This window comes from Paenibacillus sp. CR_12, from assembly GCF_041953985.1.
Taxonomy (GTDB): Bacteria; Bacillota; Bacilli; order Paenibacillales; family Paenibacillaceae; genus Paenibacillus_AQ; species Paenibacillus_AQ lautus_A.
Genome location: NZ_JAVFHO010000003.1, coordinates 288,358 through 346,028, shown reverse-complemented (window position 1 = coordinate 346,028; position 57,671 = coordinate 288,358). Strand labels below are relative to the sequence as shown.

Genomic DNA, 57,671 nt, shown 5'->3' with positions numbered 1-57,671 from the left:
AGACGGGAACGTCCCTCATCGCCGTAGCCCAGTGGAAGGACTGGTACGGCGTTATGGTCGCTCCCTCCAAGTGGAAGGAAGATTACCGGATCTACCGCCCGGCGCTGATGTGGGTACAAGGGAAGGACACGACAGCCAAGAAGGCGATGCCTGAAGCGCTTCTCGGTGGCAATTCGGAAGTAGCGACGGATGTGGTGCGCAACTTGACGGAGTTTCTTTTTAAGAAAGGGACCCCTTCTTCGTACGTGAAAAAGCTGCTCGGCGAACCGCAGGCGAGGGAGACATCGCGGAATCAGGAATCGAGCTCCAATAAACCGATGATTCTCGGCGAGACCTGGAGATATGAGCAGCGGGATGCCCATTATACCGTGACGTTCTCCCCATCCGGAAAGCTGAGTTCCAGCGAATGGGTAATCCCTTCGGCGGGATCCTTCGAGCGGAGTTACAATCCTGGCGATGATTACGAGTTTACCTATCATCTGGACGTCCTGCCGCTGCGGAAGACCATAACAGCCGAGCCCGATTGGCGAAATCAGGGTAATCTGAACTTCACCTTCCTGCTTGAAGCCAACGAGGATGTCCTGCTCCTCAAGGGAGATGACGGCGGGTTCAGCGGCATGCACGATAACTCTTCCTTGTACGCAATTGACCGGGGCACCGGCAAGAAGCTGTGGCAGGAGGATGCGGGATTCGGCTGGTATACGGCCATTACAGATCGGGAGCGGAAGCATGTCACGATGTACTCGGCATATAATCCGGAGGTTAAGGATTACGTGGCCCGCGTGCGGCATATCCGGTTGTCGGATGGCAACGTGTTATGGGAGGTTAAGCCCAAGAACCAATTCGGCTTGAAGATGACGGCTGCGGCCGATGCGATCATACTGGAAGAAGCTTTGAACATGAACGAAACCAAAAGAGTGCTGCGCGTCCTGGATCAGGATACCGGCAAGCTGCGTTGGAAAAAGACCTTGTCCGGCGAACACCGCTTGCTGAATGCAGGAACGGGCGATCCATACGTGCTCATCGAGCAGAACGGACAGCTTACCGCTTACGATCCGGTCACCGGCAAATCGGCATGGAATGTGAAGGTCGGCAAGAGGGTGATGGACGATCCGTCCCGAGATCCGTATTTTACCGGAGGTTATCGTTACGATCCAACTGCGCCAGCGGATATGACAACACGATGGATGCTGCTTGGCAAGGAATGGGTTCTGCTCAATACGGAAACCGGCGTGCGCGAAGACACGTATCCGGCACTGGAGATGGAAAGGTTCGAGGTGCTGAATGAGCGGTATCTGCTGGTGCAGCGTGCGCTTGGCGGGGAGTATTTCAGCGGGGCCGCCGCTTACGAAAGCGTACTGTATGACCGCCTTGAAGATAAGGAACTGTGGACAATTAAAGGGAAGGCCACCCGTGGCGTCATCGAGGGAGCGCGAGTCTATCTTGCCTTGAACGGCATTCCGGCTGCGGTAGATATAGAGAGCGGCAGCATCCTATGGAAGATGGAGACCACTTCCAAAGCGGGTGACGATCTGTCCCATCTGGTTGGCAGCAGCTACGGAATCCTGGATCCGTGCCTGCTGATAAGTTTGGGAAGCGATCTTGTGGTGTTGCATAAGGAAGACGGCAGAAGCTTGGGCAGATTGCATGACGTGATCACCGGCAACGTCGATTTGCGAGAGACCTATGCCAAAAACGGCGCGCTGAACGTAACGGATCAGGATGTGCTCGTCGGCACGGTCAACGGAGCTTTTGTTCGTTATGATGCCCGAGCGTTAAAGGAACGCTTGGATGAGCTGTTATAGCTTGTATCGATAGATGACTAACACCGTAGGGAGACGTCCGCAAAGGAGGAAGACTTATGGGCAAGAGGCTTAAGTTAGCAGGGCTTCCGATCATCAGCCTATTGTTGATCCTATGTTTGGGCTGCGGCAGCAAGCAGTCGGCCAGTTATGCGTCTTTGGTAAAATACGATGACCAAGAGTATATCGGAAAAGGCACTGAGGGTGCCGAGGCTTTTGCGGAGGCGGATTTGACCTTGGCGGGCACGATCCAGAAGCGGCTCGAGCCTGATCAATATCCGGATACGCATTTATCCTCGAACGAGCTGCCCGAAGGCACGGAAATCTATGTCGTCGATGAACATACGTTGGTGGCTTTGCAGGAAGGCCGAAGATTCAAGGTGTTTGAGCGCATGGAATAAATGCAGATGAACGATAAGCGTCCCTGGTGTCTGGAAACAGATGCTGGGGGCGTTTTTTTGGTCTTATGTTATCTTGCGAATTTTGATATTGTTTCGTTTCTATTGAATGGTATAATATTCCTGGTTCAAATTGACTAGATTTGAAAGACTTACATTCTGATAAGAGATGAGGTTCATTCATGTTCAAGAAAATGTTGGTTCTGCTATTGGCGGTTTGCGTGATGGTTCCCAGCGTGGCCGGTGCAGCATATGGGGAGTCGGGCAAGGCAAGCGCCAAGATTGCAATGCTGCTGCCCGATGGCACGCCCTTGATGGAGGACGGCACGGTCTGGATTACGTACAGCCGTCTTCCCATCAACCGAATCCCGATTCCGATGGGCGGAGATCTGAAGTTCGTCGCGGGCTCCAGCGGATACGGGTTCGGCGTCAATAACGCGGGCGGACTGGTCATGTGGGGGGAATCGGGTTATCAGGCTGTAGCGGGTGCTAATCATGTGAAACAGGTGGGACAAGGTTACTGGTTGACCTCTGACGGCATCGTCCATCGCATGGTTGATTCCAAGCCGCAGACTGTAAAGGGGTTTGAGGGAATTTCCGTTTTTGACGAGAACAACGGGATTATCGGCGGCGTTACCCAGTCGGGGACGGTCTTATACCATAATCGTGCTTATACGCCGGAGCCCGTGGCTCTGGGTCAAGCAGCGGACGTGGGCGCGATCCGCAAAATCAAGGTTGCCGGAGACTATGCCGCTATTTTATACAATGACGGAAGACTGGTGCTGTTCAGTACCCTTCGAATCAACGGCAGCACGAATTACCTGTCCCAAAACTTGATTAGCGACGGGGCTGATATTTCTTTCGGTAAAGAACAGAAACTGATTTTCGTCAAAAAGGACGGAACGGTGTGGAATGCGAGATTGGATGTATTCACGCAAACCTTCGAAATGAGCCCGTTGAACGGGATCAGCGGAGTGAAAGAGATTGTGGGAATCGAAGGTTCCAAGAGCTTTTTCGCCCGGCTATCGGATGGGACTTGGACCGAATATGATCATGGACAATTATATGATGTGACGGTTCCGAGCATTACGGGCGTTACGCTAAAGGTAGCGAACAGCAAGCCGAAGGTGGGGAGCTCCATCACGCCAACGGTCGAATTTCAGTACAGCAGCGGAGAGAAGCACAAGATTCCGGCGAATATGATCGCTTTGTCCGTAGACAAGCCGCATTTAATTAAAGCTGGAGATAAAGGAACTTACAAAATCATGGGCGTAGGCGAAGCCACGCTGACGGTGGAGGTCGCGGGCAAGAAGCAGTCCGTGAAAATCGTTTCAGGACTTGGCAAGCCGTTGGAGAACGCCAAGCAGGAAAAGGGGATTACTTACCTGCCGTTGAAGCCGGTATTCCAAGCCGTGGGAGGCTCGGTCCAATATCAGGCTGCTTCCAAGACCTTCGACATTACCGTAGGAGAAACCAAGCTTTCCGTTAAGGCAGGAAGCAAGCAGGCGAAGATCAACGGCAAAACCGTGAACATGAAAGGCGCCCCGATCCAGAACAAAGGGGAGACGCTCGTATCCGCGGATCTGCTGACCGCAGCACTGGGTGCAAAACTGAAATGGGATGCATCCAAACAGCAAATGACCGTGACGCTGGGCGCGGCACAATTCGTCGTAAAGGGCGAGCCGAAGAAGGCAACGAGCAGCAGCAACACCGGAAACGCCGGGAAAAGCAAAATGTCATCGGTTCCTGCGACCGGAAGCATGGCTGGTTGGAGGCTGCTAAAAGGCCATGAATATGAAAAATCCTTGCGCATTTATTACCAATACAAGAATGGCATTCTGTCGACCAAAACGGAAGATATCCGCAAAGTGGATTTGAATAAAAAAGTGACTTGGACGGATGATTACGGTCGCAAGCATACCAATACCGTCCGTGAAATCTACTCCCTGTTCACCCTTTCGAATGAGTACACCTCAGAATGGCTTCACAAAAAGTTCGGAAGACTTTATGAGGACTGGCTGCTTAGCTCCTTGGTAGATGCCGCTCGGATTGTTGAGCAGTATTTGCAGGAGACCGGTCAGATGCCGAGTTATGCACCCAATGTAACCCTTACGCCGGATGCGGTATTCGAATACGAGTAAGCGAATGCGAGCCAGCAAAAAAGATATTCTCGTTTCGGAAAAGGGCCAGGAGATTCCTGGCCCTTTTTGCTATGGAAGCGATTCTTTCTCGTGGACGAATACTATTCCACCGCAAGCCCCATCCATCTCCCTTATGCGGCGAATATTATAACTTACATCAAAATATAGTAAACGTAAATGCAAGCCCTGTTACTTGCAATTTTAAATACAAAGGGGGGACATTCATGAAGCGAAGGACACCGCCTGACCGCTTGACTGAGCCGGGGGCGGCCGATACTCCGCCTCCCAGAAGGCACACCCTGTTTTGGAGAATGTTCGCGAACTATTTTCTCCTTATTCTCATCCCCGTCATTGTTGCTTCGGTTCTTGCTCAGGTGCTTGTCGTTCGCATCATCGAAAAGGATGCCGAGCGTTTTAACCAAGTGGTGATGAACCGGTTCTCCGAGCAGACGGATGCCGAGCTTCAATCGCTAAAGACAAGCATGATTAATATCCTGAGCACATCCAGATTGCGGAGCGTGCTGCTCGCTCCCATGTCTTCGTCGCCGGAAAGCCAGCTCCTTCCGGAACTGCTTCATTCCCTGCGGGAGCAGCTGCAGCAGCTGGAATCGGATGAATTGGTCGAGAAGGCTTATTATTATTTTGTCCATCAGGATTTAATGATCGATGCCGAGACCTATACGAACAAAGCGTATTATTTCCGTTCCCGCTATCCCTTGGATCTGAACCGCCGCCACCAGCTGGAAGCCGAATTATCCGGCAAGAAAATGATGGATTTCATGGATTCCCCCGCTTCCGTGACGGCTTCCATGAGTTACCCGTTCAATACCGCCGCCCCTGAAGTTTACCTCCTGGTCGAAGTGAAGCGAGACAAGCTTGAGGAGAGGATTCATATTCCGGAGAGCTGGGTCACGGGCACGGCCATTGTGGATGATACCGCCCAAGTGATCGCCCGGACCGGTTTGACCGAGCAGGACCAGCATGCCCTGCAGCAGCGAATACGCACGGATGGTTTCGCTTCGCAATTTACGATATCGGACAAGATGGGGCTGTCCTTCATGGCGTCCGGCTTCAACGAGTCCTGGCATTATATCAGCATGGTTGATCTAGGCACATTGATGAAGCCGGTCCATATTACCCGCTTAATCTGCTGGTTGTTCCTCCTGTTCTTCCTCATTGTCGGCGCGCTCGCCTCGTATTATTTAAGCCGGCGCTTGTACCGGCCGATTCGGGAGATCAAGGATGGCTTGAAGCTGCACCATGCTCCGAATGAAGAGGGCCGTTACGAAGGAAACGAGTTTGACGTCATCAAGCGCTACTCCCAGTTCATCATGACCGAGAATAAAGAGCTGTACCAGATGGTGAACGGGATGCTGCCGATCGTGCAGGAGCAGTTTTTCACGAAAATCCTGCTGGGGCAATACCGGGATGCCTTATCGATTGAGTACTACGCCAAGGAGATTGAGTTTGCTTACAGCCATAAGGCGGCAAGAACCGTCCTGTGCATCTCTTTCCACTATGACCGGTCGTTTTATGATTCGACTTCGGAATCGGCCAAAATCTTTTTGCTGACGGAGCTGAAGGACAAGATCCACCGGCTGGCGCCCGGCATGGTCTGGATCTGCCAGACAAGGCCGGATTTGATGGCTTGCGTCGTCCAGCATGATCACATCACGGAGGGTTATCCGGAACGAATAGCGGAGCAGATCAGGCACGTTTTTCTGCAATACGGTGTCTATTATAAAGCGACGATCGGGATCGGCAGAACCATTCATGCCATCGAAGAGCTGCATCAGTCCTATGAGCATGCGCTGGCCATGCTGAATTACCGGGGGCTGCATTCCACGGTGGAGATTTGCGGCAGTCTGCCTTCAAGGGAGCTGCAGCAATGGGACTCTTTCCTGTCCGTGCAGGAGGTCCAGCGGATCCACAACCAGTGCAAAACCCGGGAGTATGACAAGCTGCTCCATTCCGTGCTGGATCTGCTGGAGGAAGGGAAGCGTAAGGATGCGTCAGCCGTGCAGATGAAATATCTGCTCGCCGATGTGCTCAACACCTGGATTCGGGCGGTGGAGTCGGAGCGCAATGAATTGAACGTTCCCTATTATTCCGGTCTGTTCGAGCGAATGAATCGCTGCATGACATGGGACGAGCTGACGCAATGCTTCCAGGACATTCATGGCTTTCTGTTCCGGAAACCGGCCTCCAGCAGCCGCAGCCAACAATTTATGGAGATTTTGGAGTACATTCACGAGCACTACGATCAAGAGCTGTCGATCGAGCATTTTGCCGGCATGATGAATATGTCCATCGGGCATTTCAGTCGAACCTTCAAGGAAGAGGTCGGCGAGAAGTACGTGGAATATATCGCGAAGTACCGGCTGATGAAGGCGAAGCAATTTTTGCTTGAAACGGATTTGAAAATAGACGAAATCGCCGAAAAGGTGGGGTATTGGGGGAGGAATTCCTTGATTCGGGCTTTCCGCCGATATGAAGGCATTACGCCTGCCAAATACCGGAGTTCCCATCAATAGGAAAGAAGAGACTGCATTATTTTCTGAAGTCTCTTTTTTTGCATGGAACAGGCCGAAAGCCTTGCGGCGCAGGCATAACAAAACATGCGTCTTAAGGAAAAGATGTTTGCTTTACGCGAAGGAAGCACGGCTCGTATAGTGGGGACAACAACAAACGAATGTAAATGCTTTCAATCGGAGGTGGGGATTATTGGCGCAGCTATCACGGATCGGTTACGTTCTGAAAAAGCATAAAGCGTTGTACTTGCTGATGCTGCCCGGCATCTTGTACTACTTGATATTCAAGTACGCGCCGATGTACGGCATCATCATTGCTTTCCAGGACTATTCGATCGGCCGGGGCATTTTGGGAAGCGAATTTGTGGGACTGAAGCATTTCATTGAATTTTTCTATGTCACCCCCGATGCATGGAAGCTGATTCGCAACACGATCATGCTGAATGTGTACGATCTGCTGTTTCATTTTCCGGCGCCGATCATTCTGGCGATCCTATTCCATGAGCTGAAGAGCAAATGGTTCAAACGGTTCGTGCAAAACATCAGCTACATGCCGCATTTCCTGTCGACCGTCGTGATCGCGGGCATTCTCGTCACCTTCCTGTCTCCGACCACGGGCGTGGTGAACCATCTGCTCGTCAAGCTGTTCGGCATCGAGCCGATCATGTTTCTCGGCATGCCGGAGTGGTTCCGGACGGTGTACGTGGGCTCCGAAATATGGCAGAAGGTCGGGTGGGGGACCATTCTCTACCTGGCTGCGATTGCCGGCATCGATCCGACGCTGTACGAGGCGGCCAAGATGGATGGAGCCAACCGGTGGCAGCAGATCCGGCATATTACGTTCATCGGCATGGTGCCTGTCATGATTATTCTGTTCGTGCTGTCGCTCGGTAATTTCATGGAGGCCAGCTTCGAGAAAATCCTCTTGATTTACAACACGATGAATTACGAAACCGCGGATGTCATTAATACCTTTGTGTACCGGCGGGGCATCCTGGATGCCGATTTCAGCTTCGCGACCGCAGTAGGCCTGTTCCAGTCGGCGATTGGCTTCATTCTGGTCGTTGCGGCCAATCGGGTCGTACGCAAATATTCGGAGACCAGCCTGTGGTAAGGGAGGTGCGCGATGAAAAAGCAGGAAAGCTTCGCTTCGAAGCTGTTTGACGTATTCAATATATTGTTCATGATTGTGCTGATCATGGTAATGGCCTACCCGATGGTGTACGTATTCTCGGCTTCCATCAGCAACAATGCCATGGTCGCGAGCGGCGCGGTGCTGCTATGGCCGAAAAAGATTACGCTGATCGCTTACGAACAGCTCATCTACAACCCCGATCTCTGGGTGAGTTACTGGAATACGATCCGGTACACGTTCCTGCATACGTTGCTGACGCTGATTGCAACCTCGGCGATGGCGTATCCGCTGGCAAAGCGGTGGCTGCCCGGCCGAAGAGTGATTCTGCTCATGGCAGCGTTCACGCTTCTCTTCAGCGGGGGCATGATTCCAACCTTCCTGATCGTTCAGAAGCTGGGGATGCTGGACACGATCTGGGCGATCGTCCTTCCGTCGCTGATCAGCACATGGTACCTGTTCATTATGCGGACATTTTTCGAGGCGCTGCCGGAGGAGCTTGAGGACGCGGCTGCCATCGACGGATGCGGATCCATGCAGATTCTGGTGCGGATCGTGCTGCCGCTATCCGTGCCGGTGATGGTCACGATTGGCCTGTTCACGGCGGTGAATCAATGGAATTCCTTCTTCAGCGCTTTGATCTACCTGAATGACCGGGAAATGTACCCGCTGCAAATCATGATGCGCAACATCCTGATCGCTGGCACGAACGTGCAGGGCGAAGGCGACCTGACGCATCTGGAAACGCTGAAATACGCCATGATCATGATCGGGACGCTGCCGATCCTGTGCGTCTATCCGTTTATCCAAAAATATTTCGTACAGGGCACGATGATTGGCGGCATTAAGGGGTAGTCATGGATTTAACGGGAATCCATTTCTATACGATGTGATGATAAAAAAAGGAGGTTATGGAATGCGGCAAAAGGGGTTCAGAACGGCGCTTGCCATGATCCTGCTCTGCGCGATGCTGGTTACGGGCTGCACCGGCGGGGGCAAGGACGATTCGGGGACGTTAAGCCCTGACAAACCGGTTACTTTTTCATGGCTCGTATACGACCGGGTGGAGGGCAAGGTTCGGGATGACTGGGAGATTTTCAAAGAGATCGAGGCCAAGACGGGCGTCAAAGTGAAGTTCCAGATCGTCAGCCAGGAAGGGCTTGAGGAGAAAAGGCAGATCATGATTGCCACGAATACCGCTACCGATTTTATCCAGGTGCCGACGCAGGACGGCCGGGAGCATGGGCCGGAGAAGGTGTTCCTGAACCTCCATGATTATTTGGATCGGGCTCCGAATCTGAAAGCCTTTTACGAGAAATATCCTGAAGCCAAGGCGCTGGCAACGGGCACGGACGGAGGCTTGTATACCGTACCTGTCCTGGAAGGGGATGCGGAAGGCAAGGGCTTTAACTTTATCTGGTATGCCCGCAAGGACATTATGGATCAGCACGGGATACAGGCGCCGACCACCGTGGATGAATTTTATCAATATCTGAAAACGTTGAAAGAAAAGGTGCCGGACTCCTACCCGCTCATATCGAACGCGATCGTAGGCGACACGGGGCTGTATACGACCTTCGGGCGTATCTTTACCGGCATCAGCGGTTTTTACAACCTGGATCCAACCACGGATCAATACGCATTCGCGCCGTATCATGAGAATTATCAGGATATGCTGGTATACCTGAATAAGCTGTATGCGGAAAAATTGCTGGATCCGGAATTCTCGCTGCTGACGCAAGCGCAGTGGGAGGAGCGCATCCTGACGGGCAAATCCTTGGTGACGTTTTTCTGGAAGGCCGATCTTGAATCCTTGGTTGCCAAGGCGAGGGGGGCCGGCACGGCGGAATATGAGCTGGACGCAATTCCATCCTTTGCTGCCGAAGGGATCAAGAACTATCAGTTCTCCCGCCCGGTCGTTGGCACCGTCGGCCGAGCGATATCGGCCAAAGTGAAGGATAAGGAGCGCGCCGTCCAATTCCTCGATTATTTGGTCAGCGAAGAGGGGACGAATTATCTGTCCTTAGGAATCGAAGGCAAAACGTATACGATGGAGGACGGTAAAGCGGTATATAACAAGGAGTTCGGCGAATCTCCGTTTAATGCGCTGCGCAAGGATTGGGGCGTATGGTATGACCTGATCACGCTGAATAACGCCAAGTCGCGGGAAGTGTGGGAGCGCGGGTTAAGCGAGAAGAGCAAGGATATCAATGCAAGGTATGAGCAGTATATCGTCCCTGCACCGAAGCAGATCGTCAAGACGGAAGAGGAGCTGGAGCTCGAGAAATCGAAGCTGAACAATCTGAATAAATTCCTTGAACAGAAGGTAACGGAGTTCGTAACCGGCAAAACGCCGATCAACGATTCCACGTATCAGCAATTCATCGACCAAGCGAAGAAACTCGGCTCCGACGAACTTCTTGCCATGTATAACACCGCATATACTCGCACATACGGCGGCAAGTAATTCTTAATGGAGATGGGGGGAATCAGGCAATGGACGATACCAAAATCATCGATGTCGACGTTCATAACGAGCAGGACGACAGGGCGCTGCTGCCATATCTGCAGGAGCCTTGGCGCTCCCGGGTAGCGGCATCCGGCATCGGGTATGCAGGCTCAGGGTATTACTCGCCGATCGGCGTGATGAAAAAAGACTCGATCCCTCCGGGGGGAGGCAAGGCCGGCTCCGATCCCGATTATATGATCAAGCAGCTGATCGAAGGCTACAATCTGGACTATGCCGTATTGACGGGAGTCGTCTATAACATCTCCTCCACGCATGATCCGGATTATGCAGCGGCGATATGCTCGGCTTATAACGATTATCTGATCGCCGAGTGGCTTGGCAAGCATAAAGCTTTTAAGGGAGCCATGGCGGTAGCTACCCAGGACCCGCTGCTGGCGGCACGCGAGATCGATAGGATCGGCGGCCATCCGGATATCGTAGAGGTGATGATCTCCAGTGCGGCGAGGTCGCCGCTGGGACAGCGCCACTATCACCCGATCTACGAAGCGGCGGCGCGTAACGGCCTACCGGTCGCGATCCATCCGGGAGCGGAAGGCGGCGGGAGCTCGACGGCTCCCACCGCGGCCGGCTACCCGACACGCTACATCGAATGGCACACCTGCCTCTCCCAGATGTTCATGGCGCATCTGGTGAGCATGGTCTGCGAGGGCGTGTTCGTGAAGTATCCGAACCTCAAGGTCGTTCTGGTTGAAGGCGGAGTAGCCTGGCTGCCGGGCCTGATGTGGCGGCTGGACAAAAATTACAAGGCTCTGCGCGCAACCGTGCCCTGGCTGACGAGAATGCCGAGCGAGTACATCCGGGATCACTGCTACTTATCGACGCAGCCGATCGAGGAGCCGGATAATCCGCAGCATCTCATCGATCTCTTCAATATGATCGATGCCGAGAACATGCTGCTCTATGCCAGCGATTACCCGCATTGGGACTTCGACTCGCCGGGCCATGTCCTGCGGGGGTTGAAGCCGGAAGCGCGGCGGAAGATCTTTTATGAGAATGCGAAACAGCTGTATCGGCTGGATTGAGGGATTGGATGAATGGATAAATGGACGAACGGATGAATGGATGAACGGTATCCGTATGAACCTAGCATGAATAATTGAAGCTGGGGCTATGGGCAAACCAAAGTCAAACGAAAGACGAACCAAAGGCGAGAGAAAGTCGAAAACAAAGTTGAAAGAAAGTCGAAAACAAAGGCAAAAACAAAGGCAAAAACAAAGGCAAAAACAAGGTTGGACCCAAGTTGAACCAAACTCAAAGCCAAACCCTACAAAGCTGGGCGCATAGGCAAGGAGGTGGCATGTATGGCGGTACATTACGTGCTGGCGGAGGAGGACGTTCCGGAGGGCGGGCACGCGGTCGTGAACATAGAGGGACGCGAAATCGGCATCTATCGGGTCAACGGCGAGTATCATGCGATTCTGAACTACTGCCCGCATCAGGGGGCGCCAATCTGCGCAGGACTGGTCTCCGGTACGACGCTTCCTTCGGAGGTATACGACTACGAATACGGCCGGGCAGGCGAAATTGTCCGCTGTCCCTGGCATGGGTGGGAGTTCGACCTGCAGACCGGCAAGTCGCTGTTTAGCGACCGCATCCGGGTGAAGAAGTATAAGGTGGAGGTCCAAGAGGGCAAGATCGGGGTGGTGATGGGGAGGAAATAGGCGGGGAATTGAAGGAATGTGATTATTGGGGCTTCTGGTATCATTACTAGCCATGGGAACTCAAGTTACTTGTGTCAGCTTTTAACGGACCCTAGATCCGTTATTTAAGATCAAAACTCGATTTTTTACAATGTATCGGACTCCAGATCCGCTAATGTGCGAATTATGGATGCCAACACCAATAAAAACAGCAAATAAGGTCCTCTATGTCCGCTAAAGATACCAAAAGGGCTATTTTGTACGAAATAAGGTATTCTGAGTCCGTAAGAAAGCCGAAAGCCCTCACGACCATAGAGCAAGAGGATTTCGGGACATATGGAATGATATGGCGATCATATTTTTGGACGTCCGGTCCACAGTGAATTGCTGCTCACTGCACTGTTCGTCTAAGCGGGGGCATAGGTACGGTGCGTAGTCCGGTAACGGCTTGGATGGCTCTCGATTGAAAAAAGAGCGAGAATTGAGGGGCACGCGCCCCTCAAACTCGCTCTTTTAGTCATCCCGATATTTCCGGCAGGTATACTGTTTTCTACTATAATCCCCTCACACCACCTGCGACAATACCAAGCCCCCGTAAGCGAACGCGGCCAGGATCACCAAGGCCGGGTGGATCTTGCGGATGTTCATGGCCCAGAAGGCGACGGCGGCAATGCCGAGGGATTGCAGGAGGCCGATGGAGATGACGGAGCTTTTGCCGATCTGCCAGGTCAGGGTCAGCATCATGATCGCGATGACCGGCTGAACCAGCAGGGTCATGCCTTTGACCACGGGCGACGTGCGGTATTTCTGCAGCAGATTCAGCAGCCAGATGAGCGCTACCGCGGAAGGGATGACCGTCGCCGCGAGGGCGAGGGTCATGCCCATCCAGCCGGATACGCCGTACCCGACAAAAGCGGCGATTTTGGTGGCGATCGGCCCGGGAAGCGCGTTGCCAAGCGCAAGCATGTTGGAGAATTCCGGGTCGGTCAGCCAGCCGTGATTCGTGACGATTTCCTTATACATGAGCGGGATCGAAGCAGGACCGCCGCCATATCCGAGCACGTTGGAGACAAAAAAGCTGACCAGCAGCTGAAGCCATTCTTCCATCAGGCGGACCCCTCCTTATCCCGTCTTTGTTTTTTGAGTTTGGCTACGGTTCTAAAATGCACGGTGCCATAAGCAAGGAACAGCATAATGACGATGGCTGGATGGACCTGGATGCTTTCCAGCAGGAGAAACGATACCACAAAAAATCCGATGCCGGCGTAAATGCCAAGTCCCTTCACGGCCTTTTCGCCGAATTCGTAAGCCATCGTGCCCAGCATGACCGCAATGACCGGCGTAACGCCGGCAATCATGCCTGCCACGACTTTGGAGCTGCTGAGGAACGTCACCGCCGACAGCAGCGCGATCATCGCGATGCAGGTCGGGAGGATATGCGCAAGAACCGCGACCACCGCGCCTAGCACCCCTTTTTCCCGGTAACCGAGATAGGCGGCCATCTTCGTGGCGATCGGACCCGGGAGCGCATTGGCCAGAGCCAGCACCTCTCCGAATTCATCGTCGCTGAGCCAGCCGTAACGAACGACGGCCTCATGCCGGATCAGCGGAATGACGGAGGGACCGCCGCCATAACCGAGTATGCCGGTTCGGAACATGCCGAACGTTAATTCCATGTATGGATTGCTATTTTTATCATCCAAGGGTAAGAGTCCTTTCTGTCGAAAATCAGAGCCTGATGCCCATTCGGCTTTTATAGCGCTTGATTAAGATCTGCGTGTCCACGCTGGTTATGCCCGGAAGCGGGTAAAGCTTCTCGTTTAGAAACATTTCCATTTCCTTATGATCGGCAAACAAGCCGTGCATATGCAGTTTGCTGGGACCGGTCATATGATACAGGCTGGTCACATATGGCTCGTTCTCCAGAGTGTCCGCCACCTGCTGCAAATATTTGGGCTCAACCTCCACATTGAAAAAAGCGGACACCGAAATCCCCACTTTCTCCGGATTAATGACGGCCGCGAAGCGCTCAATGACGCCGTCATCGACCAGGGCATTGATCCTGGCCTGCGCGGCCACGCGGGACAAACCGATCTCCTTGGCCAAATCCGTGTACGAGATTCGCCCGTTCTTGCCAAGGATCGCAATGATTTTGCGGTCCGTATCATCAATCATGGGGGTTGAGTTCTCGCCCGCAGCGTGAATATTCATGGATTACAGCTCCTTTAGTTTTACTTATATGTAAGACTAACTGCGTGTATATATTACAAAACGTAATTAATATTAAAGTTATACTTACGATACGTTTAAATATATAAGTTCTTTATATTGTTTTCAATATGATTTGCAAAATTTGAAACTTTTTCTCCGCATTTCAAGTCTAAGACTATGGATAGAAAAAGATAGATTTGAATGATTTGGATGTTGACATGCCTCAATGGAGAAGGCGGAATGATTCCGGAGAAGCGAAGCGGTCCCCTTTGACCCTGGATTTTCACCACTTGTAATCCGTTGGAAAATAATCTGGGGGGCAACAGGGATCGGAAGAATAATCCGCATGCGTAGTGCTGAAAGGGCTACTGGTTAGAATCCATTTCACAATTCTATTAAATGGTTCATTTTATATAATTCCCCTTTTATATCAATTTATGATAGGATAAACGAGGTGAATAACTAGCTTCTCAGGATTTTCATTTGGAAAGGCGGCATGGATATGAAGAAATTATTTTGCCTCATTCTGGTTATCGTTATGCTGATCCCGGCGAGCATCGTCTCGGCGGCGGGCACAACCACTCAAGCCAAGTCGAAGGACAAACCGATAAATCTTGTTTTTGCAGGTGACATTCTATTAGACGGATACGTGGGAAACCAGATTGATAGATTCGGTAACCTATATCCTTTTAAGAAGGTAGCCCCCATCTTGAAAAAGGCGGATATGGCGTTTGCCAACCTGGAGACGCCGGTCTCCATTCGCGGCAAGGCTGCGGATAAAACCTTTGCTTTCCGTTCGAAGCCGGACACGCTCAAGGGCCTGGTATACGCGGGAATCGACGGGGTCACGCTGGCGAACAACCACATCCTGGACTATGGCCAGCAAGCCATGCTGGACACGATCACGCATCTGAAACGCCAGAAGATCGGGTATACGGGTGCCGGGCGAAATATAGACGAGGCCTTCAAGCCTTACGTGCAGAACATTAACGGGAAAAAAGTCGCGGTGCTGGGCGTCAGCCGGGTGCTGTCGGACAATTCCTGGATTGCGGGCAAGAATCACCCGGGTGCTGCCTCCGCCTACACGATGGAGCCGATGCTGACCCATATTAAGAAGTCGGCCAAAACCAACGATTATACGATCGTATACATCCATTGGAACCAGGAATTCGCCGACTATCCGGAAGAATATGCGCGCACGATGGCGAAGAAGATGATTGACGCCGGAGCCGACATCATAATCGGATCGCACAGCCATACGTTGATGGGCATCGAATATTACAAGAACAAGCCGATTTATTATTCGCTCGGCAACTTCGTGTTCAACCGCTCCACCCGAGGCGGTGACAAAACCTTGCTGTCGATGATGGTGCATGTTGAGATTCAGGGCTCCAAGATCACGAGCCGGATTACGCCGGTGAAGATACTTCAGGGCCAGCCGAATCTGATGGACAAGAAGTACAACAAAGAGATCATCGCGAAACTGAACAAACTCTCCTACAATGCAAAAATTGATGCCAACGGCAACGTCACCAAAAAATAACAGGGAATCTCAAAGACAACTGCGGCTGTAAGCTGCGGTTGTTTTTTTGTGCGCTTTTTGGAAGTTCGCCGTAAAAACAAGTCGGAAGCTGGCGGCTAGGCGTTTGTTTTCATTCCCCGCATTCCGACAAAAGCTGTGCTTACGCCACCCATCCGGAAATTCCTGCCGAAAAAATAAAATAAAATTTTACAAAATATATTGTATTTTAAAATAAAATTTCAATATGATGAAGGGAAGAAGACGGGTTAATTTCGTTCATCGGAAGCGGTAAATACGAATCGGCAGCATACTTTTTTGCAGCCCTTCCAGCTAATGACTGAATGTAAAGCCGATACCGGCAGAGTTAACCCGGTCTTAACACAGATTGGAGGTGGAATTAACAAGCGAGCGCTATACTCCCGAGTAGGTCTTTCGTTCATGAGCGGACTTACAACCGAGAGGAACCAGAGTCCAAGCATAGAGAAGGAGGAATTCATGTACATGTTAAGGAGCAAAAAGAGAATATCATCGCTGCTCAGCGGTGTGATGTTTCTATCGCTGCTGTTTCCCGCAGGACAAGCTGCTGCCGACCCAGCGGCCGCCGCTGCATCGGTCATTGATATGCGGCAGATGGAGATCGGGCCGGGGGCTACATACACGTGGGCGAATATGCAAAAAGGCAGCGGCGAGCAGAAGGTCCATATGGTGGAGTTTGATCCATCGCAAGGAAATTTGGAGCTTCAGCCGGGTCTCACCGATGGCAAGGTATACGGCATGCAGGGAGTCAGCAAAATGGCGTCGGATGCCGACAAGGCAGGCAATCGCGTCATCGCGGCGGTAAACGGAGATTTCTACGATATGTCCACCGGAATTCCGCTCGGATTGTTCATGGGGGACGGGGAGCTGTTGACGGATCCGCCCAGCGGCCGGAACGCCTTTGGCATTAAACAGGATGGAACGAGCCTTTACGGCAGTCCGAAATTAACGAAAAACGTGACGATAGGCGGAACGGTCAGCAGCCTGTCCTCTATCAACCGCATAAAAGGTACGGACGCACTTGTTCTTTATACCGAAAAATTCAATGCCACCACGATGACCAATAATCTGGGAGATGAAGTGATTCTGGATATCGAGAGCGGCAGGGTCGCCAGTGGAGAGACCTTGACGATGAAGGTGGCCTCTGTTCTTAAGGATCAGGGAAATTCGCCGATTGGCCAAGGTCAAGTGGTTCTGTCCGCTTCGGGCTCGCAGCGGAGCAAGCTTGCCGGGCTGAAGGCAGGGGATGAAGTGACGGCGAGTTTTCAGCTGGATAACGAATGGCAGGACGTCACGATGGCGATTGGCGGCACCGTGATGCTGGTCAAGGATGGCGTCGTGCAGCAGCATACCGATCCGGCTGTACACCCGAGAACGGTGGTAGGAACCAAAGCGGACGGCTCCGTTGTGCTGTTCGAGGTTGATGGCCGCCAGCCGGGGTTCAGTGAAGGGCTTAACTACATTGAGCTTGGCGAAATGCTGCAGGAGCTTGGCGTGGTTAACGCTCTGAACCTGGACGGAGGCGGTTCGGCTACCTTCGTTGCCCGCCTGCCGGGAGAAACGGAGCGCAAGGTGCTTAACTCGCCGTCGGACGGCGGGGAACGCAAAACGGCCAACGGCATTTTGCTGGTGAACAAGGCGCCTGAAGGAGCGGCGGATAAACTTGTCGTTGCACCGACACTGGAAAGAGTGCTGACCGGTTCATCCGCTGCCTTCAAAACGGCAGCCGTGGATCAGAACCTGCATCCGGCGAAAATGACGGAGGCCGCGGCTTGGAGCGTTGATCCAGCCTTTGGGGCAATCGACGCCAGCGGGACGTTTAAGGCAGGCAATCAACCTGGATTGACCGAGGTTTCCGTACAATCCGGTAATCTGACGGGTAAAGCCGCATTGGAAGTCGTTGATGAGCTGACCGAGCTCAAGTTCTCGGACGCGGTGAAGACCTTCTCTTCCGGCTCGACCGAGACGCTCAAGGTCACGGCGCTTCGCAACGGTCAAGTGGTACAGGCCGATAATAGCCGTTTGGAGTGGCGTACCGAAGGCGACATCGGGACGATTGACGCAAACGGAACGTTTACCGCTACGGACAAGCAGGACGTCAGCGGCAAAATCTTCGTGAAGTACGGTCAAATCGAGACCTCAATCGAAGTGAACGTCGGTCTTCCGCCGGTCATGCTCGAAGATTTCGAGAACGGCCTTAGCCGTTATAAACCAAGCGCCGGTGCGCAGTTCAAGTCGACCCAGGTATCCATTGAAACCGACGAGACCTATATTCGTTCCGGGAATGGCGCCTTGAAGCTGGAGTACGATTTTACCGGAATGACCGGTACCTCCGGTGCTTATCTGCAGACGAACGGCACCGCGGACAATATCGAAATTCCGGGCTATCCGGAGAAAATCAGCATGTGGGTCTACGGAGACGGCAACGCGCACTGGCTCCGTGCCCAAATTCGTGACAGCAAGGGTGCGATCCCGCTCGATTTCACCGATCAGACGGTCGGCGTCGATTTCAAGGGATGGAAGTATCTCGAAGCGTCCGTGCCCAAAGGAAGAACCCTTCCGCTGGTGATGGACATGCCGGTTCGATATATGGAAACACAGGCCGCGAAAAAAGACGCCGGTGCCATCTACGTGGACGAAATTCGGGCATTGTACGGTCCTGCCAACGACGATATCGACCCGCCGGTTCTGAAGAAATTCTCCCCGGCCGACGGTGCGGAGATTACAGAGAACACGCCGACCATTACCGTGTATGCCGAGGATGCCGGCTATGATCCTGTCGCACACCCGGGAACGACGCTGATCGATCCGGACAAAATCCGATTCTATCTGGATGGCAGTCTGGTGCAGCATACCCTGTATCCGCCGGAAGGAAGAATCCATTACACGCCGAGCGTCCCGCTCGCCGATGGCGTTCATCAAGCCAAAGTCACCGTCCGTGATCTGTCGGGCAACCAAACGACCGAGGAATGGAACTTCACCGTAAATACCGGTGCAGCCAAGGTGGTGTACGATACGCCGGATACGATCTATGTTGGCGGCAGTTATACGCTGGATATCGGGGGTGTGAAGACATCCCAAATCCGCAGCGGCCATGTCGATTTCCAATTCGATCCCAACAAAGTGGAGAATTTGGAGCTCATACCGGGGGACAAGCTGAGTGCATCCCAGGTTAGCGCAAGCATCGACGGTACAACAGGAAAGGTAAGAGTGACCTGGAAGGACATCCATACCGCATCCCTGCAGGATACGGATTGGATCGGCCAAATCCGGTACGACGTGAAAAAGAACGCAACCGGCAGCAGCATCATAGCGCTCACGTCCGGGGCGGTATCCTTCACCGATACGGGCAATACCGAATTTTCGTTCTATGGTCTTCCGATCGAATCGCAGATCGCAACGCATTATGCGCTGAGCTGGAATGAGGAAGGAATCGTAGAGGGATACGAAACGGTGTTCGAAGTTGCCGATGCCCAAGGGCAGCCTGTGGAAGGCGTACAGATCTTGGCAGACTCGGCAGCGGTGGGAACAACGGATGCGGCGGGTATCCTGAAGACCGGGGCGCTGACGTCCCAGGTCAAGACGTATACCGTGCAGGCCGTCAAAGGCAATCAATACAGTCCGGCATTGGAGTTCAAGGTTTCGCCGCTGGCTGGAAGCCCGACTCCTTTCAACATCAGCGTGGGCATGGGAGAAGATCCGGCCACGTCGCGGATGTTGAACTGGCACACGGACCCGGCGACGGAGGGGACCGTCGTGGAACTAGCGAAGCAATCCGAATTCACGGATTTCGATGCGCCGAACGTCCAGAAGTTCAATGGTGCCAGCGAGCTGTACCATACCTTGGATCTGGGGACGGTCCGCGTCCATAAAGCGACGGCGGCCGGTCTTGACCCAGGGACAGAGTATGTGTACCGTGTCGGTGACGGCCAAGGCCATTACAGTGTACAAGGCTCGTTTAAAACGACAGAGCTTGCGGGAGATACAACGAAATTCTTATACTTTGCGGATTCCCAGGCATCCACCGCCAAAGAGTTCGAGCTGTGGGGGAATACGATCGACAAGGCGGCAGCCGAGCATCCGGACGCCGAATTCATGGTCCATGCCGGGGATATGGTGGACAAGGGTTTCCTGGAGGAGCAGTGGAACTATTGGTTCGACGAAGCCCAGAAGCATTTCCTGAATACGACGTTAGTGTCGGCCATCGGCAACCATGAAGTGATGGGGACGAAGGAAAACGGAGACTTCCTGGCTCACTTTAACCAGCCGGGCAATGGCTTGGACAGCCTGAAGGGAACGAACTTCTCTTTTGATTACAAGGACGTTCATTTCATTATGCTGAACAGCGAGTATCAGCTGGAGGAGCAGAAGAAGTGGCTCCAGCAGGATCTGGCTAGCAATGACAAGGATTGGACCATCGCGATGTTCCACCGCGGTCCATACGGCAGCATCTACGATTCCGCCGAGGTACGCAGCCTGTGGGCGCCGGTGCTGGAGGAATTCGGCGTGGATCTCGTGTTAAACGGACATGATCATATTTATATTCGTTCCTACCCGATGATGAACAACCAGATCGCCGCGGACGGGAAGGGCACGACCTACGTCGTGGCGGGATCGTCAGGCCCTAAATTCTACTCCCACACGGAGCGGGGCTGGCATGAGGTGGTCGACGAAGAGAAGACTCAAATGTATGCCTCCGTGGAAGTGAAGGGAGACGAGCTTCATTTCGTAACCAAAACGGTTGGCGGACGCGTCGTGGATGAGTTTGCTTTGGCGAAATCGGATACGAAGCCGGAGCCGCAGCGGATTGAAGTAACTCCAAACCAGCTGACGCTAGCTGTAGGCGAGAGCCAAAAGTTGCTGGCTCAAGTGAAACCACGCAGGGCAGAACAAACCGTTGTATGGTCCGTCTACCATTCCGAACCGTTGGATGACGTCATCAGCGTATCCGCAGACGGCATCGTGACGGCTCAAGGGCTGGGCAATGCCGTCGTCAGAGCGACCAGCACGGCGGCACCGGACGTTTATACAGACGTGAGTATTACGGTAGACCGAATCCCGAACGGCAGCATCGAATCGATCCTCTTAAGCGGCAAATCCGAGCTGAAGGTCGGGGATACCGATAAGACGGTAACCGAGGCGGTATATACCGACGGCAGCCGTATCCGTTTAATCGAAGGCATAACCTATGCGAGCAGTAAGCCGGACGTAGCTTCCATTGATGAACAGGGCTCGGTACGGGCTTTGGCAGAAGGGGCAACCGTTATTTCGGCAACCTATGAAGGGTTTAAGTCGGAATATGATTTGAAGGTGATCACCCGTGGTGGAGGGAATCCCGATCCGGGACCGGAGCCGCCGGTAGACCCGCCCGTGCAGCCGCCGGTAACGCCACCGGTTACGCCTCCCGTGACACCGCCGTCATCAGGCAGCATCACCTTATCCGCCAACGAGCTTGCAGCTAAACTGTCGAATGGGCAAGTGAGCTTGTCGGTAGATGGAAACTTTACGGATATCACGCTGCCAGGGAATGCAGCAGACATCCTCAAGGATGGTTCGATCCATCTTGAAGGGAAGAATTTGTCCCTAACGATCCCGGCCGAAGTGCTTCGCCAGCTGGGCGCCCTTGCAGATGCCGGCCAGCTTGAGAAGGGCACGATAAAACTGAGTGCCGTCACATTAACGGAGGCCGAGATGAAGCAGCGGATCGCGCAAGCTGCCCGCGTCTCCGGCGCTAAGCTGACAGCAGCCGGAGCCATGCTGGAGTTCGAGCTTAAACTGACGACAGCGGACGGCAAAGTCTACAGCTTAACCGAATTCGATCATCCAATTATGCTAGAACTGCCTTTATCTTCAGATGCTCATGGCAAAAGAATTTCCATGTACTATGTATCCGGCAGCGGAGAGCTGGAGTATATAGGCGGTGTAAACAAAGACGGCCGCATGGCCGCGGGAATCCGCCATTTCAGTGCTTACGGCTTGCTGGATTACGAGAAAACCTTTGCGGATGTGCCATCCTCGTTCTGGGCAGCGGAGGTGATCGGAGATTTGGCCGCGAAGCAGCTCATCGAAGGCGTCAGCGCGGACCGCTTCGCACCGGCGCAGCAAGTGACCCGGGCCGAGTTTGCCGCGATGCTGGTTCGTCTGATGGATCTTAAGGCAGAAGGACCTGCGCCGTTCGCCGATGTAGCTTCAGGCAAATGGTACGCCGAGGCCGTGTCGGCGGCCGCCCAGTCCGGCATCGTGAACGGAACTGCCAAAGACCGTTTTGCACCGGACGCCCCGATCAAACGCCAGGAAATGGCGGCGATGCTGGTGCGCGCTTATGCCCACGCGATGAAACAACAGCAGGAGAACATCAGCGCGGGAAGCGGATTTGCCGATCTCGCCGAGTCTCCGGACTGGGTTCGCGAAGCGGTAGAAACCGCGCATGCCCTCGGATTTGTTCAGGGCCATGCGCCGAGCCGTTTTGCACCGGAAGGTTTGACCACGCGTGCGGAAAGCGCGCAGGTCATCCATAATCTGTTGAATAAGCTGAAGTAAAGCTTAGGCGAATATCGCCTCTCTCCACTGTAGAACTTCGCAGAGGAGAGAGGCTTTTTTTAGGTTAAAGTATGGCGGAAGTTCCGATATAATGATATACAAGGTCAATGAACGAACGTTAGCCGAAGTTACACCTATTGAGTAACCGGAAAGGGGGAAGAGGATGACGGAATACGCGAATACGCCGAAGCCGCCTTATTATGCTTGCATTTTTGTGTCCAAACGAACGGAGGGCGACCGGGGTTACGGAGCGATGTCCGATAAAATGGCGGAGCTCGCTGCGCAGCAGCCCGGTTATCTCGGGGTGGAATCCGCTCGGGACGAGGGTCTCGGGATCACGGTTTCGTATTGGGACTCCCTGGAGTCCATACGTTTATGGAAGGAGAACGCGGCTCATCAGGTAGCCCAGGAACGGGGCAAGAACGAGTGGTATGAAAGCTTTGGCTTGCGAATTTGCAAGGTGGAGCGGGACAGCTTCTATAAGCTTTAGGCAAGGCCAGATCATGGAGAGGAAGAGGAGGAGTTTTATGGTGCAGAATCCGGGCAAGGTCAAATGGGGAATTATGGGGACGGGATGGATTGCAGAGCAGTTTGCAGCCGATTTGGCGTATGTGGACAACGCTCAGTTTCTGGCGGTCGGTTCCCGTACGGCCAGCAGTGCAGGCGAGTTTGCGTCGAAATACGATATACCGCGGGCGTATGGCAGCTACGAGGAGCTCGTGTCGGATCCGGATGTCGACGTTGTGTACATAGCGACTCCGCATCCGATGCACAGGGACCATGCGCTGATGTGTCTCCAAGCAGGCAAATCCGTTCTGTGCGAAAAGCCCTTTACGATCAACGGGGATGAGCTGGAGGAGTTAGTCGCAGCAGCACGGGAGCATAAGCTGTTCCTGATGGAGGCCATGTGGACGCGTTTCCTTCCGCCGATCCGGCAGGTGCGCGAATGGCTGAAGGACGGTCTTATCGGCGACGTCCGGCTGGTGAAGGCCGATTTCGGTTTCCGGAGCGGCTGGAATCCGCAGGGCCGTTTGCTGAATTTGGAGCTCGGCGGGGGCGCGCTGCTGGATGCGGGCATTTATCCGGTGTCGTTTGCGGCCATGATCTTTGGAGCCGAGCCCGAGAAGATTTGGAGTACGGCGCATATCGGCGAGACGGGCGTAGATGAGCAGTTCTCCGTTATTCTATCCTATGAATCAGGCAAGACGGCATCGTTAAACGGGGCGATCCGGCTGGGATTGACGAATGAAGCTTATATTTATGGCACCAACGGGCATATCCACATTCCGTCCTTCTTGAACGCGACATCCGCTGCGCTTCATGTCGATGGCGAGGAACCGGTGGTTGTGACGGATGACCGACAAGAGAAGGGTTATAGCTTCGAGGCTTACGAAGTGGGACGCTGCCTGCTGGAAGGGCGGCTCGAGAGCGATGTGATGCCGCTGGACGAATCGCTTGCGATTATGAGGCTGCTGGATCAGATTCGGGGGCAGTGGGGATTGAAGTATCCTTCGGAAGGTTAAGCCGTGACGCTTACGATCGGGCTTCTTGATTATACGAAATAAAGAATAGTTTGAAGCAGCCAATACGGGCTTTGCCCGTATTGGCTTTTTTTGGTAACAGTACGTCATGATGACTAAAATTCCTGCCGGAGATTTAAAATTATATTTTACAAAAACTATTGAAATTTGAAATAAAATTTCAATATGATAGTGATAGAGATGAACACAGGTACAACAGCAGGACGTCATCTACTTCAGTCGCATGATCGGAGGTGAGCGGCAGCGATTTCGCTGGAAATCGGGCTTCGGTTCGGATAGCAAGCACTCATACCATAGGGAGTGAATTGATGAATGATAACCAAAAGGCGTGTCTATCGAAGCAGTAAGTCCATTCTGTCCATGACGTTGGCATTCGCCGTGATGCTCAGCTCGGCCGTGTCTGTTTGGGGCAATTCCGTTGAAACGAACGCAAGCGCAGGACAGCCGGAAGCTGTGGTGCTGGAGGATTTCGAATCGGTAACGAATTTATTTGCGTCTTCCGTTAGGGGGAAGGCCCAGCTGGATTTGGCGGGGAGGCCGGAGCCGATTTATTACGGACATCACGCTGCAGCCTTAAGCTATGATTTTGTGGGCAGCGAATCCGGCACCTCGGCGGCTTATCTCAATTTCAGAGACCCGGATGGATCAACAGGCAGGAGCGTTCCCGGATCACCGAAGGCACTCGGCTTATGGGTTTACGGCGACGGCGGCAACCACTGGCTCCGTGCACAGCTTCAGGATTCTTCCGGCGGCAAGCATACCGTTGATTTTACAGCCACCTCCGGTCTTAACTGGAAGGGCTGGAAATACGTCAAATTAAACATTCCCTCTACCATTCAGGCTCCTCTCAAAGTGAATCAAATCTACGTAGCCGAATTAAAAGACACGAATAAAAACAAAGGTGCCTTATACTTCGACAGGCTGTCCGCCTTCTATACGGCTTCTCCGGTATATGGGCTCGACATCGGCGGACTGACGCCTATGGGCGTCGGTGAAGCGGTCAAACCGCAAGTGTATGCAACCTATGAAGGACAGTCGGAGCCAACGTTGCTGACATCCGGCGTGAAACTGACCAGCAGCGACGAATCCGTTGCCACCGTGACGGGCGCTACATACGACACTATTGAAGCATTGGCACCGGGAACGGTGACCATCACGGCCGAGTACGGCGATGCGCCAAAAGCCCAGCTGGAGCTGCATGTGGCGGCGGATGCCGCGGCTCCCCATGAATTGCTGTTGTCCGGGCCGCTTCATATGGAGACTAGCGTTACCGACAACATGAGAACCAGCGTGGTTTACTCCGTCTACGGAAACCAGACGGATCCGGTGTGGATGACCGAAGGCATTAGCTATACAAGCGATCAGCCTGGCGTTGTATCGGTCGATCAAGCGGGTCGACTGACCGCGGTTTCCGAAGGGACGGCTGCCATTACGGCGTCGTACCGGGGAGCATCCGCCCATCATACCATTACCGTAACGGATCCGGTTCCTGTTTTGCAAAGCATTAAACTTCAGGGGCTTACGTCCGTGACGGTTGGAGATTCTTTTGAAACGGTGGTATCCGCCACGTACTCATGGATGGCTGAACCGCAGACCATAGAGGAAGGCGTTACGTTTACCAGCAGCAACCCGAACGTCGCTTCGGTTTCTGATCAAGGGGTGGTGAGCGGTTTGAAGGTAGGCTCCGCTAGAATAACAGCCGCGTTCCAAGGAAAGACCGATTCGCTCTATATCACCGTGAATGAAGCTTCCCGGCATCCGAAAAGCGAGATGCGGGCGGCATGGATCGCCACCGTCGATAATATCGACTGGCCGGCTAAAGGGGTTACCGATCCGGAGCAGCAGAAGCAGCAATTCATTCAGCTGCTCGATCAACTGGAGGATGCCGGAATGAACGCGGTCATCATGCAGATCAAACCGACGGCGGATGCTTTTTACCCGTCCCAATACGGACCATGGTCCGAGTGGCTGACAGGTGAACAAGGCAAGGATCCGGGTTACGATCCGCTGGCATTCCTGCTCGAGGAAGTGCATAAGCGAAACATGGAGTTCCACGCCTGGTTCAATCCGTATCGCATCAGCCTGCAGGGAGACATCAACAAGCTGGTGGCGGATCACCCGGCCAGACAGCATCCCGAATGGGTCGAGGAATACGGCGGCAAGCTGTATTTCAATCCAGGGGTGCCGGAGGCGCAGCAGTTCATCATTGACGGCATCATGGAGGTCGTTCGGAATTACGATATCGACGCCGTGCATTTTGACGATTATTTCTACCCGTATCCCGTAACGGGCGTGGATTTCCCGGATACGGATACGTTTAATCAGTACAAGGGCTCCTTTACGAACAAGAGCGATTGGAGAAGAAATAACGTCAATACCTTCATTCAAAACGTGAAGGAAGCCATCAAGGCGGAGAAGAGCTACGTGAAATTCGGCATCAGCCCGTTTGGTATTTGGAAAAACAAATCCAGCGATCCGTCCGGCTCCGAAACGACGGGACTCGAGAGTTATCATGCGATTTACGCGGATTCGAAGAAATGGGTCGAAGAAGAGTGGATCGACTATATCACGCCGCAGATTTATTGGAACATCGGGTACTCCGCAGCGGCTTACGATAAGCTGATCGATTGGTGGAGCGGGATCGTGTCCGGCAAGAACGTTCATCTGTACAGCGGACAAGCCGTATATAGAATCGGGTCGAATGCCGACTGGTCCAATCCCGACGAAATGCCGAACCAGATCCAATACAATCGAAACTTCGAGGAAGTTCGGGGCAGCATGTATTTCAGCTCCAAATGGTTTAAGGACAACGCGCTTGGATTTACGGACAGACTGAAAAACGATTTGTACCGATACCCGGCGCTCATCCCGGCCATGCCTTGGATTGAATCGGAGGCACCGGCTGCGACCAAGAAGCCAAAGGCCGACCAAGTACAGGAAGGCGTGAAGCTCAGCTGGTCTTCGTCTGACGACGAGACGTATTACGCGGTTTATCGCTTTAACGGTCGGGAAACCGGCAGCGTTCAGGAACCGGCGAATTTAATAGGGACTTTCAGGAAAAACGCCGGAATGACGCAGTTCTTTGTTGATCGTACCGTTGTAAAGGGACAAACCTACACGTATGTGGTGACGGCTGTCGATCGTTTGCATAACGAGAGCGCCCCGAGCCCTTCCGTAACGATTAAAGCGGGGGACCACGGCCAGCCGCCGGTTGACCCGCCGGGGAATCCGAACCCGCCGGTGACACCGCCGGTCACTCCGCCTGGGAAACCGAATCCACCGGTAACACCGCCGGTGACTCCACCCGTAACGCCTCCGGTGACACCGCCGGTCAACCCGCCGACGCCGCCGAAACCTCCGGTGTTCCGCGATGTGGACGGCGTTGGCTGGGCAAAAGCGGCGATTGAGGAACTGGCGGCGCTTGGCATCGTAGAGGGGGTGGGACAGGATTCGTTCCGGCCGATGAAATCGGTGACAAGAGCCGAATTCCTGGCCATGCTTGTCCGGGCTTTCCAGCTGACGGGGGCGGCCGACCTGGAATTTACTGACGTGAAGCCGACCGATTGGCATTATACCGTCATCGCATCTGCGGTAGATGCCGGCCTAGCTCAAGGAATCGGTGGCGGCAAATTCGATCCGAACCGGCCGATCACCCGCCAGGAAATGGCGATCATGAGCGCCAACGCGCTGACATTATTCACCGATATGAAGGCAGAGGATGAGAACGGCACCTTGGCGAAGTTTAAAGACGGCAGCAGCATTGCAGGCTATGCAAGGAACGCGGTTGCCCTCTTGGCCGAGAAAGGCGTGATACAAGGCACCGGCAATGACCGGTTTATGCCGAAAGGAATCGCCAATCGCGCTCAGGCAGCGGTCATCATCCACAACCTGTTGAAATTGTAGAACCTGTAAAAAAGGGACATCCTTAGGCATAATGCCTTAGGACGTCCCTTTTGCTGCTTGTTCCAATCGACATGCTCCATGGTACAATAGAGGCATTATGTCTTGGAGTGTGGTGCATGGTCAAAAAATTAGGAATGGCACTTGTCTACGTTGCCGTGGGTGGTCTTATTTACTATAAAGGCGAGTTCATATTGGCATGGATTCGATCGACAGACAGCATCATGCTGATCATGCTCGTCGCTGTCGCCATGGCTTTGTTCCCGGTGATCCCTTATCCCGTTGTCGGCGGCGTAATCGGGGCGGCCCTGGGTCCGGTTATCGGCGGGATGGTTACTTGGGTCGGCTCCACAGCTGCTTCCATCCTGATGTTCATGTTCATCCGCTACGGTTATCAGGAATGGGGCAACCGGGCGCTTCACCGTTACAACAGCCTGGGAAAAGTGACCACGATGTTTGAACGGAACGCCTTTTTGACCATCCTGTTTACCCGGTTGATCCCGTTTATTCCTTCCATTGTCATCAATGTGTACGCAGCGCTCAGCAAGGTAACGTTCGTATCGTACAGCTTGGCGTCCGCATTGGGCAAAATTCCCGCCATGCTGCTGTTCTCGATGGTAGGAGACAATTTGATGTCCAATCCTTCCCATATCCTAATAACCGTAGGCGTATATGGCGTATTTCTTGCCGTAACCCTTCTGGTTTACCGCTTGTCGGGCTTTGGCCGTTCGGGAAGAACGGAGGCCAAACGCTTATAGGCGTTCGATCGATGAGGTGGGACCGCTTCGCTCCGGAGGTGCTAAGGTCTCGCCTTTTTTCTGTTGGAACCATGCCCGTACGGCCTCGATCTCTTGCTGTTCCATTCCGCTTAAACTCTCGTTGATTTCGCTGAATATCATCTTCACTTGAAGGGACAGAAGCCCCTTTCTACGCTGCCTGCGGGTACCGCTGACCTCCATGGCAATGATCTGCGGCCGGCGTATGTACCTGGTGGACATTGCTATGAAGCGGCTGCGGATCGTAAGCTGTCTACCCGTGACGTTCAGTCCGGAATCCCGGTGCGACAGAAGCCCCCAGGCGAACGAGAGCGGAAGCAGCAGGAGCGATAATAAACCGAGCCTGTCAAAATACCAAATGCATGCGGCGCTGACCGCTGCGGCAGAAGCCAGCTTCCAGCGGACGTACATCCATCTGGCGCGGGGCGGCGGCGAAGCCGAAATGGCCTGAGCGCTGAATTGAGGCGTAACCCGCTTCAGCAGCGCCGGGATATCCCCGGTCTTCAGCAGAGGATGCAGCATGAAATGTTTCTCGGACTCTGACGTAAGCACATGAACCTTCACTTCGGCGTAACCGAACCATCGCCGGAATACGCCTTCCTTTACGGTTATGGCCAATACGCGTTCCGGGGAGAATAGCAGTCTTTTTCTCTCCAGCAGGCCGCAGCTGACCGAGATTTGTTTCCCGAAACGCTCGACGGTAAATCCGGCATATTTGATCGTGTAGAGCACGGCCGAGAGCAGCCAGGACACGATGAGCGCCAATGCCGCGATGCTGATCCAGCTGCCGGGCAGCAGCTTCCCAGCCGATTGAAACAGCGATTGGTACATCCGATCCGGCAGCAGGTCGTCGGCAAAAGACACGATACCGCCCACAAAGGCTAAAGCCAATGACAGGTTGGGCGAGGATAGAGCGGCAATGAGCAGACGGCCCGAGGATAGCTGGAGCAGCGTGCTGCGTTCTTCCTCGGCCGGGATGGGAGGGCTTGCCTTCTCTCCGCCGGCGGCGTCGGATTCGGAATCCATCAACGGAACGCTCTCGTAGTCCCCGTTGTGATTCGACGGATGTTGAGCGGATTCATAAGCCTCCGGGGTCCCCGGAGATGGAACGGACGGTCTCTCCGTCTCTGAGGAAAGGCTCTGACCGGATCGGCCGGAGTTTTCCGCAGCTGGGTGAACCTCGCGATCCGCCTGCCTGGTTTGGGTTTGCTCGCGCAGCCAGCGCTGCAGCCGTTCGCCTTCGCTATTGGTGACGGCCGGAAGGATGCCGCCGCCTTCCTTTTTGCCCGGCGTTTCGATTCGGACCTGGGTAAGCCCCAATAAACGCTGCAGCAAGGGCTGCTCCATATTCATGGAATGGATGCGGCCCGTATAGATGGACAATTCCTCCCGGAACAGCACGCCGCGGCGGATGAGGATTTTGTCTTCTTCCAGCGTATAGACGAAGCGTTTCCACTTCAGATACCCGTACAGGAGCAGAAGGGAGACCAGGATGACGATGGCGGCGGACAGCCAATACCAAGGGATGTCGCGCAGCGATTTTCCGTTAAGGAATTTGATGGATACGAGGGCTGCGATCGGAATGAGCGATTTTACGCTGCCTACGAGCGGGAACAGGATGAACAGCCGGTGCAGCCTTGTCGGTTCATTCATCGTGATCCACCACTTTGGCCAGCTCGCCGATCTGTTTCTTTAGTTCCTCTGCTTCTTCCAGCTTGAGCGCTTGAATGACATGGGTCGTTGCAGCCGTGACCACCTTGACCTTGGCTAACCCGTATTTGCGAAGGAGCGGCCCCCGTTCCAGCTCGACATGCTGGACCCGCGTCATGGGAACGAGGGTGTCGCTGAGCCAGATCCAGCCGGAGCGAAGCTCCAATTCCTCCTCGCTGACTTTAAAGCCGAATTGTTTGTAAGTGAAAGAGGGCACGGCCCAAGTAAACCAGGCTCCGAGAACCAGGAGTCCGATGGTGATCCACCCGGGAATGAGGGTCCATCCGAGTATAGCCGCGATGATCAGATAAGCTGCTGCAGCGAGCATAATAATTCCGTCCGTGATGAAGCCCGTTATGCGGGAGATCGTGACGGAGTCCGGGTGGCACTTGCGCATGGCGTCAAGCCGATGGTCCATATGTAGGTTCCTCCTTGATGTTAAAGATTCGATCATTCCTTACCTATATGTATGTCTACGTTGCTTGGGAAAACCGCGTTTCATTCCGCCCCTGTTTGCTTGCCGTGCTTATCATTGTAGCATAACAGATTAACGATCATCTGAACCCGACCTAACGGTTGCATGAACACATCCCGATTCTGTTAAGCTTGAGTTAAGAAAGCTGATGAAATGATCGAGAACGAAAGGATGGCTGATCATGAAAATAGACCGGCTGTTAGCCATAACCGTCCTGCTTCTTAACCGTGGGAGACTGAGCGCCAAAGAGCTGGCGGATCGGTTCGAGGTATCCAGCAAGACAATATACCGAGATATGGATACGCTGTGCCAAGCCGGCATTCCGATTGTTGCCCACCAGGGGATCACCGGCGGATTTGAGATCATGGAGCATTATATGATCGATAAGTACTGGCTGTCCGCCGAGGAGATGAGCACCTTGGTTACAGCCGTTAAGGGGCTGAGCAGCGCACTGGAGGATCCGCAGATGGGCATGCTGCTGGAGAAGATCAAAGCGCTGCTGCGCAGGGTAGAGCAGGGACTTGGCGATGAATATCGGAAGGAGCCCGTAGTCATGGACTTTCAGCCTTGGGGACAGCGTCAGGGACTGAAACCCGCCGTGGGCTTGCTCAAACAAGCCATTCATGACAAGCGCAGGGTGCAGATGGAATATATCGATGCGGAAGGCAGCGCGGAGCGAAGAACCATTGAACCGGCATCCTTGTTTCTGAAGGGCAATGTCTGGTATGTGCAGGCCTTTTGCCTGGAGCGGGAAGATTTTCGCCTCTTCCGGTTGTCGCGCATGCAGGATATCAAGATGCTGAGCGAAGCGTATGAGCCAAGGCCATGGCCGGGCAAGGAACGTTTGGAATGGGACTCCTCCTGGTCCAATGCTCGGGAGCAGGAGACCGTTCTGCTATTCGAGGCTGCCGCGCGTCAGCGGGTGGCGGATATGTTTCCGCCGGAACAAGTGACCGTCAATCCGGACGGATCTTTGCGCGTTCATGTGTTATACAAGCTGGACGAGTGGTTTTACGGCATGATTCTGAGCTTCGGGGATCAAGTGCTGGTTGAGCTTCCGGGCGAAGCAGCCGAGGAAGTGAAGCGAAGGGCGAAACGGATGCTGCTGCGTTACGATAACCCGGACAGATAGATGTCCACGTTACCTCTTTAGAATAGAGATATATTCATCTCAAGGAGGAAACAACTATGAGTCATAGTCAACAGCAGAATCAAAGTGAACGATGGATCGAAACTAGACCCGCCATGTCCATTCAGGGCGTCGGCGTCCGAACGACAAACGAAGCGGAGGCAGGACCGCAAGACAAAATACCGCAGTTATGGGATCGGTATTTCCAAAGCGGCTTGCAGACACGATTATCTGATAAGGATCAAGCCATCTATGGGTTGTACACGGATTACGAAAGCGACGCATCCGGGTCGTATACCTTAATAATCGGCAACAGGATAGATGAAGACGTGGCTGCCGAAACCTCCAGTGAACTTCAGCAAGCCTCCGTCCCTGCATCCAGGTATTTGGTATTCCGGACAAGACGCGGCCCCTTAATGGAGATCGTGCCTGAGGTATGGCATGAAATTTGGAGCTACTTCGACCAAGCGGCGGAAAAAAGAACCTATACGGGCGATTACGAACGCTATGACATGCAGCAGTTTGATCCTGCGAATACTGTGGTGAACGTATATATCGCAATTGAATAGCCGCGAAGCATCGGAAGACCGGTTCGGGTGCCTGGAGCTGATAAGACGATCCAAAGGGATTACGATCCGATCCGGGACAATCGATGGTTGTCAACATCAAATAGAGGGTGTCTCAAAAGATCCTGGATCTTGCGAGATGCCCTTCTTGCTGTTTGAAGATGCCCGGCGCTTTTTGACCATCGTCATGAAGGAGGTGCCGCCCTTATCGAACGATGCAGCCTCCGAGAAGCCAAGCTTGGCATACAGGCGAATGGCTCGTTCGTTGAACCGGGCTACGGTCAGCCGAAACGATTCGCGTTGGTGAAGTTCTCCCATGGATGCCAGCACGCAGGAGAGGAACTTGTGTCCCAAGCCTTTTCCCGTCAGCTCCGGTTTCATGCCGAGTCCGATATCGAGCAGATCCTCATCGTATGCCCCTAACGGGATCGCAATCGGTATTTGGGCTGATGAACCCGTGCAGCAAAAACCGATCAATTGCTGCTCATCGTCCAGTATGGCGTAATACGAACATTCCAGAAGCTCTCTTCGAAACTCCTCATCCTGTCCGCTGTCGTAGAAGTCATAGGGAGGCTCATAGTTCCAAGACATGATTTGATCGGCAAACGCCTCCGTCATGGCAGTGATATGATAAGTCATTAATCTCATCCTTTATGTCTATTGATATCGTTTCTTCATCGTTTATTTCTGCACGATCAGCACAAAAACCTCCTCTTCCATATTCGCAGCGGGCCTGATCGGCCTAACTGCCATGGAAGAGAAGGTTTCATTCAACCCATTATTTAAACCCGGTCAACGCCGATCCTGATTTCATGAAATACTTCTGTCCGAAGAAATAGATCAGGATCATGGGAATCGCCATGATGGTGGATGCCGCCATCAGTTTCTCCCACTGTGCCCCGTGGTCCTGCTGAAAGCTTTGCAGGCCGACGGTGATGGTCCATTTGGCCGAATCGTTCAGATAGATGAGCGGTCCCATGAAATCCACGTATGACCACACAAAAGAGAATAAAGCAACGGTGGCCAGTGCCGGCTTCAGGATCGGCATGATGATCTTGATATAGATCCGCAGCTCCGAAGCCCCGTCGATCTTTGCTGCCTCGGACAATTCGGTCGGCACGCCAAGCAGAAACTGCCGAAGCAAAAAGATGAAGAACGGCGCCCCGAAGAATGCGCCGATGGTAAGCGGCATGATCGTATTGACCCAGCCGAGCTTGGTGAAGATGATGTACTGCGGAATCATCTGCACTTGAGCCGGCAGAATCATGGTTGCCACGACGATGGTAAAGATGATGTTCCGGCCCCTCCAGGGGATGCGGGAAATCGAGTAGGCTACCAGCGGTGCAGAGAATAGCTGGCCGATGATATTCACCATACAAATCAGAAACGTGTTCATCATGTAGCGGGTAAACGGAATGGCAGAAAGCGCCTCTTTATAATTGGACCACTGGAACGTCTCCGGGAAAATGCTCGGCGGGAACTCGAGTATCTCCTCCGGCGTTTTCAGCGAGGTCATCACCAGCCATACAAATGGAAACAGGAAGATCACAGCGAATAGAAGAAGGACTACATGCGGCAAGATAACCCGCAACCTGACAGCCATGTTACTCACCTCCGTAATAGACCCAGCGGCCCGACGTTTTTAACAGGATGAACGTAATCAGCAGCACGATGATGAACAGAATCCAGGCGAGCGCCGAGGCATAACCCATCTTCAGAAAGACAAAGGCTTCCTGATACAAATTGACCGCATAGAACAGCAGCGATTGCTCCGGCCCGCCCAATGAGCCGCTTCCATCCACCTTGCCGCCAGCCAAAATATACGATTCCGTAAAGATTTGAAAGGCGCCGATCAGCCCCATGATGAGCTGAAAAAGAATGATGGGGGACAGGGCAGGGACCGTGATCTTCCAGAAGCGGTACCACCAGTTCGCTCCGTCCACCTGAGCCGCTTCATAATATTGCCTCGGCACGCCCTGGAGGGCGGCCAGGAAGATTAAAGCGCCGGCCCCCGAGCCCCACAGGCTCATCAGGATAAGGGACGGCTTCGTATAACGGGGATCCAGCAGCCACGCCGGGTCTGTTAAACCCAGGGTGCGAAGTGCCAAGTTAACCAACCCGAAGTCGGGGTTCAGCATCCATGTCCACAATAGAGCGCTTGCAACGATCGGTATGACGGACGGAAGGTAGAAGATGGTGCGGTAATAATTGATCCCCTTTACTTTGAAATTGAGCATCACGGCAATCAGCAGTGAGACGGCCAGCGTGATCGGCACGGATATGAACGCCATGAAAAAGGTGTTACCGAGCGATTTATAGAAGCGGTCATCCGCGAGGATTTGCTCGTAATTCTGCAGCCCCACCCACTGGGGAGGGCTGAATAAATCGTACTCGGTCAGACTCAGATAGAGCGAACCGAAGAACGGATAGACGGTAAAAGCGAGAAACCCGATGATCCAAGGAGAGGCGAACGCCAGGCCAAGATACACATAATGTCGCTCCTTCCTGGACCAGCCTGATACGGGCTTTCGTTGATTTGCTGTGGAGACTCTCATCTTCGCGATTCTCCTTTCGCTTCAAAATATTTAGGCAGCGGCCCCGCCCAACCCATCGCTGCATTGGACAGAGCCTGCTTGGTTCATCATTTCACCAGCGGCTGAATCTTGGCCTTCACCTTGTCCAAGCCTTCCTCCATGCTGACGGTGCCTCGGAGAATAGCGTCATATTGCGCGCTGAACTCCGTCATGTACTCGTTCGCGTAGGAAGAAGCCGGGAAGGACTTCAGGTTTTCGCTCCCCGAATAGTCGAGGAATTCCTTAAACCCTGGCACATCCTCGTAGAGCGGGTTGGAGAAGGCCGAATTTCGCGTCGGGAGATTCCCGAGGGCAGCCGTAAACTCGGCCATTTGCTCCGGCTCGGTCATCCATTTGATGAATTTCCAGGAAGCGTCCGGGTTTTTGACGCCTTTCGGAATATAGAATACGCTGGTGGTTACATTTCCGGAGTTTTTAAGTTCCGGGTTGCTCTCATCATAAGGAATGGGAGCTATGCCGTAGTTCAGATCAGGCGAGTATTGCTTGATGAAGGTGGGCAGCCATTCTCCGTCAATCGTCATCGCATATTTGCCCGAGAAGAACGGATTCTGTGCCGACATGTATTGGCCGAGCCCGGAGGAGAATCGGTCCAGATTATCGGAACCGTATTGATCCCAGATCTCCTTCGAGAGCTTGATGGCCGATTGGATCCCCGGATGATCAGGCGTCACCTGCTGCGTTGCTTCATCATAAAACGATCCGTTAAAGGCATAACTGAACGTATACGCATCCATGCCCGGCCACAATCCAAGCCGCTGGAGGCGGCCGTCATCCTGAGCGACGCTCAGCTTCTTGATATACTCTTTCAAATCGCTTATCGTTTCCGGCGGACCGTCATAACCGGCTTCCTGCAAAATATCCTTGTTGTAGAACAGCATGGACACGTGCATGGCCGTCGGGATTGCATACGTCTTGCCTTCATGCTGGGAAGTGCTTAGGGCAGCCGGCACGAAGTCCTTAAGATCGACGCCGTCCTTCGCTATATAATCATCCAGCGGCATCATGGCGCCACGGAGTCCCCACGGCACGACATTTTGTCCGAATTGGGATGCGATGTCCGGAGGATTGCCCCCGGTGATCGCGGTAAGCTGTTTCTGGTAATCGCTTTGGGATAAGCCCTTCACTTGAATGTCGGGATTGGCGCTGTTCCACTTGGCAATCAACGCTTCCAACGCCTCCGCTTCCGGTCCGGTCCATCCGTACCAGAAGTCGAGCGTTACGGCATCCTGGGCAGGCGGATTATCGGATGGCTCGTCACCAGCATCACTGCCTGCTTGGGGCGCATTACCGCCCGAACATCCTGTTACGATAGAGAACAATAGAATAAGGCTCCAGATCCAAGATTTCTTCTTCATTCCTCTTCCTCCCCTTGAGCAATCGTGTACAATCGTGCAACGTCATTCATTGAAGTTCTATCAATTCCCTCCCCAACACAGTTGACTAAACAACCGGCCCTGATCCAGTTATTTGTAAGAATTATGGATATCGTAGCATGTAAAAAAATCATTTCATTTCACTATCGTGTTCAAAAATAGGATTATCGTATGGCATTGAACACTCTATTTCATCGCTTGCTTACGAAAGTCGGTGGGAGAGATGCCCGTATACTTTTTGAAGATTCTGCAAAAATAGGAGAGTTCATTAAATCCGGTGGAGTAGCAAACATCCGTTACGGATAACTCCGGCTGCTTCAGCATCATCATGGCCTGCAGAATCCGCAGGTCGGTGAGATAACGGTTGAATGTTTTGCCTGTCCATTCTTTGAAGAGGATGCAGAACGTGGACCTTGATAAATTCGATAGGCTGCATAGATCATTCAAATTCATATCTTCCTGGTAGTGGTTATGGATGTGATCAACGACTCTTGTCATGATTTCCCGGTATTTCTCCGATTTCTCGAATCCTTCACGCAGCAGCTCGCCGTTAACCTGCCGTGCCAGAATCGAGAGAAGCACAAGCAGCTTGGCCTTGAGCGAGATTTGAAAAAAAGGGGTGCGTCTCTCGTATTCGATCAGCATATCCTTCAGGACATTTCGAACCGTTACGTCGGTAACGCTGTCCAGCGTGATTTGGGACTGGGCATTCGTTTCCTTGCGCAGAAAGTATTCCAGAAAGGCCACATCGAAAAAGGCATGGTCTGTCGGCTGTTCCTGAAATCTCTCGTTCACGAAGGAGGGCATGAATTCGCATCCGTAAATTTCGATGTCCTCATCGGGTGAAATGCTTACGCTGTGCAGGGTAAATGGAGGAATAACAAAAATATCGCCTTTGCGTATCTCGTATACCTGTTGTTGGACGGTGTGCAGGAAAGCGCCTTTTGCCACATACCATATCTGAAAATAATCATGGCAATGCGTCCACAGGCTCTGCTGATAGGTCAATTTATACATTTTGCATGGAAGACCTTCCAACATCTCCATCTTTGAGTTAAAATAAACGACACCTGATCCCGTTAGCTCTTCAATATCGACCTGACTCCAGTAAATACTCAAATAAATTCCCTCCCCTGTTGATTTCCTTTAGTTTAAGAAAACGCTTTCATTTTAGGTGATAGCCATTTTCTTAAACATGATTATCCCTAAAACATCCGGATCGTGTACAGAATTCCTCCTCCTCCCTAAGAAATATAGGTCACATTATCAGCCTATTTCATAGGGGAACGCGGGGTTGTTTATGAAAATCGTATATTTGGACGGCTTGAGAGGGCTCGCTGCCTTGATCGTGGTGGTATCTCATTTTTTTCAAGTGTTTGCACCGTCGGTTTTTGAGGGGAGGGAGGAGATCGAGCATTTCGCTTTTGAGGGGATTGCCGCGCGAACGCCGTTCAATCTGCTGTTTAACGGCAACTTCTCCGTCTGCCTGTTTTTTGTGCTCAGCGGATACGTGCTCAGCTATCGTTTTTTTGGAACAGGGGACAGGTTCATCGTTTATTCTTCCGCCATCCGCCGCTATTTTCGTCTGGCCGTGCCGGCTTTGGCATCCGTTTTCCTTGCATATCTGATCCTCGTATGGGATCTCGGGGCTTATGACAATATACGCGGGATGACGTTATCTTCGATGCCCGATCCGTTTGCCGCGGACGCCAATCTGCTGGTTATGCTGAAGGAAAGCATGTTCCATACCTTTTTTACTTATGGCTCGCAGTACAATCCCGTGCTATGGACGATGACGTACGAGCTGTTCGGTTCGTTCATGATCTTCGTTTTTCTGATTGTTTGCGGCCGCCATCGGATTCGTTATGCCGTGTATGCAATCCTCATCTGTTTATTCATCGATTCCTACTATTTGGGATTCGTCCTGGGCATGCTGTTAAGCGATGTAAAGAACAGCGGAAGGGAGCGGCCGGCATTTATCCATCGGTCCTGGATCCAGCTCCTGCTGCTCTGCGCCGGTATTTACCTAGGCTCCTATCCTTATGTCGCACCGCAAGGAACGGTATATTCGATCCTCCAGTGGGGAACTGCCGATTTCGATTTCTTTGTGTTTTATCATGTAATCGGATCATTCCTGGTCCTGACGGCGCTGCTGCATTCAAGCCGAATGCAGTCGATATTCAGCCATCGTTTTTTTGCTTATTTGGGTAAAATCTCGTTCTCGCTGTACCTCGTACACTTTACGGTTATTTGCTCGTTCGGAAGCTATGTCTTTCTGCAACTCAGCCCGTTTCTGGGCTATGGTCCCCGCGTGCTGCTTACCACGATTCTCACGTTTGCGGTTATCGCCGCGGTGGCCCATTGGTTTTACCGGCTCGTGGATGCCCGGATTCTGCTCGGGTTATCCAGGTGGAACAAAGCGTTATTCGCGTCTGGGAAGCTGAGAGGACGCAAGGGCCAAATACAAACGGAACAGACCATAAAGGCCGACTAGATACAGATTCGGTTACCTCCATCTTCTGAGCGAACAATGAAACGCAAAAAAACCTTCTCTTCCGGGATACCGGCCGGGCATACGCCCGGTCCATGCCGAGAAAGAGAAGGTTTTCTTTTTGTTTTTTCTTCAGGATCCGCTCGCATGGGTCTGCACCACATGCTGCCTGCGGTATGCGCCCGGCGTCATGCCGACGGCCTTCTTGAATGTTCGGTTGAAGGAGGTAATGTTGAGATAGCCGACGCGCTGGCTGATCTCATTGACGGTCAGGTCGGTGCACGCCAGCAGCTCCTTCGCTTTGTTCATGCGGATGCCGAGGAGGTGATCGCTGAAGTTGAGACCGGTCTTCTCCTTGATATAAACGGAGAGGTAGGCGCTCGACAGGTTCAGTTTGGCTGACAGATAGTCCAGGGACAGATCATCGGCATACTGGTTATGGACAATGTTCATGAACATGGCGATAAGCGGCTCTTCCCCGGTATCCTTTTTCTTGCGGATGAGGGCACAGGAGGCTTCGACGAGCTGACGGAATACCCCTTGGTAATCAGATAAACAATGGCATTCCGCCAATCTTGCGCTCCACTGCTTCAAGGATTGGACGGAGGTTTTGTCAATCTGGGCCATCTCCATATAACTTAGAATTTTGGAAGCCACGGAATCGGCGAAGAAACGGAATTGCGCGATGCCGGCCTCCTTGCGCTGCATGGCTTCAAGCGCCTGGTCGATGATCTGCAGGGAGCGGCCGTCGCTGCCGGATTGCAGCGCGTCGAGCAGTCCTTTTTCCTGCGGCGGGCTCAGGTTGACGGTGGTAGGGAGTACCCGCTGCATGGTCACGATCTGCGATTCCTCGAGCAGCGGAGCCTGGGCAGTCAATCCTTTGACCTGATGGTAGGCTTGATTGAATTCGGACGAATCGCTTACCTGTGAGCTGACCGCAATCGTGACCAGGAACAATTCCTTCTCCTCGTTCAGCATATCCTTGATCTCCAGCAGCAATTCCTCCAGGCGGGCCGCTTCCTCCCGTTTGAAGATGGAGACGATCTCGTTCTTCTCGATCTGGAACGTATGGGAGCCCGGATAGCGCTCCGCCGTGATCAGATGAATATGCTCCAGCATATGACGGACGGCCTGATCGGTTTGGAGGGGAAGCTCATAGACCGGATTCATCCGGAACCGGATATGGTACAGAACCACGATGAAGCTTCCGTCATCCGACAGGAAATCCTCCCATTCGCTGATATCGGTATTGATGCTCTTCAACTGACTGATATAAGAGTAACTGGTCAGGACGGACTTGTGTTTGTTCATGCGGTCCCGAATCTCTTCCTTCTCCCGGAACAGCTCCTGAATGCGGTTCTGGATCAGGTCGTATTCCGTGACGCTGCCGGTTTCCGGCATCGCCGAGCTGCTGGCTCTGTTCAGCACGGTCGTCAGGATCTGCTTCACCGGCTTATGCAGCCGCCGGCTGAGGAAATAGGATGCAGCAAGCGCTACCCCGAGCGATAGGCAGAAAATAAGCAGCAATCCGCCGGTCAACCGGCTCAGCTGGGAAGAGACATGGCTGTAAGGTACGGCCGAGACATAGGTCAATCCGTCGGATCCGGCTTCCGCAAAATAGTAGGTCCCATCCTTCAGCACGGCTTTTTGACCGGCCTCGAACGGCGGCAGCTGATCCTGGTCCATGGAGCCCAGCGTGTACAGCACTTGGCCTTCGGCATTCAGAATGGCAAGCGCGCGATCGTTCGACTCGCCGAAGAAGGACTGGGCGGCCTTATCGATATCTATGAGGGCAATGACCTCATATGGACTGTCCGGCTGCTTGTAAACAAAAGGCATCAGCGTTTTCTCGGACAAATCGTTGTTGATTCGATAGGTTGACGCAGGTAGGAGCTTGAAGGATTCCGAATCGCCCGTATAACCGTTCCAGAACGAATAAGGGTACATCGGACTCGTATAGGAACGATTGAACATATAGGCAGCATCGCCGCTCCCGGATTTGCTGAGCACGAAATCAAACTCGCGAAGATAAATCAGGGTGTCCTCCAGAAAGAACAGCGGGTTATAGATATCGCTCCGCATCTGCATCATCACGTCCCGGGCCTTCAAGTAATTGACTTCGTTTCCGGTCTGGTGGCGAAGCTGATTATTGAAGCCGATTAATTCGGACTGGTTATATATATCGAACATTAATACCTGCAGCCTGCTGAATTGGTTGTTGAACCGTTCTGCCGTATCGTGAACCGACCGTTGGCTGTTATCGATGATTTCTTTTTGCAGGCTGGTCTTGAAGAGCTGGAAGATAACCGCATAGAACAATCCGAATAACACGATGATGGCCAGAAAGCTCAGAAAAATTTTAAAGAATACACTGTGGCTTTTATGCCGGATCCAATTCACAGTCTTCCCCCCTTTGTATTTTTCTGACGTTCCAGGTTTCATAACATTATATAGGACAAGTATTAAGGAATGTGCCCGAATCGTGTTAATCTTTCGTAAAAATGGGATAGTCAATATTTTAGATTTTAAGCATTGCTTTAGGAAAACGCGGCTTCCGCCCTTCCATCCAATGAAAGGCAAGACATCATTAAAATGGTCAATACCCCTCATGCGTTCGGGTCGTTTATGATGCAGACGTGGACCTTGGGACACACGAAGACGCATAGACGAAAGAGAGGGGATTGCCGATTTTGCAACGTCAGCTAAGCAACATGGAAGCGCATTCAGAAATTCAAAGGAAAAGTGTCTGGCGAAGAACCATGATGCAGATGCGCAGAAACTGGCAGCTATACGCTTTATTTGCACCGGTTCTGTTGTACTTCATTGTATTTCATTATGTACCCATGTATGGCGTCCAGATTGCATTCAAGGATTTTATGGCCAACAAAGGGATCATGGATAGCCCATGGGTGGGCTTCAAACATTTTGAACGCTTTTTTGACAGCTTTTATTTCTGGCGCATTATTAAAAATACGATGGGTATCGGGTTATATGAGCTGGCGGTCGGATTTCCGATTCCGATCATTCTGGCCTTGATGATCAACGAAGCCAGATCGGGCCGGTTCCGCCGATTCGTACAAACGGTAACTTATGCACCTCATTTCTTGTCCACGGTCGTTGTTGTCGGAATGATCATGATGTTCCTGTCGCCGGTAAGCGGCCTCGTCAATTTGATTATCACCTCCTTCGGCGGAGAGCCGATTGCATTCATGACGGAGCCCTCCTGGTTCAAGAGCATCTATGTGTGGTCCGGCGTGTGGCAGGGCATGGGCTGGAGCTCCATCATCTATTTGGCGGCACTCGCCGGGATCGACCCGCAGCTGCATGAGGCGGCCAAGGTGGATGGTGCGGGCTGGTTCCGGCGAATCTGGCATATCAATCTGCCGGGGATCGCGCCCACGATGACGATACTGCTCATTCTGAACATCGGTTCCGTTCTTGGCGTCGGCTTCGAGAAGATCTTCCTGATGCAAAATTCGCTGAATATGGAAGCGTCCGACGTCATCGCCACAAACGTATACCGGAGCGGTATACTGGGTGCCCAGTACAGCTTCTCGGCTGCGGTCGGCCTGTTTAACTCCATCGTCAACTTTATCATGCTGATTACCGTAAACCGGATTGCCCGAAAAGTCAGCGAGAACAGCCTATGGTAAGGAGGAGTGATGGCATATGCCGCAAAGCCGCAGTGAACGAATAGCCGGAGTATTTATTTACATTATACTATCATTTATTACGCTCCTTGTGCTCTATCCTTTATTTTTTGTTCTGATTGCTTCCATCAGCGCCCCGGAAACGGTGATGCGGGGGGAAGTATGGTTATGGCCGAAGGAATTGTCGTTTGTCGGTTACGAGCGGTTATTCGCCAATTCGGATCTCATGCGGGGATTCATGAACACGCTGCTGTATACGACGACGGGAACGGCCTTGAATGTACTGATGACGATCGCGGCTGCTTATCCGTTGTCCAGAGCCGATTTTAACGGCCGCGGCATTTTTACGGCGATCATCGTATTCACCATGTTTTTCAGCGGGGGAATGATCCCGAATTACTTGCTGGTGAAGGAACTGGGGATGCTCGATACGATTTGGGCGATCATTATCCCTTCGGCCGTATCCGTGTGGAACATCATTATTATGCGGACCTTCTTCCAGAGCTCCATTCCGAAGGAGATGCAGGAGGCGGCGTTTATCGATGGAGCTTCCAACATGCGGGTGCTATGGCGCATCGTCCTGCCGTTATCCGGTCCGATTCTGGCCGTGATGGTGCTGTTCTATGCCGTGGGCCACTGGAATTCGTATTTCAGCGCGCTGATCTACTTGTCCGACCGTGCGAATTATCCGATGCAGCTGTTCCTGCGCGAAATTCTGGTTCAGGGGCAAATGCAGGAGATGGTGGATATCAGCGACGATTCGCTGGCTCGCAGCCTGATGGATGCGGAGGCGATCAAATATGCGGCGGTCATCGTGACGAATCTGCCGATGCTACTGCTGTATCCGTTCCTGCAAAAGTATTTTGTGAAGGGTGTTATGATTGGTGCAATTAAAGGTTGATTACGGACAATCGATGAGGGGGATATGAAATTTATGGTGATGAAAAAATGGACTTCGCTTACATTGGCTGCCGTGCTGGCCGCCGGATTGCTGGCCGGTTGTGGAAGCAAGAGCGGGGAGGGCGCAGCCGATAAGGGCGAAACGCCGCAGGCTAATTTTAACGAGACCGGAATGCCGATCGTGAACGAGCCCCTCGACCTTACGTTTTTCACAGGGAAGTCGCCAACGAACGGAAGCAAATTCGAGGAAACCCTTGTATGGAAAACCTACCAGGAAATGTCGAATGTAAATGTGACCTGGAACCTCATTCCATTCGATACGCTGACCGAGAAGCGGAACCTGGCGCTTGCAGGCGGGGATTATCCGGATGTGTTCTATTCCGCAAGGGTCAGCTCCGCCGAATTGACCCGCTATGGCGAGCAAGGAGTATTTATACCGCTGAACGATCTAATCGACAAGTATGCTCCGAATTTCAAAAAGCTGATGGATCAGTACCCGGATATTCGGAAAGGATTGACGATGCCGGACGGCAATATCTATTCCCTGCCTTCTTTCTATGATCCTGAGCTGCTCTCCATGTTGATTGGCACCCCGATATGGATCAATCAAGAATGGCTTGATCAGCTCGGGATGAAAGAACCGCAAACGACCGAAGAATTCTATGCCTATTTGAAGGCGGTCAAAGAAACCGATCTGAACGGCAACGGACAGCATGACGAGATTCCTTTCTCTTCTACAGGCATTACCGGGATCATCGATCATTTGAAAGGCTCTTGGGGACTTGGGACGAGCGGACTTGGTCATAAATTAGTGGATGTCGATCCGGACACTGGGAAACTGCGCTTTACCAAGGCCTTGCCGGAGTACAAGGAAATGCTTCAATTCGTCAACAAGCTGCACCAAGAAGGGTTGCTCGATAAAGAGATCTTCACGATTGAAGGCGGCGCGTTGAATGCAAAAGGGCAGGAGGGCCTGCTCGGTGCCACGATCGTGCCGAATCCGGAGATGGTCATGGGACGCAAAGAATACATCGGGCTCGGGGCGCTTAAGGGACCGCACGGAGACCAGCTCTATTCCCACGTCAAAGTGCCGATGGTTCACGTGGGTGCATTTGCGATTACCGATAAGAACCCGAATCCGGAAGCAACGATCCGTTGGATGGATTATTTCTACGGGGATGAGGGAGCCCAATTCTATTTCATGGGTAAAGAAGGAGAGACTTACACGAAGAACGCGGACGGTCAGCTGGAATATGTGAAGGAGATAACGGAGAATCCAAACGGATTAACGCAGGATCAGGCATTGGCCAAGAATTTCACTTGGCTCGGGGGCAGCTATCCGGGCTTTGTGCGGGAGAAATGGTTCAAAGCTTCGGAGACGCGTCCTAACGCCATGGCCGCTGCCGAAAAAGCACAGCCGTATGCCGTGAAGGAGATCCTGTACAACTTTAACTTTACATTGGAGGAAACGGACGTCATGACCTCGATCGGTAAAGATATCGAGGATTACGTGAAGGAAATGGAAGCGAAATTCGTGAACGGCTCCGCCTCGTTCAGCCAATGGGAAGAGTATGTGAACACGCTCAACAAGATGGGATTGGACCGATACATGGAAGTTTACCAGGCCGCCTATGAGCGCTATCAGGCGGAATAAACGACAAATATATAAATCCAGGGCGCGATTCGGGGGATTCCCGGATCGCGTTTTTTTATTTAATTGGTGAAATCCCAAAAGGGTGAAGATAAAGCGTACAACAAGCTGGGGAAAGCGGCCCGTTCAAGGAAACATCCTTGCTAGCGGACCGCTTTTGTCGTGGTTTTAGTCGAGGTGAATCAGAGTTCTTCCACATGGATGGTACAGAACAGCAGGGCGCTCCTGCCGGGCCCCAGCACCTGCATGCCGGTGATTTCCGGATCCATCCCCAGGTTGAAGGCATTGGTGGCGCAAGTATAAGGCTCGGGACATAGATAACCGCTCGCCCCATCGCCATTGTGCAGCACCCAATGTTTGAAGGCGTCATCCGCGCGGTAGGTAACCCTGAGGCCAGCCCCCGGATCGGTTAATACGGCTTCGTTACGGTCTTCCGGCATGGCAAGGAACAGATCATCGAGCGGGAACTGACTGACGGAAATGCCGTCCCGCAGGCCTCTGCTGCGGAAGTCATGAGCGAGCTCCCCGGTCGGCAGCACCCGGTCGTTAAGAACCCATCGTTTCCCGACAGGCGCCCGCAGCGTGCAGCGCTCCTGAGCTTCCGCATCCCCGAAGGGAAAGCGGAAGGTGGTATGATACCCCAATCCCCATGGAAAAGAGTGTTTGCTTTTGTTGCGGATTTCTGCCGTCTGCCTGAACGAAGCGCCGTCAATGCTCATGCGCAGAAGGATCGAGAACTCATGCGGAAATTGCGACATGACCGCAGGGCGGCCTCTCGAAGAGAACACGGTTTCGATCACGGCCCGATTCCCCTTGGTCCAGCAGCGTCCGACTTCCCATGCTTCGTCATGAACAAGTCCGTGCGCATGATTGTGATGCTGCGGCTCATTGATGCAGAATTGATAGGGGCGGCCTTTAAAGGTAAAGCTGCCGTTCTCGATCCGGTTGGGCGGAAATAAGACAGGCATACCGTATAAGAAGGGTGTCCGCTCATATTCCGTCATGGATGGCGGCGTGCGCAGCAATTCGGTGTCCGATGGTTTCCAGCGCAGCGAGATGACTCTGCTCCCCCATCCCGGAACCACCGTCATGGATAAGCGATCATTTTCGGCCCTCACTGCAGGCATGTCAAGAAAAGTGCATGATTCAACCGCTGGGCATGCCTCCATGTCACACCTGCTCAACCTGTCCGCTTAAGACGGAGCGATGGATGGCATGTACCAGCTTGGTATTCAGCAGGCCGGCAGCTGCGCCCGATTCGGGCATCGTATCCAGGCGGATATGATCGACAAAGGAATGGAGCATATAATGGGGCGCCGCGGTATATTGGCCGTTGATGGGCGTGCCGAGCGTATGGACATGACTGTAGACGCTGCCGCCCTTACGGACCATTTGATCGGATAAGTCGACATACAATGCCCCGTCCTCGCCGATGATCTCGACTTTGAAGTCATAGATCAGCGGCATCGACTCGGGCAGCACCCAGCTGGTCGTGAATGCTGCATGCGTGCCATCGTCGAAGGATACGATCGTTTGCATGGAATCGTAGGTGTCGATCCCCATCCCGGCCAATTTCTTCTTCGTCCCTACCGCGTAGACGCTGACCGGCAGAACCCCGCTCTTCAGCCATAAGGCAATATCCGTCGCATGCGGGAATAGGAACCAGCCCGGCGTGGATTCCCCGGCCCATTTCAGCATTTTGGTAGGCACGTAGATGGTGTCATTCAAGCGGGTGTTGATGGTCAGAATATGGCCAATGTCCCCATTCCGGACGGCTTCCTTAACCGCAACGAAAGGAGAATTCCAGCGATTCTCGAATGCGACGAGGCATTTGATGCCCGCTTTCTCTACCGCGGCGTACATTTCCTCGGCCTCCTCGACGGAGGTGGAGAAGGGTTTTTCGACCATGATATGGATGCCTTGCTCAGCCGCGAGCATAACGGGCTTTTTATGCAGGAAATCCGGCGTGGCAATCACGATGGCATCCAAAGTCTCGCTTTCGAGCATATCCTCAACTTGCAAATAGCCGGGAACCCCGTATTTCTCTATGCTTGCGTTCAGGGTAGTTTCATAAGCGTCGCTGACCGCGGCCAGCTCCGCATAAGGATTTTGGCTGAGGGTATCGGCGAACATGCTGCCGCGAATCCCCATGCCTACGATTCCGAATTTGATCATTGTGACCCCTCCTTGAATGGTTAGCTTTATTTAACGGCTCCGGCGGTCATTCCGCTGACCAGATGCTTTTGCAGCAGCCAGAACGCAATCACGATCGGAAGCGTGGTTATGACGGAGCCCGCCATGAGGTAATCCCAGTTGACGACATACTGTCCCTGAAAGCTGGCGATGCCGACCGACAGCGTCCATTTGTCGTAATCGCTGATGAACGTCTGGGCAAACATAAACTCGTTCCAGCTGGTTAAGAAAGAGAAAATGCCGGTTACCACGAGCCCGGGAAGCGTGAGCGGGAGCAAAATCCGGATAAAGGTTGTGAAGCGGTTGGCACCGTCAACGCTGGCAGCTTCATCGATGGACTGGGATACGCTGTCGAAGTAGCCCTTCAGCATCCAGGTACAGAACGGTACCGCAAAAGTGGTATAGGCAATGACGAGACCCAGATGGGAGTTCAGCAGATTGTAATCCTTCATGATCAGGTACAGCGGAATAATGAGCAGCGAGCCGGGGAGCATCTGCGTCAACAAGATGATATATCCGAGCGACATCCGTCCCCGGAAACCGAACCGGGACATCGCATAGCCGCCAAAGGCGGAGATGATAAGAGAGAATACCGTCGTTAGCAGCGAGACAAACGCCGTATTGCCGAACCATTTCATAAAGTTGGCGCTGTCGTCCGCATGGGGATTCAGCATGCCCTTGTACCCCTCCCAATGAAGCTCTTGAGGAAGATACGTCAGCGGCGTACTGTAGATTTCGGCCTGAGGCTTCAACGAAGTCAGGATCATCCATAGGAAAGGGGATACGGCAAACAACGAAATGAGAACGGCGCATGCATATACGATGATTTTGCTGATCCCTTTGCTCATGACATCTCACCTGCCTTCGTAGCTTTCATGTACATCACGGTGAATACGATGGAGATGGCCAGCAGGATCATCCCCGCAGCGGAAGCCAAACCGAAGTCAAACGATTTGAACCCTGCCCTGTATATAAAAATGGTCAGTATTTCGGTTACCCGGCTTGGTCCGCCCCCGGTGAGGACGTAGACGATGCCGAAATCCTTGATGGTCCAGATGATCAGCAGCAGGAAGACGATGACGGATACGGGCTTTAACATCGGGAAGGTAATGCTGAGAAACTGGCGCCATTTCGAGGCACCGTCGATTTCCGCCGCTTCGTACAAGCTTTTGGATATGCTCTGCAGACCGGCGAGCAGCATGATGGCGGCGAACGGGAAGCCCTTCCATACATTGACGAACATGGCTGCCCAGAGCGCGGTGTCGGCTTCGCCGAGGAAAGCGACCGGATTGGACAACAGGTTGAGCTTCAGCAGGAGATCGTTGATCACGCCGAATTGGTAATCATACATCAGAATAAATACGAGACAAGCAACGACTTCAGGGACGGCCCATGGGATGATCACCAGCGCTCTTACGAGCCCTCGGCCCTTAAAGGGAATGTTCAGCAGGACGGCCGTACCGATTCCCAGCAGGAAACGCAGAACCACCGTCACGATAATGTATAGAAAGGTAATGCCCAACGATTTCAGGAAATGCCCCGACTGGATGGCTGCTGCATAGTTGTCCAAGCCTACGAAGGGATTGCCTTCGGCAATCGGCTTCGCAACCTTCCAGTACTGCACGCTCATGAGCGCCGATTTCAAAATCGGATAGAGGAGTACAAGAGCAACGGTAATGGCCAACGGCGCAATAAATAAATAGGCGGCTGTATTTTTTTTGAAATGCCGTTTTTCCTCCAGCCATAATCGCTTGGCCTTCGAAGCTCTCTTCAACGGCAAGGGAGTTTGCCTGCTTGTCACATCCGTTCGCGTTGGATTCATTCCCCCACCTCCTTATGATGTAAGTGCCACCCGGCCGTGGGGCCGGGGCAGCTTCAATCGTTTGATGTTTTCGAATGCCTCTTAATGCATCGTGTCTTTCATCTGCTCAGCCGCGCTATCCAGCGCCGTCTTGGCGTCTTTCATGCCGACGAACATCTCCTGCGCGGCATTGATCAGGATTTGGGACAGGGAGCCGAGTTCAGGGATGGGCGGGTCCATCACGGCCGGGGCGTATACATTCTCCTGGAAATCGAAGAATTGGGCAGCCAGCGGATTCTCCGTTTTGTATTCTTCGGATTCGGCGTATTCCTTGCTGCTCGGAATCATGCCGGAACCGGCGATAATTTGCTGCGCTTCCCGGGAGGTCATCCATTCAAGGAATTCCCAAGCTTCGTCAGGATGCTTGCTGTCTTTGGAAATCATCGACACGATCGGATAATTGTGCGGGTTCGGTTTATAGGTTTGACCTTCGTATACGACGGAAGGCTGCGGCATGAGCCCCAGGTCGTCCATTAAAGCTTCATCGCGTTCTTTGGTCATGCCGATAAACCAGGGACCATCCATCATCATGCCGGCCTGGCCGTTCCAGAACATCTCGCGGCTGACCTTCTTGTCGCGGGTTCCCGGAGGCGTGGCCTGCGGGTTCTTGATCAGATCCTGCCACCACTCCGCCGCCCAAACGTTGGGTGCGGAATTGACGTTAATCCGGTCGGCCTCGTAAGGGCCAGCTTCGCCGTCCGGGAAGTAAATGCCTCCCGATACGGGACGAGCGAGCAGCCGGTACCATTCCGAGGCGATAAAGGGATGGGTGCCGATGACGCTGGAGAACCCGTATTGTCCGTCTTTAACACCGCCAAGCTGTATGGCTGCTTCTTTGAAATCATCCATCGTTTGAATGGAGGCCGGATCGATTCCGGCGGCTTCGAACATCGATTTGCTGTAGAAAATGCCGGTTGATCCCCATGCGTAATTGGATAAGGCATAATAAGAGCCGTCCACCTTGCTCAGTTCCTGTCCGACAAGCTTGTCCTCAAGTCCGCTCGCTTGAATCTTCTCGTCGAGATTCACGAAGGTGCCCCCGCTCTGCAGCGCATTATAGGTGGCGATATTCTCCGGGTATACCTGAACGATGTCGCCCTGCGTACCTGCCAGAATCTCGGTGGTCAGTTTATCCCAGTAATTCTCGTAGTCTGTTCCATGAACTTTGATGGTGACGTTAGGGTGGGTTTCATTGTATTTGGCAATGAGTGCATCGATTGCCTTCTTATGAGGTTCTTCGGCGTATACCGACGTCTCGAACGAGATCGTAATTGGATCGCCGTCGGACGGGGCGTTGCTTGCGGAGGCCGGTTCCTTGCCACCCGAGCAGGCGCTTAATACGGTTGATAACGTAACGGCTGCAGCGATCAGCGCCGTCCATCCCTTTTTCTTTCTGTTTCTGTCTACCATTGCTAGTTCATCCCCTTCTGGTTTTTTAGTTATGGTGGAAAGCGCGGTGAGGCGCCGTTCCTTGCCCTTAATAAAAACACCTGCTGCCAGGCCAGACAACAAACACTTTTCACTTAACAAACCGAAAGGCGAATCTAGTGTTAGTGTAAACGTTACCGCGATGGCAATTTAAATAACACTGGAAAATGTATGTAATATAAATCACAAAAAACTTTTTTCTACCCGGAACTATTTTCTACTTTGCGCCCGATGGGAATGGCTGCGCGGGCAGGAGCCGCTACGGCATAAACGGGAAAAGGCCGAGGGACCATATGATGTCCTTCTCGGCCTTCGTTTGATGTTTAGGTTCTGCGCCGTTTTATTTGCCTTTGCGGTAATCCATCGGGGGGACGCCGGTAATTTTCTTGAAAGTCCTGGCAAATGAAATCGGGCTGCTGTAACCGACCCTCTCCGTAATTTCCTGTACAGACAATGCGCTTTCCGTGAGGAGCCGTTTCGCTTCCTGGATTCGTAAATCAATCAAAAAGTCCACGAATTTCAAGCCGTACTCTTCCTTGAACAATCTGCTCAAATATTTGCCGCTGATCCCGAACTTGTCCTGCAGGTAATCAAGGGATAGTTCCGCCTTCGTATAATGCTTTTCAATATAAGCCTTAACCTCTTGGACGAGGTTTCCCTGGCTTCGCAGATTCCGCTGCGTATCCAGCCGTTCGGCAAATTGCTCCAGAAGCTGAAGCACCATCTGCGTCCAATCCTCCGGCAGGTCGATTTCTTTTTGAACCCGGTCGAGTGCCGGCATCGTTTCTGTTTTCCAGAGCAGGTAGTATTCGTCGTTCATTCCGGAAGCCGTTTTGTTCAGATGGTAGGTCAGGTAATGCAGCACGCTGCTTGCGCCCCGGCGCGATATGCCTTCTTCCAGCATGTTCTGAAAGAGCGCCTGCATTTCCGTCTTCCACTTGGCTTCTTGGAGTCGGAAGGCGTCAACGATCCGGTCAACCTTTTGAAAATAATGAAAACTATGATCCTTCGACAAGGGATCGGACGAATAAGGAATGATCATGGCACTTCGATTGACGGGCTTCGTTTGCAGGGCATCCAATGCCTCATGGTATGAATCATGCAGATTGTCCGGATGCTCGACCGGCTCCCCGAGGCCGACGGATAAGGTGAACGATAAGGCATCGGCAAATCGGCGCTGGCATTCTTCCGCGAAGGAGAGGGCCTCGAATGCCAGCTTCTCCGCTTCTGGCGATATGATCAGAATGCAAGCAAGCTGGTGCAAGGATACCCAGAGCAGCTTCACCTCGCAGGCATGATCCGACGCCGCTTCCAGGATGATGGTTTCGATGGCTTTTTGCTGAGTGCCATGCTGCATCTGACCGTAATTTGCGCTCCACTCGGAACGGTGATCCACTTCCAGGACAAAAACCAGCTGCTTGCCAAACAGCACGGGCAGGCCATGCTTGGACGATTCCTTCTCCCATTCCTTCAAATCGAAGGAACGCGTCCCTTCCAGCAGCTCGTACACGAAAAAATTTTGCTGGGCCTTCAAATCCTCCTCGAACTGAAGCTGGAACCTTGCGTTCTGATCAATCATGTTTTGCAATTTAGAATTGATGAACGTAAATTCGTTTTTATGGATTTCCTCCGGGGCGTCCTCCTTGGAGGAGAGCTGCTGCAGCTGGTTGACCAGGCGCTGAATGGGCCTGTAATTTTGCAGCGTCACGTAGACGATCCAGGCGACCGAAACGGCACAGAGAAGCAAACCGGCAATAAACCAAATATTCGATAGGCTGATGATGAAATTGAAGGTATCCGCTCCTTGAACGCTGCTAACGATGCGCCAGCCCGTATAGTCGGAATTCGCTTCCGACTGAAGGGCGCCGTTGCTGGTTCCGCTTCTGCTGACGGAAGTCTCCGATTTTGCCATATCGAACATGCTGTTCCCTTGTGTATCATATAGGCTTAGTATGCGGGAAGACGGGTCGTGCATTTGAAGAAGCATTCCCTGCAGGGCGTCAGCGCTTACATTAACGACGATTAACCCATGATGCTTCGAGAAGATGGAAACGCTGCGCGTCAATGAGACGACGGGGACCCCTTTGTCGGACGGCAGCTCCTTATACAGCCTGGTATCCGACCAATGGCTGTTGGGTGCTTCCAGCTTGGAGCGGATGAAGGCGTTATCGGCATATTGATCCAAGGAATAGCTTGTGCTTTCATTGAGGACTTGATTATGATCTGCTTGAACCATGTAAATGGAATGAATCAGGGGATTGGTCATTTTTAAATCGCGCAATAGATTCATCACGTCCACCTGAAGGGGCAGATCCTTTTCCGTGCTTCTGGAGAAAAAGGAGATGACCTTTCGATTGCGCAGCATCTCAAGCGAAATTTTCTGATCCAGGGAAGACAACGACGTATCGATCATCAACATCGCTTGCTGGGTTACGAAAGCATTGGAACGCTCGGCATCCTTTCGGTTGCTTTCGCTCAATGATTGGAAAAAGACGAAAAATAAAAAGGCGGGGACGATCAGAAAAGCAGGGATATACAGCATAAGCATCCGCGTAAACCAGTTACGATTCATGTTGGTTCCTCTTTCCTAGGCAAACATAAATGATATGCACACGTTATGGCCTTCGAATAGTCATGAATAGATCTTCGGCTGTTATTCTTGTGAAGTGTTTGTGTTACAAATAGCAATACTTTATGTTAGTTTATCAGACATCATGTCGATTTGACTACAATATTGTCGGAAATGTGACAAAGAAACATCGTGTATGGTGGATTTTTCCATTAAACATGATAAAATTCAAGAAACGGTTCAACCGAAGACTTGCGTTGTATATCCGACATACTAATCGATAGAAAATGGAGGAGGACGCAGCCAATGGAGCCAAAGACGACTTTCAGCGATATTCCCAAAGGATTCGCGGCGTGGTTTTTTAAGCAGAGGCGCAGATATACGTCAAACAAGAAGATCGAATGGATGGTTGAGCGGCTGTTCCAAGGTCTTCTTATCGTTTGGGGGATCATTCTCATTCGGTGGTTCATCCTGATCACGATTGCAACATTGCGGCATTTCGGGGTTTTTGATTGAAGGGGTGAGATGATCCGAGGCTGGCGCATGTTATAAAACAGGTACCGGTATACATATGGAAGAAAAGAATAAGCAAGCCGCCAGCTCGAATGCAGCTGCTGCTCTGGGAAGCCCGACTTGGTGGTCGAGGCTTTTTTTGTTGCATGGAGCCATTTTACATAAACCGCGACTGATATTGAGCATCCGTTAACACTTCCTCCTTACACTTGAATGTAAATAAGGTAGAAGAGGGGATATGGAGTTGAAGCATAAAAGCATGAAAGTAGTTTCGCTGTTGATGGCAGCGGAAATCACGATGGCCTCTCTGTTTTCGGGGGGCAGCGTGTATGCTGGCGAGGGGCAGGAATTGCTCCAGACCGCCAGCATGGAGACGACATCACAAGATGCAGCTATTGCTGCCGTGGATTTGGGCATGACCGATATGATCTTTCCGGATGCGTATGCGGAAGAGCCGTATGCGGTCACCGTAGATGTGTATGGCGGACAAGCGCCTTATACGTTCTCGGCGACAGGTTTACCGGCAGGCTTGACCCTTGGGTCCGATACGGGAGCCATTTCAGGTACGCCTGCGGCTGGACAAGAGGGCGAGCATACGGTTGAGGTAACGGTGCAGGATAGTGCAGCCTTACCTGCTACGGCCCAATCGGTTGTGAAATTGCAAATATTGGGCAAGCGTCCATCACCTGTGGCCGACAAGCTGGCCATGAAGATGATCGGACATTATTCCGTAGGTACTTCCAACAAGGATGGTGGCGTAGCGGAGATTGTAAAATACAACAAAGATAACGGGAAGCTCTATTTGGTTAACGGATCGACCCAGCCGGCCAGTCTCGAAATCGTGTCTCTAGGCGCCGATGGCAGCTTGGTTAAGGACAAGCAGATCCATGTAGAAGATTTGGCGAACACGGGCGGTTTCCTGTATGGAGACTTGACCAGCGTGGATATCAACACCAAGACGAAGCAGGTCGTGGCTGCCGTTCAGGAGCAGGATCATACGAAAGCCGGCAAGGTCCTGGTGCTCGACTATGACGGCGGCTTGATCGGATCCTATGAAACCGGCGTTCAGCCGGATATGGTCAAGTACACGTCCGATGGCCGTTATATCCTGACGGCGGATGAAGGCGAGCCCCGCACGGAGACCGCACCGGATCCGGAAGGAAGCATCACGATTATCGATACTTTGGCTGGCGAAGTAAGCCATTTGAAGTTCGATGACCCGTCGATCATTGACGATCCGGTGCATATTCGCGGGAATGTGGAAGCGGACGGCCAAATTCGCAGCACCGGAACGAAAAACGATGCCGTCCATGATCTGGAGCCCGAATACATCGCATTGTCGGAGGACGAGCTGACAGCGTACGTGGCCCTGCAGGAAAACAATGCGATAGCCGTGGTCGATATCGCCTCGAAGCAGGTTCAATCGGTCCGGGGACTCGGATATAAGGATTTCAATCAACCGGAAAATCAGCTCGATTTGCTGAAGGATGGACAAATCAAGTTTGAGAATGTTCCTTTTTACGGCATGTATATGCCGGACGGAATTGCGACCTACAGCGTGAACGGGCAGCAGTATATCCTGTCCGCGAACGAAGGGGACGCTACCGGCTGGGATGACCGAAGCAATGAAAGCGACATCGGCAAAATGAAATCCAATTTGGATCCATCGTCGCCGGCATCCCAATTCCTGGCTGGCAAAGGGACAACCTATGACAAGGTTGAAGTTGCGAGCGATATGGGCAGTGAAGGGCTGTATCTGTACGGGGGGCGTTCCTTCTCCATCTGGAATGCGGCGGATTTGTCCCAGGCATACGACAGCGGCAGTGATTTTGAGAAGATTACGGCGGAGCGCTTGCCGAATCATTTCAATGCAAGCAATGACAAAACCGATCTGGACAGCCGCAGCGCCAAGAAAGGCCCGGAGCCGGAATATGTTGCCGTGGGCAAGGTCGGACAGAAGACGCTGGCTTTTGTCGGACTGGAGCGCATTGGCGGCGTCATGACCTATGACGTAACGGATCCATCCGCTCCGGCGTTCCTGAACTACTTCAACTCGCGGGATTTCAACGGAGGCATCCAAACGGATTCCGGACCGGAGGGACTGGACTTTATTCCGGCTTCGGACAGCAAAACAGGACGCCCGTTGCTGCTGGTTGCGAATGAAGTTAGCGGAACGGTGGTGCTGCTGGAGCTTCAGGTGACCAAAATTACGGTGGATAAGCCATCGCTCACGTTGAAAACGGGCGGGTCCCCGGAACCGTTGCAAGCAAGCGTTGAGCCCGTTCAGGGCGGATCGGCCGAGCTGGCTTGGCGTTCCTCCGACGAAACGGTAGCCGTCGTGGACCAAAACGGCCTGGTTACGCCGGTATCCGCAGGTGAAGCCGTGATCACCGTCCTGAGCAAGGATGGCTACGGTTCGGCGGAAGTATCGGTTAACGTAACGGACGGTTCGCCGGATGGAGAACCGTGGAAGTTAACGGTGATGCATACCAACGACACCCATGCGCATCTGGCGGAAGTGGCCAGACGTGCAACGCTGGTTCAGGAGATCCGCAGCGAAGGCGGAAACAGCCTGCTGCTGGATGCAGGGGACGTCTTTTCTGGCGATCTGTATTTCACCAAATGGTTTGGGCTGGCTGATCTGGCCTTCATGAACTATATGGGTTATGACGCGATGACGTTCGGTAATCATGAATTCGATCAAGGCACCAAGACGCTTGCGGATTTCGTGAGCAAGGCGCATTTCCCGCTCGTCAGCGCGAACGTGGATCTTAGCCGCGACGCTAACATTTCACATCTGATTAACAAGCCGGCGGTTATCGATACCGATCAGCCCAAGACAACGGCAAATAGCGGGGTATATCCATACGTGACACTGCTGGTTGACGGCCAGAAGGTCGGGGTGTTCGGCTTAACGACCGAAGATACCGCGGAAACCTCCAGCCCGGGTAAAGACGTGGTCTTCCGTGATGCGGTGACCTCGGCTCAGGCTACCGTTGAGGCGATGGAGAAGGAGGGGCTGGACAAGATCATCGCCCTGTCCCACCTGGGGTACGCCAAAGATCTGGCGCTGGCCGAAGCCGTCGAAGGCATCGACCTCATCGTCGGAGGTCATACCCATACGACGCTAAACGCGCCGGAAGTGGTGACGGACAGTCAGCATCATACCCCTACCGTCATCGTCCAAGCGAATGAGTGGGGCAAGTTCCTCGGCCGGGTAGATCTGCAGTTTGATAAAAACGGCGTCGTTCTCGTGGGAGACGGCGAACTTGGCGGGAAGCTGATCCCGGTAGACAATACGGTCCAGGAAGACTCGCAAGCGAAGGATATGCTGGCTCCTTACAAAGCGGAATTGGAAGAACTGATGAAGCAGGTTATCGGCATTGCCGGAGTCGAGCTTGACGGCAAACGCGAGAATGTCCGCTCCAAGGAGACGAACCTGGGCAATCTGATTGCCGACGGCATGCTGGCTAAAGCCAAAGAGCTGAAAAACGCCGATATTGCCCTCACGAATGGCGGAGGCATCCGCGCCGCGATTGATGAAGGCGATATTACGATGGGCGAGCTTCGGACGGTGATGCCTTTCGGAAATACGCTGTTTGTAATGGACGTCACCGGACAGCAGCTGAAAGACGGGCTGGAAAACGGAATAAGCGGTGCCAAACTGGCGGATCTGCCAGGGAAGTTCCCGCAAATCGCCGGGATGAAATTCAAGTGGGATCCCAGCGCTCCGGCAGGAGATAAAGTGTTCGACGTACAGATCATGAAAGACGGCAGCTACAAACCTCTGGTATTGACCGAAACGTACCGGATGGCAACGAACAGCTTTGTAGCCAAGGGCGGAGATGGATATAAATCCTTTGCCGAT

Annotated in this window: 40 protein-coding genes (2 of these 40 only partly in view); 23 read left to right on the top strand and 17 right to left on the bottom strand. The window is 52.8% G+C overall.

Translation table 11 applies throughout. From position 1 onward, the window contains the following. The 9 genes from RB297_RS13810 to RB297_RS13770 form a co-directional block, all read left to right on the top strand. Window positions 1–1,805 carry the 3' portion of an outer membrane protein assembly factor BamB family protein gene (locus RB297_RS13810; protein ID WP_375120720.1) on the top strand. It extends 454 nt beyond the left edge of the window, so the window shows 1,805 of its 2,259 coding nt (coding positions 455–2,259); the start codon falls outside the window, past its left edge; its stop codon occupies window positions 1,803–1,805. 56 nt (window positions 1,806–1,861) lie between these two features. Continuing rightward, window positions 1,862–2,203 carry a hypothetical protein gene (locus RB297_RS13805; protein ID WP_096775205.1) on the top strand — a complete coding sequence of 114 codons (342 nt, stop codon included), beginning with the start codon at window positions 1,862–1,864 and terminating at the stop codon, window positions 2,201–2,203. 179 nt (window positions 2,204–2,382) lie between these two features. Next, window positions 2,383–4,341 (top strand): copper amine oxidase N-terminal domain-containing protein, encoded by a 1,959-nt coding sequence (locus tag RB297_RS13800; RefSeq protein WP_375120719.1) that lies wholly within the window; start codon window positions 2,383–2,385, stop codon window positions 4,339–4,341. A 224-nt stretch (window positions 4,342–4,565) separates the two neighbouring features. Then, the gene (locus tag RB297_RS13795) at window positions 4,566–6,875 is read left to right on the top strand and encodes a helix-turn-helix domain-containing protein (protein ID WP_375120718.1); all 2,310 of its coding nucleotides are present in this window, start codon (window positions 4,566–4,568) and stop codon (window positions 6,873–6,875) included. Between the two features lie 190 nt (window positions 6,876–7,065). Next, window positions 7,066–7,986 carry an ABC transporter permease gene (locus RB297_RS13790; protein ID WP_375120717.1) on the top strand — a complete coding sequence of 307 codons (921 nt, stop codon included), beginning with the start codon at window positions 7,066–7,068 and terminating at the stop codon, window positions 7,984–7,986. A gap of 12 nt (window positions 7,987–7,998) precedes the next feature. Continuing rightward, window positions 7,999–8,859 (top strand): carbohydrate ABC transporter permease, encoded by an 861-nt coding sequence (locus RB297_RS13785; protein WP_036662331.1) that lies wholly within the window; start codon window positions 7,999–8,001, stop codon window positions 8,857–8,859. Between the two features lie 61 nt (window positions 8,860–8,920). Continuing rightward, on the top strand, window positions 8,921–10,471 hold the full coding sequence (locus tag RB297_RS13780) for an ABC transporter substrate-binding protein (RefSeq protein ID WP_375120716.1): 1,551 nt from the start codon (window positions 8,921–8,923) through the stop codon (window positions 10,469–10,471). 29 nt (window positions 10,472–10,500) lie between these two features. Then, entirely contained in the window at window positions 10,501–11,556 is a 1,056-nt protein-coding gene (locus RB297_RS13775; RefSeq protein ID WP_375120715.1) for an amidohydrolase family protein, read from the top strand. A gap of 279 nt (window positions 11,557–11,835) precedes the next feature. Continuing rightward, entirely contained in the window at window positions 11,836–12,195 is a 360-nt protein-coding gene (locus RB297_RS13770; RefSeq protein ID WP_096775212.1) for a Rieske (2Fe-2S) protein, read from the top strand. Window positions 12,196–12,738: 543 nt separating this feature from the next. On the opposite strand, the gene chrA is transcribed toward RB297_RS13770, so the two are convergent. The 3 genes from chrA to chrS are packed head-to-tail and all read right to left on the bottom strand — an operon-like array spanning window position 12,739 to window position 14,385. After that, on the bottom strand, window positions 12,739–13,281 hold the full coding sequence (gene chrA / locus RB297_RS13765; protein WP_012819386.1) for a chromate efflux transporter ChrA: 543 nt from the start codon (window positions 13,279–13,281) through the stop codon (window positions 12,739–12,741). After that, window positions 13,281–13,850 carry a chromate efflux transporter ChrB gene (gene chrB, locus RB297_RS13760; RefSeq protein ID WP_375120919.1) on the bottom strand — a complete coding sequence of 190 codons (570 nt, stop codon included), beginning with the start codon at window positions 13,848–13,850 and terminating at the stop codon, window positions 13,281–13,283. Before chrB ends, chrA begins: the two co-directional genes overlap by 1 nt. Window positions 13,851–13,902: 52 nt before the next feature. After that, window positions 13,903–14,385 (bottom strand): chromate efflux transcriptional regulator ChrS, encoded by a 483-nt coding sequence (gene chrS / locus RB297_RS13755; protein ID WP_096775214.1) that lies wholly within the window; start codon window positions 14,383–14,385, stop codon window positions 13,903–13,905. Between the two features lie 502 nt (window positions 14,386–14,887). Here chrS and RB297_RS13750 point away from each other — a divergent pair. The 6 genes from RB297_RS13750 to RB297_RS13725 all read left to right on the top strand — a co-directional run bounded on the left by RB297_RS13750 (window position 14,888) and on the right by RB297_RS13725 (window position 28,682). Next, window positions 14,888–15,928 carry a CapA family protein gene (locus tag RB297_RS13750; protein WP_096775215.1) on the top strand — a complete coding sequence of 347 codons (1,041 nt, stop codon included), beginning with the start codon at window positions 14,888–14,890 and terminating at the stop codon, window positions 15,926–15,928. Between the two features lie 480 nt (window positions 15,929–16,408). After that, window positions 16,409–22,483: a phosphodiester glycosidase family protein gene (locus tag RB297_RS13745; protein WP_375120714.1), complete on the top strand. Its 6,075-nt coding sequence runs from the start codon at window positions 16,409–16,411 to the stop codon at window positions 22,481–22,483. A 163-nt stretch (window positions 22,484–22,646) separates the two neighbouring features. Further along, a complete protein-coding gene (locus RB297_RS13740) occupies window positions 22,647–22,973 on the top strand; it encodes an antibiotic biosynthesis monooxygenase family protein (RefSeq protein WP_096775216.1) in 327 nt (108 codons plus the stop codon). Window positions 22,974–23,010: 37 nt separating this feature from the next. After that, window positions 23,011–24,006, top strand: coding sequence for a Gfo/Idh/MocA family protein (locus RB297_RS13735; protein WP_375120713.1), 996 nt, complete (start codon window positions 23,011–23,013; stop codon window positions 24,004–24,006). Between the two features lie 330 nt (window positions 24,007–24,336). Continuing rightward, window positions 24,337–27,927 carry a family 10 glycosylhydrolase gene (locus tag RB297_RS13730; RefSeq protein WP_375120712.1) on the top strand — a complete coding sequence of 1,197 codons (3,591 nt, stop codon included), beginning with the start codon at window positions 24,337–24,339 and terminating at the stop codon, window positions 27,925–27,927. Between the two features lie 116 nt (window positions 27,928–28,043). Continuing rightward, window positions 28,044–28,682, top strand: a complete 639-nt coding sequence (locus RB297_RS13725; RefSeq protein ID WP_375120711.1) for a TVP38/TMEM64 family protein — start codon at window positions 28,044–28,046, stop codon at window positions 28,680–28,682. On the opposite strand, the gene RB297_RS13720 is transcribed toward RB297_RS13725, so the two are convergent. Further along, on the bottom strand, window positions 28,677–30,353 hold the full coding sequence (locus tag RB297_RS13720) for a PH domain-containing protein (protein ID WP_375120710.1): 1,677 nt from the start codon (window positions 30,351–30,353) through the stop codon (window positions 28,677–28,679). The genes RB297_RS13725 and RB297_RS13720 overlap by 6 nt on opposite strands. Further along, the gene (locus RB297_RS13715; protein WP_012819396.1) at window positions 30,346–30,828 is read right to left on the bottom strand and encodes a PH domain-containing protein; all 483 of its coding nucleotides are present in this window, start codon (window positions 30,826–30,828) and stop codon (window positions 30,346–30,348) included. The genes RB297_RS13720 and RB297_RS13715 overlap by 8 nt, the downstream gene beginning before the upstream one ends. Window positions 30,829–31,066: 238 nt before the next feature. Here RB297_RS13715 and RB297_RS13710 point away from each other — a divergent pair, with 238 nt between their 5' ends. Together RB297_RS13710 and RB297_RS13705 are read left to right on the top strand one after the other, a co-directional pair. Continuing rightward, complete coding sequence (locus RB297_RS13710) at window positions 31,067–32,017, top strand: helix-turn-helix transcriptional regulator (RefSeq protein WP_192569467.1); 951 nt, start codon at window positions 31,067–31,069, stop codon at window positions 32,015–32,017. A gap of 56 nt (window positions 32,018–32,073) precedes the next feature. Beyond that, the gene (locus RB297_RS13705; RefSeq protein WP_375120709.1) at window positions 32,074–32,583 is read left to right on the top strand and encodes a GyrI-like domain-containing protein; all 510 of its coding nucleotides are present in this window, start codon (window positions 32,074–32,076) and stop codon (window positions 32,581–32,583) included. A 96-nt stretch (window positions 32,584–32,679) separates the two neighbouring features. Here RB297_RS13705 and RB297_RS13700 read toward each other — a convergent pair whose 3' ends face one another. From RB297_RS13700 to RB297_RS13680, 5 genes are all read right to left on the bottom strand, one after another. Further along, window positions 32,680–33,219: a GNAT family N-acetyltransferase gene (locus tag RB297_RS13700; protein ID WP_375120708.1), complete on the bottom strand. Its 540-nt coding sequence runs from the start codon at window positions 33,217–33,219 to the stop codon at window positions 32,680–32,682. Between the two features lie 139 nt (window positions 33,220–33,358). After that, window positions 33,359–34,183, bottom strand: a complete 825-nt coding sequence (locus RB297_RS13695) for a carbohydrate ABC transporter permease (RefSeq protein WP_090910644.1) — start codon at window positions 34,181–34,183, stop codon at window positions 33,359–33,361. A 1-nt stretch (window position 34,184) separates the two neighbouring features. Beyond that, on the bottom strand, window positions 34,185–35,135 hold the full coding sequence (locus RB297_RS13690) for a carbohydrate ABC transporter permease (RefSeq protein ID WP_213580457.1): 951 nt from the start codon (window positions 35,133–35,135) through the stop codon (window positions 34,185–34,187). Window positions 35,136–35,221: 86 nt separating this feature from the next. Then, a complete protein-coding gene (locus RB297_RS13685; RefSeq protein WP_375120707.1) occupies window positions 35,222–36,529 on the bottom strand; it encodes an ABC transporter substrate-binding protein in 1,308 nt (435 codons plus the stop codon). A gap of 204 nt (window positions 36,530–36,733) precedes the next feature. Continuing rightward, complete coding sequence (locus RB297_RS13680) at window positions 36,734–37,666, bottom strand: helix-turn-helix domain-containing protein (RefSeq protein ID WP_090910641.1); 933 nt, start codon at window positions 37,664–37,666, stop codon at window positions 36,734–36,736. 181 nt (window positions 37,667–37,847) lie between these two features. Between RB297_RS13680 and RB297_RS13675 the strand changes: the two genes are divergently transcribed. Continuing rightward, the gene (locus tag RB297_RS13675; RefSeq protein WP_375120918.1) at window positions 37,848–39,041 is read left to right on the top strand and encodes an acyltransferase family protein; all 1,194 of its coding nucleotides are present in this window, start codon (window positions 37,848–37,850) and stop codon (window positions 39,039–39,041) included. 129 nt (window positions 39,042–39,170) lie between these two features. On the opposite strand, the gene RB297_RS13670 is transcribed toward RB297_RS13675, so the two are convergent. Next, window positions 39,171–41,438 carry a helix-turn-helix domain-containing protein gene (locus RB297_RS13670; RefSeq protein WP_375120706.1) on the bottom strand — a complete coding sequence of 756 codons (2,268 nt, stop codon included), beginning with the start codon at window positions 41,436–41,438 and terminating at the stop codon, window positions 39,171–39,173. Between the two features lie 311 nt (window positions 41,439–41,749). Between RB297_RS13670 and RB297_RS13665 the strand changes: the two genes are divergently transcribed. From RB297_RS13665 to RB297_RS13655, 3 genes are read left to right on the top strand one after another with little or no spacing between them, the layout of a single operon-like run. After that, a complete protein-coding gene (locus RB297_RS13665; RefSeq protein WP_375120917.1) occupies window positions 41,750–42,691 on the top strand; it encodes an ABC transporter permease in 942 nt (313 codons plus the stop codon). Between the two features lie 16 nt (window positions 42,692–42,707). Continuing rightward, on the top strand, window positions 42,708–43,589 hold the full coding sequence (locus RB297_RS13660) for a carbohydrate ABC transporter permease (protein ID WP_009595368.1): 882 nt from the start codon (window positions 42,708–42,710) through the stop codon (window positions 43,587–43,589). A gap of 33 nt (window positions 43,590–43,622) precedes the next feature. Then, window positions 43,623–45,242 carry an extracellular solute-binding protein gene (locus RB297_RS13655; RefSeq protein WP_375120705.1) on the top strand — a complete coding sequence of 540 codons (1,620 nt, stop codon included), beginning with the start codon at window positions 43,623–43,625 and terminating at the stop codon, window positions 45,240–45,242. Window positions 45,243–45,421: 179 nt separating this feature from the next. Here the strand turns inward: RB297_RS13655 and RB297_RS13650 are convergent, their stop codons facing one another. The 6 genes from RB297_RS13650 to RB297_RS13625 form a co-directional block, all read right to left on the bottom strand. Continuing rightward, complete coding sequence (locus RB297_RS13650) at window positions 45,422–46,366, bottom strand: aldose 1-epimerase (RefSeq protein WP_375120916.1); 945 nt, start codon at window positions 46,364–46,366, stop codon at window positions 45,422–45,424. Window positions 46,367–46,409: 43 nt separating this feature from the next. Further along, the gene (locus RB297_RS13645) at window positions 46,410–47,414 is read right to left on the bottom strand and encodes a Gfo/Idh/MocA family protein (RefSeq protein WP_192569458.1); all 1,005 of its coding nucleotides are present in this window, start codon (window positions 47,412–47,414) and stop codon (window positions 46,410–46,412) included. Between the two features lie 26 nt (window positions 47,415–47,440). Then, window positions 47,441–48,280, bottom strand: a complete 840-nt coding sequence (locus RB297_RS13640) for a carbohydrate ABC transporter permease (protein WP_096775230.1) — start codon at window positions 48,278–48,280, stop codon at window positions 47,441–47,443. Beyond that, window positions 48,277–49,254, bottom strand: coding sequence for a carbohydrate ABC transporter permease (locus RB297_RS13635; RefSeq protein ID WP_176502481.1), 978 nt, complete (start codon window positions 49,252–49,254; stop codon window positions 48,277–48,279). The genes RB297_RS13640 and RB297_RS13635 overlap by 4 nt, the downstream gene beginning before the upstream one ends. An 81-nt stretch (window positions 49,255–49,335) precedes the next feature. Further along, on the bottom strand, window positions 49,336–50,703 hold the full coding sequence (locus RB297_RS13630) for an ABC transporter substrate-binding protein (RefSeq protein ID WP_119849632.1): 1,368 nt from the start codon (window positions 50,701–50,703) through the stop codon (window positions 49,336–49,338). Window positions 50,704–51,061: 358 nt separating this feature from the next. Next, the gene (locus tag RB297_RS13625; protein WP_096775232.1) at window positions 51,062–53,293 is read right to left on the bottom strand and encodes a helix-turn-helix domain-containing protein; all 2,232 of its coding nucleotides are present in this window, start codon (window positions 53,291–53,293) and stop codon (window positions 51,062–51,064) included. A gap of 303 nt (window positions 53,294–53,596) precedes the next feature. Here RB297_RS13625 and RB297_RS13620 point away from each other — a divergent pair, with 303 nt between their 5' ends. Both RB297_RS13620 and RB297_RS13615 read left to right on the top strand, forming a co-directional pair. Then, on the top strand, window positions 53,597–53,806 hold the full coding sequence (locus tag RB297_RS13620) for a hypothetical protein (RefSeq protein WP_036662393.1): 210 nt from the start codon (window positions 53,597–53,599) through the stop codon (window positions 53,804–53,806). Between the two features lie 235 nt (window positions 53,807–54,041). Next, window positions 54,042–57,671, top strand: partial view of a choice-of-anchor I family protein gene (locus tag RB297_RS13615; RefSeq protein ID WP_375120704.1) — the 5' portion only. The gene runs 1,482 nt beyond the window's last position; only the first 3,630 of its 5,112 coding nucleotides appear in the window; the start codon lies at window positions 54,042–54,044; its stop codon lies off the right edge, out of view.

What these genes read in the sequence shown, in the direction of transcription:
- RB297_RS13780 (WP_375120716.1), top strand. Translation starts at nt 8,921, where the DNA reads ATGCGGCAAAAGGGGTTCAGAACGGCGCTTGCCATGATCCTGCTCTGC.
- RB297_RS13720 (WP_375120710.1), bottom strand. Translation starts at nt 30,353, where the DNA reads ATGAATGAACCGACAAGGCTGCACCGGCTGTTCATCCTGTTCCCGCTC.
- RB297_RS13735 (WP_375120713.1), top strand. Translation starts at nt 23,011, where the DNA reads ATGGTGCAGAATCCGGGCAAGGTCAAATGGGGAATTATGGGGACGGGA.
- RB297_RS13665 (WP_375120917.1), top strand. Translation starts at nt 41,750, where the DNA reads ATGGAAGCGCATTCAGAAATTCAAAGGAAAAGTGTCTGGCGAAGAACC.
- RB297_RS13730 (WP_375120712.1), top strand. Translation starts at nt 24,337, where the DNA reads ATGATAACCAAAAGGCGTGTCTATCGAAGCAGTAAGTCCATTCTGTCC.
- RB297_RS13625 (WP_096775232.1), bottom strand. Translation starts at nt 53,293, where the DNA reads ATGAATCGTAACTGGTTTACGCGGATGCTTATGCTGTATATCCCTGCT.
- RB297_RS13740 (WP_096775216.1), top strand. Translation starts at nt 22,647, where the DNA reads ATGACGGAATACGCGAATACGCCGAAGCCGCCTTATTATGCTTGCATT.
- RB297_RS13750 (WP_096775215.1), top strand. Translation starts at nt 14,888, where the DNA reads ATGAAGAAATTATTTTGCCTCATTCTGGTTATCGTTATGCTGATCCCG.
- RB297_RS13700 (WP_375120708.1), bottom strand. Translation starts at nt 33,219, where the DNA reads ATGACTTATCATATCACTGCCATGACGGAGGCGTTTGCCGATCAAATC.
- RB297_RS13675 (WP_375120918.1), top strand. Translation starts at nt 37,848, where the DNA reads ATGAAAATCGTATATTTGGACGGCTTGAGAGGGCTCGCTGCCTTGATC.
- RB297_RS13630 (WP_119849632.1), bottom strand. Translation starts at nt 50,703, where the DNA reads ATGGTAGACAGAAACAGAAAGAAAAAGGGATGGACGGCGCTGATCGCT.
- RB297_RS13690 (WP_213580457.1), bottom strand. Translation starts at nt 35,135, where the DNA reads ATGAGAGTCTCCACAGCAAATCAACGAAAGCCCGTATCAGGCTGGTCC.
- RB297_RS13770 (WP_096775212.1), top strand. Translation starts at nt 11,836, where the DNA reads ATGGCGGTACATTACGTGCTGGCGGAGGAGGACGTTCCGGAGGGCGGG.
- RB297_RS13785 (WP_036662331.1), top strand. Translation starts at nt 7,999, where the DNA reads ATGAAAAAGCAGGAAAGCTTCGCTTCGAAGCTGTTTGACGTATTCAAT.
- RB297_RS13695 (WP_090910644.1), bottom strand. Translation starts at nt 34,183, where the DNA reads ATGGCTGTCAGGTTGCGGGTTATCTTGCCGCATGTAGTCCTTCTTCTA.
- RB297_RS13635 (WP_176502481.1), bottom strand. Translation starts at nt 49,254, where the DNA reads ATGAATCCAACGCGAACGGATGTGACAAGCAGGCAAACTCCCTTGCCG.
- RB297_RS13745 (WP_375120714.1), top strand. Translation starts at nt 16,409, where the DNA reads ATGTTAAGGAGCAAAAAGAGAATATCATCGCTGCTCAGCGGTGTGATG.
- RB297_RS13775 (WP_375120715.1), top strand. Translation starts at nt 10,501, where the DNA reads ATGGACGATACCAAAATCATCGATGTCGACGTTCATAACGAGCAGGAC.
- RB297_RS13640 (WP_096775230.1), bottom strand. Translation starts at nt 48,280, where the DNA reads ATGAGCAAAGGGATCAGCAAAATCATCGTATATGCATGCGCCGTTCTC.
- RB297_RS13705 (WP_375120709.1), top strand. Translation starts at nt 32,074, where the DNA reads ATGAGTCATAGTCAACAGCAGAATCAAAGTGAACGATGGATCGAAACT.
- RB297_RS13715 (WP_012819396.1), bottom strand. Translation starts at nt 30,828, where the DNA reads ATGGACCATCGGCTTGACGCCATGCGCAAGTGCCACCCGGACTCCGTC.
- RB297_RS13650 (WP_375120916.1), bottom strand. Translation starts at nt 46,366, where the DNA reads ATGCCTGCAGTGAGGGCCGAAAATGATCGCTTATCCATGACGGTGGTT.
- RB297_RS13710 (WP_192569467.1), top strand. Translation starts at nt 31,067, where the DNA reads ATGAAAATAGACCGGCTGTTAGCCATAACCGTCCTGCTTCTTAACCGT.
- RB297_RS13660 (WP_009595368.1), top strand. Translation starts at nt 42,708, where the DNA reads ATGCCGCAAAGCCGCAGTGAACGAATAGCCGGAGTATTTATTTACATT.
- RB297_RS13725 (WP_375120711.1), top strand. Translation starts at nt 28,044, where the DNA reads ATGGTCAAAAAATTAGGAATGGCACTTGTCTACGTTGCCGTGGGTGGT.
- RB297_RS13620 (WP_036662393.1), top strand. Translation starts at nt 53,597, where the DNA reads ATGGAGCCAAAGACGACTTTCAGCGATATTCCCAAAGGATTCGCGGCG.
- chrS (WP_096775214.1), bottom strand. Translation starts at nt 14,385, where the DNA reads ATGAATATTCACGCTGCGGGCGAGAACTCAACCCCCATGATTGATGAT.
- RB297_RS13685 (WP_375120707.1), bottom strand. Translation starts at nt 36,529, where the DNA reads ATGAAGAAGAAATCTTGGATCTGGAGCCTTATTCTATTGTTCTCTATC.
- RB297_RS13805 (WP_096775205.1), top strand. Translation starts at nt 1,862, where the DNA reads ATGGGCAAGAGGCTTAAGTTAGCAGGGCTTCCGATCATCAGCCTATTG.
- RB297_RS13800 (WP_375120719.1), top strand. Translation starts at nt 2,383, where the DNA reads ATGTTCAAGAAAATGTTGGTTCTGCTATTGGCGGTTTGCGTGATGGTT.
- RB297_RS13645 (WP_192569458.1), bottom strand. Translation starts at nt 47,414, where the DNA reads ATGATCAAATTCGGAATCGTAGGCATGGGGATTCGCGGCAGCATGTTC.
- chrA (WP_012819386.1), bottom strand. Translation starts at nt 13,281, where the DNA reads ATGGAAGAATGGCTTCAGCTGCTGGTCAGCTTTTTTGTCTCCAACGTG.
- RB297_RS13655 (WP_375120705.1), top strand. Translation starts at nt 43,623, where the DNA reads ATGGTGATGAAAAAATGGACTTCGCTTACATTGGCTGCCGTGCTGGCC.
- RB297_RS13795 (WP_375120718.1), top strand. Translation starts at nt 4,566, where the DNA reads ATGAAGCGAAGGACACCGCCTGACCGCTTGACTGAGCCGGGGGCGGCC.
- chrB (WP_375120919.1), bottom strand. Translation starts at nt 13,850, where the DNA reads ATGGAATTAACGTTCGGCATGTTCCGAACCGGCATACTCGGTTATGGC.